The following is a 55,545-nucleotide window of genomic DNA, read 5'->3' as shown; positions in this document are numbered from 1 at the left end:
ACCTGCATCAGGTCCATCACGACCAGGTTCGGCCGGAACTGCCCCGCCAGCGTCACCGCGTCGGCGTCACTCGCCGCCCGCGCGACCTGCATCCCGCGCCGCTCCAGTGTCGCCGTCAGCGCGAGCGCGATCTCCGCGTGCTCCTCGATCAGCAGCACGCGCGGCGGGTGCTGCTCACTGTCGCGCGGCGCCAGCGCCTTCAGCAGGACGGCGGGATCGGCACCGTACGCCGCGTCCCGCGAGGCCTGCCCGAGTCCGGCCGTGACCAGGACGGGCACCTCGGCGGCGACCGCGGCCTGCCGCAGCGACTGCAACGCCGTACGCGTGATCGGCCCGGTCAGCGGGTCGACGAACAGCGCCGCCGGGAAAGCGGCGATCTGCGCGTCGACCTCCTCGCGCGAGTTCACGATCACGGGCCGGTAGCCGCGGTCGCTCAGCGCCTGCGAGGTGCTGACGTCCGGCGCCGGCCACACCAGCAGCCGCCGCGGGTTGTCCAGCGGCTCCGGCGGCAGCTCGTCGTCCATCGGCTGCGGCCGGGGAGGATCGGCCACCTCGACGGCACCGCCGGGCCCGTCCAGCGGCTCCGGCCCCTCGGCGGCGTTCTCGTCCGGCGCGCCTATGGCGTACGACCGTCCGCCGCCCTCGGTCATCTGCGCGAGCCGCGACTGACCGGCGAGGGACGGCTGCGCCGGGACGGGCGCGGGGGCCGGGGCGGGCGCGGGGGCCGGGGCGGTGCCCTGTGCGGTGCCTTGCGCGGTGCCTTGTGCGGGAGTCGGCTCGGCCGTCGGATGCGGGCGCGCGGCGTGCTCCGGGCGGGGCGCGGGTTCCTGGCGGGAGGCCTGTTCGGGCCGCCCGCTCCCTTCCGTCCGCGTGGCCGGGTCGGGCGGTGTGCCGAGCTTGCGGCGCCGGCCCGATCCGCCCGACTGGTGCGGGGGCGGCGTCGCCGACGACTGGGGCGCGGGCACGCCCGGCATCTGCGGGGCGGAACCGGCCGGACGGGCGGCGGGCATGCCCGACGGCTGCTGCACCTGAGCCGCCTGCCGGTTGAACGGCACACCCTGGCCCAGCGTCCGCACGCTGATCGCCCGCCCCTGCGTGGAATTCGGGTCGACGGGCGCGGCCGCCTCCGCGGGCAACGGCTGAGCCGCGCGATGCGCCTGCGCCGCGCCCTCCGGGGGCAACGGGGTGCCGGGGGCCGGGGTGTGGGTCTGGGGGGCCGGAGCCGCGGCCTGGGCCTGCGCCTGGCCCGCGGGGGTGCCGCTCGGGCGTACGGGATGGGCGGTGCCGTTGGGGGCCACGGACTGTGCCGGCTGTGCCCCGCCGTTCGGCGGCACGGACTGCGCCGCACCGTTCGGCGGCACGGCGACACCGGCTCCCGAGCTGTCGTCGGCGGCGGGCCAGGGCTGTGGCTGGGGGGCGGGGGCGCCTTGGGCAGGGGCAGGGGCCGGGGCTCCGGGTGCGGCGGTGCCCGGGGCAGGGGTTCCCTGAGCCGGGGTGCCCTGTCCGGGCGCGGCCTCGGCGGGCAGCGGCTGACCGGCGGAGGGCTGCTGCTCCGGCGCGGCGACACCCTGCTGCGGCAGGGGCTGTGCACCGAGGGGCTGGTTCGGGGACACGGGCTGAAGCGCCTGCCCCGGGAGGGCCGCGGCCTGCACGCTGTGCCCGAGACCGCCCGGGGCGGGGACGGACACGCCCTGCGGGGGTACGGCGACGCCCTGCGGTTGGGGGACGGTCCCCTGCGGGACGTTCCCCTGGGGATGCACGGCGTTGGCTTGTGGGTGAGCGGCGTTGCCCTGCGCCGGAACCGCCACGCCCTGCGGCGGCACGGCCGTACCGGGAGCGACCTGCCCGGCGGCCACCCCGGCCTGGCCCACCGGAACCTGACCGGTGACGTCCTGCTGCGCGGGAACTCCCTGGGCGTCAACCCCCTGCACGGACGCCGGGGGCACGGAACCGGCCGGCACAGGAGCCTGCTGTCCGGCGCCCTGCACCGGCGCACCGGCCACCGCACCCGCCGCCGTACCCGGCGCCTGCGCTCCGGCCCCGTCGGCCGGCTGAGCCGCCACGGCCCGCCGCCGACGCCCGGTCGGCGCACTCGTGGGATGCGGCTGGGGCGGAGTGTGATCGGCGGACTGGTCGTGCGGGACGGCGTCGTGCCGCCCCTCCTCGGCCACCCCGGCACCGGCGGCAGCCGAACCGTGAACCGCCACACCCCCGTGCGCACCCTGGTCCGGCACCTGCCCGTGACCGGGCACCTGTCCCTGACCGGGGACACCACCTGGGGCGACCTGCTGCCCCTGCTCGGAGGGACCGGACGGGCCGGACGGGCCCGACGGGCCAACCGGGTCGACGACCGGGGCCTGATCCGCCTCGGCCGGCGGCAGGGCGAACACGGGACGCGGCCCCGCCGCGGCCTCCTGCGCGGCCGCCCGCTCGGCGGCGGCAGCCAGCGCCCGCCGCCGACGCCCGGTCGGCTGCGAAGTCTGACCTTGGGCCGGATCGGAGGCCCCGGCCCCGGCCGCGGCCTCGCCGGACGGCGCGGGCAGCGCAGGCGGCAGCGCGTGCTGCTCACCGGGCTCACGCCGGGCCCGCCGCCCGGAGGGCGCGGGCACGCCCTGCGGCGGAACGGTCCCGCCCAGCCCCGTACCCGAGGCGGCGGTCCCCGCCGCATGCTCGGCGGCCGTGACGACGGCCCCTTCGGCGACACCCTGGACGGCACCCCCGACGGGCAGGGCCGGCACCGCACCGGCGTCCTCGGCCGCACGTCGCCGCCGCCCGGTACCGCCCGACGCGGGCGCACCCTCACCGGAAGCCTGCGCGGGAAGGGCGGCCGGTTCCCCGGCGGCCCGCCTCCGCCGCCGCCCGGTGGGCTCACCCTCAGCCGGGACATCACCGTCCAGGAAGGCATCGGTGGTGGCCCGCCGCGCCCGGCGCCGCCCCCCGGCAGAAGTCTGCCCACCGAACGTCTGCCCATCGGCCGTCTGCCCGTCATCGGCAGCGGCGTCGACCGCCTGGGCGCCGTCCGCATCCGCATCCGCATGCGCGGCAACGGCCCCGGCCCCGCCCCCGATCGGCACTTCGAGGACGTACGCGTTACCGCTCATCCCCGGCACTTCATGCGTCTGGAGCACGCCGCCGTGGGCCCGGACGATCCCGCGGACGATGGGCTCGTGCACGGTGTCGCCGCCGGCGTACGGCCCGCGCACCTCGATGCGTACGACCTCGCCGCGCTGCGCCGCCGCCACCACGACGGTGTTGTCCAGGTAACCGCCCGCCGACACGGGCGTGTTGCCGGTCGCGTCGACCCCCGCCACGTCCGCGACCAGATGCGCGAGGGCGGTGGCGAGCAGCCGGGGATCGACCTCGGCCTCGATGGGCGGCGCGTGCACGGCGAACTGGACCCGCCCGGGACCGATGAGCTCGACGGCCCCGTCGACACCGGCGGCGACGACGGCGTCCAGCATCACCTTCGTACGGGAGATGCCCTCGCTGCCCGTGTCGAGCCGCTGGTAGCCGAGGACGTTGTCGATGAGGGTGGTGATGCGCGAATAGCCGGCGGACAGGTGGTGCAGCACCTGGTTGGCCTCGGGCCACAGCTGCCCGGCGTCATCCGCCGCCAGCGCGGCCAGCTCGCGCCGCAGCTCCTCCAGCGGCCCGCGCAGGGACCGCCCGAGCAGGGTCAGCAACTGCTCGTGCCGCGCGGCGAGCGCCTCGTACCGGTCCTTCTCCCGCTCCCCGAGGGCGGCGTACCGGTCCTCGTTCGCGCCGAGCTCCTCGGCGTGCCGCTCGTGCAGCTCCTCCAGCTCGGTGACGTGCTGCTGGCGCAGCGCGGTCAGCTCGGAGGCGTGCTCCTCGGCGATCCGCTCCAGCTCTTCCTCGTGGCGCTTCTGAGCCGCCTCCTTCTCCTCGACGACGGCGTCGTACGGCCGCCGGTCGGTGAAGGTCATCACGGCGCCGACGAGCTGGTCGCCGTCGCGCACGGGCGCGGTCGTCAGGTCGACCGGCACCTTGCCGCCGTCCTTGGCGTACAGCACCTGCCCGCGCACCCGGTGCTTGCGCCCGGAGCGCAGGGTGTCGGCGAGCGGCGACTCCTCGTACGGGAACGGCGATCCGTCGGCGCGCGAGTGCAGCACGAGATCGTGCAGTGCGCGCCCGCCGAGATCGCTGGCCCGGAAACCCAGTATCTGAGCGGCGGCCGGATTGACGAGCACGATCCGCCCGTCGGTGTCGGTCCCGACGACGCCCTCGGACGCGGCCCGCAGGATCATCTCGGTCTGCCGCTGCGACCGCGCCAGCTCGGCCTCGGTGTCGACGGTCCCGGTCAGGTCCCTCACGACGAGCATGAGCAGCTCGTCCCCGCTGTACCCGTATCCGTCGTAGGCCTGCTGCCCGTTCTCCAGATTCGCACTGGTGACCTCGACGGGGAACTCGGTCCCGTCCGTCCTGCGCGCGATCATCCGGGTCGGCTTGGTCCGGGCCTGCGGATCGAGGTGCTCCGGCCGCCGCATGGACCCAGGGATGAGCTTGGAGTCGAACTGCGGCAGCAGGTCGAGCAGCCCGCGCCCCACCAGAGCGGTCCCCGGCGTCTCGAAGGCTTCCAGGGCGATGGTGTTCGCGTTGACGACCGTCCCGTTGGCATTGACCAGCACCAACGCGTCGGGGAGAGCGTCCAGTATGGCTGCGAGGCGAGCAGCGCCTCGGGATGGCCTGCTGCTCACGAGACGCTTCCTCCCTGTTACCGCACCTTGCCGACCGCTCGGGCCATCTTGCCAACCGTCCCGCGGCGTGTCACGCGAGGGAGTCTAAGGGCTGTGGTTGCGCTCGCGACGCCGGATGAGAGCGAGGTCGCACGAGGAAGTGACCCCGAACTGACGACCGAGTAAGCGGAAACGCCCGTCCTCCTGCAAGGACGTCGCGGGACCTTCGCGGGACCTTTACGAGGGCAGTGTTTCTGTACCTTTTCGCCCGGGTGGCCGAATGGGGCCGTGAGGTGGCCGGATAGGGGCGAGTGCGGCGACACGGGGCGGAACCGTCACGGGCTTCCCTCAGGGGTGTTTCTCGGACGTCATGTCCGGCAGCAGCGGCACGAGCCGGTCCCAGCGGGCGATCCCGCAGCCGTCACGGCGGTCGTACGTGGCGTCCACGGGCCGTCCGGCCCAGGTGCCGGTGACGTGCGCGGTGGCCGGCCCGCCGTACTGCATGGTGCAGAAGCCGCCTTCCGGGGAGGGTGCGAAGACGTCCTTCCCCCACCGCGTGTCCCGCTCCAGGGCGGCACAGGCTCCGCGCGGGTCGGGATGACTGCCGCCGTCGGGCCCGCAGTACAGCTCGTACGTCCCGTCGACCTCACCGCCCGCGTTCCGCACGGCGACGGTGAGATGGTCCCGCTCCGGTCCCTGGCCCGCCGTGAGCCGGACCGGGGACGGCCCGGCCTGGCCGTACGCGGCCGGGGACACCGCGGCCAGCGACCCGAAGGCGGCGACGGAGGCGGCGGCACCGACGACGAGCCGCCGCAGACGGGGACGGGCGGTGACTGAGTTCTGCGAGGCGACGGAGACCGGCGAGGTCCGGGACGCGTTTCCGGGGACACCCCGGCGCATGGCATGCGACATCGACATGACCTGACTAACGCGGCGCGGCCCACTACGTTGCGCGCCGGTCGGCGGCGCCGCACGACTCCACCGCACACCCACCCGCCCCCGCACCCCCGATACAGGCTGGCTGCAGGGGCCGCACAAGGCCTTTGCCCTGCGACCTTCCCGCCTAGTACCGTAGGGGTCGATTGGTGACAGCACGCTCGACTGTGTCATCATCGGCACGCACCGACTCGCGCTCGCGCGGGCGGATGTGCACTGGAGGCGTCGCCTAGTCCGGTCTATGGCGCCGCACTGCTAATGCGGTTTGGGCCTTAAAGCCCATCGAGGGTTCAAATCCCTCCGCCTCCGCACTCTGACCAGGGAGTTCGGCCCCACGCGGCTGAACTCCCTGAGTCGCTTTCAAGGCGTCTTCACCGGCCGGCCCCGAACAGCCCCTCCACGATCCGCCGCAGCACCGCCTCCTCCTGGCCGGCGGCTTCCGCCCGCTCGTACTCGGTGAGCGCGAGACCGGCCAGAGCGAACTCCTCAGTCAGTGCCCGCACCGCCCCGACCAGCTCCTCCACGCCGAGCCCGCCCGGCTCGGGCGTACCGACGGCCGGGAACACCGCCGGGTCCAGGACGTCGAGGTCGATGTGGACGTACACCGCCTCGGCGCCGGTGGCGCGCACGGCAGCGAGGAGAGGCCCTGGTCCCGCCAGCTGCTCGACGCCGAGGTGCCGTATGCCGCGGCTCTCGACAAGGGCCTGCTCACCCGGGTCCAGCGATCGCGCGCCCGCCAGCACGACGCGGTCGGCCGCCAGGCTCCGCGCGGGCCGCAGACCCTCCGGCCCGTCGCCGATGAGGGCGCGCAGCACCATGCCGTGGAAGGCTCCGGAAGGCGACGACTCGGGGGTGTTGAGGTCCCCGTGCGCGTCGAACCACACCACCGTCAGCCGGTCCCCGAACGCGGAGAGCGCGGCCTCGACCGGCGCGAGGTCGACCCCGCAGTCGCCACCGACGGTCACGGTCGGCTCGCCGGCCGGAACCTCGGCCAAGGCCGCGCGCACCGCCAGCAGATGGCGCTCCAGCACATCCGCGCTCCGCACGCCGCCCCGCGCCTCGCCGACGCCGTCATCGATCGCGACCGTCCGCCGTCGACCCGCGGGTACCAACCCGGCGAGCCAGGCGGCCCCACCGGGCAACCGACGGGCCGTAGGAGCCCCCGACCCCTGCCACTGCGCCACCTCAAGCACCACCGGACCGCCCACGAAGGCTCCCCTCCACCACACCGGTCACGAAGCCCCGTCTGAGGTCATTTACGCAGGTCACAAGGGGTATGGCAAACGGATTTCACATGGCGGCGGCAGTCATGTAATGTTCTTCCTGTCGCCGCGAGCGAGCCGCAAGGCCCGGGAGCGGCGAAAAAACAAAACAAGCACTCGTAGCTTAACGGATAGAGCATCTGACTACGGATCAGAAGGTTGCAGGTTCGAATCCTGCCGAGTGCACACTGATCAGGAGCCCCGGAGAGATCCGGGGCTCCTGGCGTTTGGGCCGATTCGCCGGCTAGTTCAGATTCTTCAGCCGCATCCCCGGCTCTCGGCGATACGGAGTGCGTCCGCCAGCGCTTCGGTCAGGCGCTCGGCGAGAAAGCGGAGTTCTCCGGGCGGGGTGTCCGGCAGCATGTTGTGGGAGTGAGCGAGAAGTTCGTTGCCCATGCCGAGCTGGATCGACTCCGTGACGTCGGCCAGCCGGGACACCGGTCCGCCAAGGTCATCGGTGATCAGGTAGCAGCGCTTGCCCTCACCGCCCGCCCAAGGGAGCAGACGAAGATCGTTCGGCATCACGCCGCCTCCAGCTTGTGGATCCAGTGCGGGCCAACGGTCGCCTCCTGGCCCAGGGCGGTGGCTGCCAGTTCGCGTCGGCGCTGCTCGTGGGCGGTCACGTACGGACGTACCGACCTCACTGCGGTGGCGTCGAGAGGACTGTCGTCCAGCGCATACGGACTGCGTGGCAGCGGTGGCCTGGACGCCCGGGGGACGTCGGTCGGCAAGGCCGATGCGGGAGGCTTCGAGGGCATGTCCGCACCGCGCCCTCCCTTCAGTAAGAGGGAAATCCAGGCGGTAAGGAGGCGGATAAGGTCGGTCACGTCGTCAGCTCCGATCGGTTTGGCTGGTGGCCGCGCCCCCGGACGGCGGCATCCGTCGCGGGGGTCCTTCGTACGTACCTGCATCGCGGTATACCGCAGTCTACTGCGGTCGCGCGGTCTACCGCAGAGTTTTAGCGTCCACCGCATGAGCCCTGAGCTTGACCGCACCCGTCCCGTCTGGCGCCAGGTCGCCGCAACCATCGCCACCCGCATCGCTGACGGCGAGTACCCGGTCGGTGCTCGTGTCCCCTCCGTCGTCGAGTTGTCTGCCGAGTTCGGCATCGCCAGTTCGACGGCACAGAAGGCGCTCGCCCATCTCAAGACGGAGGGACTCATCCGAGCCGAGGTCGGCCTGGGCTCGTTCGTCGCCGAGAGGCCCGTGGAAGCCGACGTCGAGAAAGACGCGTAGGCACGGAGACCGAGCCCATCCCTGCGGTGCACGACGAATCGGCGCTTGCGGGTCAGCCAAGGGCTTTGGCCACTTCATAAATGGTGGGCCTGTCCTCGGGCGCATGGCTGAGCATGGCGTCGATCAGTTCGCCAAGCTGACCAGGTGCCTTGACGGGGCGGCGTCTGCCGTTGGCAACGGCCTCTCTCTGGACGGGGCGTGGAGCGTCGTCCGGGTACTCGACGGCCCGCCAACCGGTCGCCGAGATGAGCAGGCAGGCGCCGAGGGCGTAGATGTCGGCTTCCGGCGTGGGCTCGGCTTCACCAGCGGTGAGCACGCTGCGCGCAATCTCCGGTGCTTCGTAGTGGACGAGGCAGCCGCGGAACGGGAAGTCGTACCCCTCGGGAACGTGCCCACCTCGGGCCAGAGCCAGATCGATGAGATGCGTCCGCTCCGGCCCGACGATGAAGTGCGCGGGCTGTACGTCGCCGTGGGCCCAGCCCTTGGCGTGCAGTTCGGCCAGCGCCTCGACACAGCCCAGCGCCACGCTGGAGTGCGGTGCGACGGACGAGCCTTTGCTACGGCAGGGCTCCCACAGGCGGTACAGCTCCGGCCCTTCATGCCACGGCTGGAAGTTCCACGTCCCGTGCTCCCATTCTCCGTACGCGAAGTCGTCGAATCCGAGGCGATGCATCACGGCACCCTCGCGTGCGGGCGCGAGGGCGGTCCAGGGCTGGGCGGACCAGTCGGCCGTAGCCGCGATCGGATAGCCGACCTTGACGGCGTAGTGACCTCGATGGCTCTGCACCTCCCAGACCATGGAGCCCCGGCGGTTCAGGACGAGGCGCTGAGACGTGGGCATGAGGGCGTCGAGCACCACGATCGGCAGTTCAGAGGGTGAGCCGGACAACGTCTGTTCTCCTTCCGAGCGAACGCGGCCGACCACGAGTCGAGGCCGGCCGCGCCGCTTCTGTCGTGTTGCTACGCCTGGCCGTACGGGCGGCCGCAGTCGGAGTCGCACTGGGCGAGGTTCGTGCCGTTCACGGTCCACAGGTCGTCGAAGACCATGAAGCCCGCCGTCTTCATGGCGCGTGCCGCAGCGGCGACCTGCTTCGGGTCGCGGGCCCCGCCGCCGGGCTTCGGGTTGTGGTGCAGGAAGCGGCCCGCGTACCGCTCGCACAGCTCGGCGTACTCCTTCGTGTGCAGGATGAGCGCGTGGAGGCCGAGGGCCACGTCGTCGGACAGGACCATGGGGACGATCGCGGTGGCCGCGGTGACCACGAAGGCGACGGGGCTTGTGCCAGGGCCGGCCCCGCTTGCCCCGCACCGACGGCAGGCCGCCGACCAGTGGCAGCAGCTGGGTGACAGCGTTACGGTGTCCGCCGGTCAGCGACACCGGCAGCGGGACGCCGTGCGCGTCGGTCAGCACGTGGTGCTTGGAGCCCGGCCGCGCACGGCCAACCGGACTCGGCCGACTTTTGGCCAGAAGTCGAGGCGGTCCGCCGCCCACAACCAGTCATCGCGGCTCGCGGGATCCCCTGGGCCGAGTCACCTCACGAGATCACTTCGTTGAGAAAACCTCAATGACCTGATTACCTGCCTGACTGACCCACCAGGCCGCGTGCACCGTGGTGCCGACGCTCATCCGAGCTGATCACCTTGAGTCATGGTCAGCAGTTCGGGGGCATCGGAGGGGACGGTCCAGCGCTGGTTTCCGGATTCCGCGTCAAGTGCGGTCACGCCGTCGGAGCTCCCTACGTACACCTTGCCGTCGGCGATGATCGGGGGGCTTGCGCTGTCGCCGAGGCTGCGGTCCCAGCGCTTGGCGCCGTTTTTGGCATCCAGGGCTACGACGTCTCGGCCGCTGACGTAGACGGAACCGTCGATGACCACGGCATGAGCGGCATCTCGTGTGGGGTGGCTCCACCGCTTCTTGCCGGTGCCCGCGTCCAGCGCGACTACTTCACTGTTGCTGAGCGCGTATACCGTGCCGTCGGCGACCACGGGAGAGGTCGTGAGCTTCTTGGGATAGGCCCAGAGCTTGTTGCCGGTCTTACCGTCCAGCGCGGTCAGTGATGCGTCGTTGAGGTACACGGTTCCGTCGGCGACGACGGGATCACCGGCTTCGTAAGTTCTGGGGTAGCTCCACCGCTTGGTGCCGCTTTGTGCATCCAACGCGACCCACTCAAGCCCGTTTGACCACCAATTGTTATAGGAGGCGTAGACCATGCCGTTGTCCGCCGCCAAGCTGTGCACCCAGCCCTCGTAACTCCAGCGCTTCTCTCCGGTGTCCACATCCAGTGCAAACAGGGCGAACACTCCACCGGAGTAGACGTTCTTCCCGTCGGTCACCGGAGGGGCGTCGGATTCCCCTGTGGGGTAACTCCAGCGTTCCTTGCCTGTGGTCGCATCCACTGCAGTGAGACCGGCGGGGATGCTTGCCCCCTCCTCAGCGCCGAGGGGCAGGGGATCAGGGACCTCGTCCGTCCGGCCTGGCACTTCGTCGTCGACGACGTACAGCATGTCGTTGGCGACCATGGCAATCGGCTCCTGCGGCCCGGTGGAGCGGTCCCAGCGCTTCCTGCCGGTGGCAGCATCCAGCGCCTCCACGCGCCACCCATAAGCGGGCCCGGTACTCACGTAGAGGGTGCCGTCGGCCGACCCCAGATCAGGGTTGCCGTCATCGTGCCTGACGGTGGCATGGGTCCAGTGCTCCTTGCCGGTGACTGCATCCAGCGCATGCAACGTGCCGTCACCCCAGGCGTACAACGTCGTCCGGGAGCGTGCCTGAGCAGGGCGGTCATCCTCTGTAACAGGGCCGTTCGGCGTTGACCGGGAACGGTCTGGAAGCCAACTCGATTCCTTCAGCCAGGGGACGCCGAACAGCAGAGCCGATCCGGCACTCAGCGAGACCAAGGTGGCCATGGCGATTCTGCGAGCGGAACGTTGTACGCGCTTGCTGTGTGGCCGCGTCCGCGAAGAACCCGGGACGGATCCGCCCGCCCGGTCCCGGTGGGCTGTCGGCCTCGCCGGCGCTGCCTTGGGCGCGGGCCCTGGTGACCTGTGGCTGTGGTGGTCGCCCGTCGCATCAGCCAGGAGGCGTGGCGAGTCACGTGCCGGCCGATAGCCGGCCTCCGGCCTGCCGCCATCGCTTTCCTGCCGGTCGGTGGAGATGTCTGAGCGTTCCAGGGCGCCAGGGGCGTAAGGGCCGTCCGCCTTCATGGCGATGACCGGAGGGTTGTTCAGGCTTGCGCGGGGCGATGCCCTTCCGGGCGCGGGGTAGGCCCGGGCGTCCTTGCTGGTGTCGAAGACGGCGTCGGTCTGGCGGAGGTGAAGGCTCAGCTCATCGGGATTGTCCGCGGTGTCTGCGGACACGGCTCCCTTACCGCAGCCTGCGGCGTTGCTGCTGCTTGTTGGCCTGTCCGCGCTGTCCGCAATTTCGCCGCGGACAATCTTGGGGCCGTGATCAGGGCCAGCGTCGTCGGTGTGGTCAAGGCCGATCTGCTCGCGCAGCTGCGACAGCTCCTGGGCATGGGCAGCGAGCTCATCGTCGGCCTGGTCCAGGATCACGTCGTACTCATACAGCGGCACCACAGGGCTGGACTCGGGCTCCGCGGCAGGTGCCTCGGGCTCGTCACCGTATGCGCGCTGCTGAGATGCTTCCAGAGCGCGGCGGTACTGCTCGGCGAGCTGCTGGGCGGCGACGCGGATCTGCTCCGCCTCCTCCCGCTTACGCCGTGCCCTGGCCACGCGCTCGTCGGCCTGCTTGTTGCGCTGCTCAAGCTCGACCAGATGCTGGCCGATCTCCGCCAGGACCTCGGTGCGGGCCTCCTCCTGGGCACGGTCGCGCTGTTCTTCCAGGCTGCGGCACTGCTCCTTCAACTCACTCATCATGCCCAGCAACCGGAAGATCAGCTGGGACATGAGCATGACGGTCTGTTGCGCCTGTAGCTGTCCCTTGCGGGCATCATCGAGGCGGATGTGCAGCTCCATCGCCGACCCTCGGTCCTGCGGGGGCGGTAGCTGCGTTTTGCCCATCGCCGCCTGCTCAGCCGCGGCCAGCCGCCGCCGCCCCTCGGTGCGCGTGGCCTCGCGCAGCCCCGGCTCCCGGACGAGTGCGTTCACCAGCTCCTCGAGGAGGTAGCTGGGGATGAGCTTGCGCCCTCTGCGGAATTCGCTCCACTGGCTACGCCCGAACGTGAAGCGCTCCTCCAACTGCCGCACGGTCAGGGGATGGGTGAGCTTCCGCAACCATGCCGCGAGCTCATTCGCCTGAGGGGTGTCGCCGTCCAGCGGCTTCGGGGGCTGTCCCGATCGCGACACGCTCTTGGTCCTTCTGTCCGCGGACGACCCAGGGGTTGTCCGTCCTGTTCCTGCAGGGACATGTCTTGGGGAGGCGGACAATCTCACCATTTCCCACGCTGTTCTCCAAGTTGCCTGATCAGAACGGAAATTGGAGATCTGCTATGCGTCGTACCACGTGGGCCTACGCTGTAGCCGCTGTACTCGTCGTCGCCCTGCAGTCGGGCTGGGACCCGGCTGAGATCCGCAACCTCGCGGTGGCGATGCTGGTCCTGATCGCCTTGATCTACGCGGCGCGCAGCGGACGCGAGTAGCCACCGCGCGGAATCCTCGCCCCTCGATGACGGCCCCAGGGTTCTCGCGGTACCCCCCGGCCGCGGGTCGCGGCGGGGCTCTTACGCGGCACCGGTGATGGGTCACACCCCGGCTCGGACGGTGGCCGTCGCCTGGGCGAGCACGCCGACGCCCACCGCGCGGGCCTCGCAGTTGTTGTGGCGACCCGCGCGCCGCCCCGGCCGGAACTCGTCCAGCAGCCGAACGCCGTCGACTGCTGGACGGCCAGGGGGTCAGTGGCCTCTGTCAGTGTGGCCACCGATCGGGTGTCTGCGACGGTGTCCGCAACAGGGTGACCACCGCTGCAAGCCCCGCCGCACCAACGTGCCCTGGTCGCCCTGGTGTACCTGCGCAAACATGCCGCCTCGCGCAGATCGCCGCCGGCTTCGGTGTCTCCCTCGGCGTCGACGGCCTGCCGTCGGTGCGGGGCAAGCGGGGCCGGCTCGCCAACCTGGGCGATCGGGATCAGAGGCCGTCGGTAGCGGGCACGACGCCCCGCCCGATCCTGTGGATTAGAAGTTGCAGGTTCGAATCCTGCCGAGTGCACACAGGTGAGAGGCCCCGGAGAGATCCGGGGCCTCTTGCGTTTCAGTGGGGCGTACAGCAGCGAAGCATGGCAACGGCTGCTGGTCAGCGTGGATCACTCGCCGCGAGGAGTACGCGTGGCAAGTAGATGGACTCTTCGCCGGCGGCGCGCCAGCCGCTCATGCCGGCCACCCTTCGGTGTCCGCTGCGCATCGCTCCACGTCGTGCCAGAACCGTGCCAGGTCGTGCGGGGAACCACGGGGCATGACGGGAGCGAAGCCGTCGGCCAGTCAGGCCGCATTGCCGGTTCCTGGCAGGCCGGCCCGGCAATCGCCGGTGGAGAAGCCGAGCTTCCCAACCTGAGAGCGCACCTCGTCTGCGGCATTGGTCGCCCCGAGTTGGGGGTTCTCCCGATTGGAGGGCAGCGGAACCGCTCGGGTGGTTTGGGCGTTCGGGCTATATGAGCGGGCTTGGATTCCTACGCTGGGTCCTCCGGGGCCGTGAGTATCGGGGGAGCAAGTGAGTGCTGAGGTCGTGCAGTTGGTGGGGCAAACGGGGCCGTACTTGACGACCGCGGTGGACGCGTACGGGGTGGCGGAGGACGAGGACGCCGAAGCGGCTGTGGGCCAGCAGGTCAAGCGGGCTCTGCGCGAGGACGCCGAGTTGCTCGCGGAACCGGCCCGGCTGCTGCCCGCGACCGGGGCGACGGAGAACGTGACGGCCTCGGGTGAGCGGTCGATTGCCGCCAAGACCATCGGCGCGGCCGTCACCGGGGACCACGCGACGATCCGGCCATGACGGACAGTGCGGCGGCCGGGAGAGGTCCGCAGGCGACGGGTGCCCGGTCCATGGCGGTGGACGGCGATGTCGGGGTGGCGATCACCGGGGACGGCGCCCGGGTGGTGATGCTGCCGGCCGAGGCGGTGCGCTGGGCCAAGGAGGTGGAGGCCCCGCCGGGAGCCGGGAACCTGCCCGGGTCCGCGTCCGGGGTGTTCGTCGGGCGCGGCGAGGAGCTTGCCGAGCTGCGCCGGCTGCTCTCCGCTGAGGGGGAGGCCGCGGTCACCCAGGTGTCCGGGGTGCGGGCGGTCCACGGTCTGGGTGGGATCGGCAAGAGCACGCTGGCTCTGCACTACGCCCACACCTACCGGCGCACGTACACGCTGGTGTGGTGGATCAATGCCGCGGGCATCGAGCAGATCGTCACCAGCCTGGCCGCCCTCGCTACGCGGCTGTGTCCACAGTGGGCGGCAGCTGTGGGTGTGCAGGAGCGGGCGGCGTGGGCCCTGCTGTGGCTGCAGTGGCATCCCGGCTGGCTGCTCGTCTTCGACAATGTCGAAGACCCGGCCGATCTGCGCCACTACCTCGGTACGCTCCCGGACGGGCATCACCTGGCCACCAGCCGCACTGCGACCGGCTGGCACACCATCGCCCCCACGATGCCCCTGGGCCTGCTGGATGCCGATGTAGCCGTGGACCTGCTGTGCACCCTCGTCTTCGGGCCGGAGCATGTGCCCACGCCGGAGCAGCGAACGGACGCCGCGGCCTTGGCCGCCGACCTCGGCTATCTGCCGCTGGCGTTGGAGCAGGCGGGCGCCTACCTGTTCGAGACCGGCACCTCGCTGACCGACTACCGGCAGATGCTGGGACAGGTCATGGACGCGGCTGCGGGCGGGATCGACCCCGAACGCACCATCGCCCGCATCTGGCACCACACCCTGACCGCCGTCGAACGCCGCAACCCCCAGGCCGTCACCCTGCTGAACGCGATGGCCTGGCTGGCACCCGACGCCATCCCCCGCACCCTGCTCGCCCCGCTCAGCCCGGACCAACGGAGCCTCGGCGAGGCCCTCGGCGCTCTGTACGCGTACAACATGATCGCCTACAGCGCCGACCGCCAGAGCATCAACGTCCACCGCCTCGTACAGACCGTCCTGCGCCACCAGCCCGCCGGCTCCGACGGATACCCCCCGGGCCGGCAGGACGCCGAACACCTCATCCAGCACGCCACACCCGACACGGACACCGCGCAGTGGGAACAGCTCCTGCCCCACGTCATCGCCGTCGCCGACTCCACACCGCCCCACAGCCCGGGATCGACCAACACCGCCGACGCCTACCACGCCGCCGCGCAGTACCTGTTCCGCCAGGGACGCGACGCCCACACCATTCCCCTGCGCACAGCCGCCCTCAGTCAGTACGAGCAGGACCTGGGCGACGCCCACCCCCAGACCCTGGCGAGTCGCAACAACCTCGCCGACGCATACCGGGCGGCGGGGGACCTGGGACGGGCCATTCCCTTGCTCGAGGCCACGCTGGCGCAGTGCGAGCAGGTCTTGGGCGACGCCCACCCCGACACCCTGTCCAGCCGCAATAGCCTCGCGGGCGCATACCGGGCGGTGGGGGACCTTGGGCGCGCCATTCCCTTGTACGAGGCCACGCTGGCGCAGTGCGAGCAGGTCTTGGGCGACGCCCACCCCGACACCCTGACCAGCCGCAACAACCTCGCCAGCGCCTACGAGTCGGCGGGGGACCTGGGCCTGGCCATCCACCTGTTCGAGGCCACCCTGGCCCAGCGCGAACAGGTCCTCGGCGACGCCCACCCCCACACCCTGACCAGCCGCAACAACCTCGCTGGCGCCTACGAGTCGGCGGGGGACCTGGGCCGGGCCATCCACCTGTACGAGGCCACCCTGGCCCAGCGCGAGCAGGTCCTCGGCGACGCCCACCCTCACACCCTGACGAGTCGCAACAACCTCGCCTACGCCTACGAGTCGGCGGGGGACCTTGGTCGGGCTATCCCCTTGTACGAGGCCACGCTGGCGCAGTGCGAGCAGGTCTTGGGCGACGCCCACCCGGACACCCTGTCCAGCCGCAGCAACCTCGCCGGCGCCTACCAGGCGGCGGGGGACCTTGGGCGGGCCGTCCCCTTGTACGAGGCCACCCTCGCTCAGTGCGAGCAGGTCCTGGGCGACGCCCACCCTCACACCCTGACGAGTCGCAACAACCTCGCCGGCGCCTACGAGTCGGCGGGGGACCTGGGCCGGGCCATCCACCTGTACGAGGCCACCCTGGCTCAGCGCGAACAGGCTCTGGGCGACGCCCACCCTCAGACTCTGACCAGCCGCAACAACCTCGCCTACGCCTACGAATCGGCGGGGGACCTTGGTCGGGCCATCCCCCTGTTCGAGGCCACGCTCGCCCAGCGCGAGCTGGCTCTGGGCGACGCCCACCCGGACACCCTGACCAGCCGCCACAACCTCGCCGGCGCTTACCAGGCGGCGGGGGACCTCGGGCGGGCCATCCCCCTGTTCGAGGCCACGCTCGCCCAGCGTGAGCGGGTCCTGGGCGACACCCACCCCCAGACCCTGACGAGCCGCAACAACCTCGCTCATGCGCGTCGGGCCGCCCAAGCTGTACAGCAGGGAACTACAGCAACCTCAGCAACCGACGATGGCCCGCCCTATGCGTCGAGCTCGTCGCCGGACTGAGACCAGCGCTTGATGATCTTTGCTGGGGATTCCAAGGCCGGCCACACCTGGATACGGATCTTCTCGGTCGTTTCGGGGCTCTCGTCGGAGTCGATGTCGGCCTCGGCTGCCCGAGCCAAGTTGCTCCGAGACACGCGGACGCGGTTCCAGCCTGAGGGGATCTCGAACGTTGCCGCATCGGGGGCGTAGTCCGTGCAGCCAAGAACCATCAGGCGGCCAAGCGACACCTCGAGGCCGGCCTCAACCACGTGATCGAATTCCGAACTGTCGTCAATCGGTTCCCCAGGCAGGACGACGACAGTGACGGATACGTTGACATTGACCGATGTGCCGATGCCCAGCGCATCCGGTGCAACCGCGAGTTGATCGGCAACGGCCTGATCCGTCCACGCGTCGCTGAGATCACCGTCCGAGTCGGCATCGGCGACGTGTATCTGGAAGTAGTCGGCGAAGAGCGTGAGCTCTGTCGTTGTCGTCATGGCGGCACAGTGCCATGCAGTACTGACAGCTGGGGGCGCGCCCCGACTCGATGGCGCTCATCGTCCACCCCGGCCGTTCGAGGGATGCGTGGGTCGACGCCGGCGCATTTCCCGCCCGCGGGGGCATCCCTTGAGGCAACGAAAGGGAGACAAGATGCCGCTCTACCTGTCGAGGTTCAGCTACACCCCGGAGACCTGGGCGAGGCTGATCGGTCACCCGGAGGACCGGGCCCGGGCCGCGCAGTCGTACATCGAGTCCGTCGGCGGAAAGCTCCATGGCTTCTGGTACGCCTTCGGCACGCACGACGGCTACAACCTGTGGGAGGCCCCGGACAACGTCTCCATGGCCGCGGTCGCGCTGGCGATCAGCGGAGGCGGCGCGCTGAGCTCGTTCGAGACGACGGTTCTCCTCACCGTCGACGAGACGATCGAGGCCCTGCGTACAGCCGAGCAGATCCAGTACCGGGCTCCTGGCGCGTAGCGGTCCGGTCGATCCGTTCTCCTGCTCAGCTCAGTAGCCCCCGCCCGGCGTCGCCGTCCGCGACGTCGGCCGCGTGGGCGGCCTTCGCCGAGTTCCTCCAGGTCGAGGTCGAGGTCGATGTCGAAGGGATCGAAGGACCTCAGCAGGAGGGCGACGGCTTCATCGTCGGTGTTCAGTCAGTGCCGCAGTGATCCTCCAAGTAGTCCGCCGCCAGCGCGCTCGCGCGGGTGAACCAGTCGTTCAGGACCGCGATTTCGTTGGGGGAGTAGTCCGCGAAGAGTTGCGTGAGGCGGGCGTAGTACGGCTCGTAGACCTCTCGGACGCGGGCGACCGCGTCGGGCTGGGCGGCTACGCGGATGCGGCGGCGGTCGGTCGGGTCGGGGCGGCGGGTGATGTAGCCGGCGCGTTCCAGGCGGTTGAGGATGCCGGTGACCGCGCCTGTCGTGACGTGGACGCGGGCTGCCAGGTCACCGGCCGTGGGCAGGTTCTCCCCTGCCTCGATGACGTAGGCGAAGCAGGTGAGGTCGGTCACATTCAGGCCTACCTGTTGGGCGATCTCGTGCTGCCCGACCAGGTGGGTAGCGATGAGGTGGTCCATCGCCGACAGCGCCTGCTCCGGCGTGGCGGCCGGACGCGGCTTGGCTTGCATTCCCAGATCCCTTAGTTCGTGAGATGTTTGTGCTGTTAAAAGCTTAGTTGGTGAGGGGTTCGGGGGCGGGTTCCCAGGGCCTTCGTGTGTAAGGGGGCTGCGCATGAGCGCACATCAGTATGACCACGGGCACACCGTCGCGGGATGGGTCGGAACCGGTATCGGGAGTGTCGGGGCCGTCGCAGCGGGGGCGGGGGTGTGTTTCGTCTCCGGTGTGCTGATCGCCGGTGGGCTCGCGATCGGCGTGGTCGGACTGTTGGTCACCTGGGCGCTGCATCTGGCCGGCTGGGGTAAGGGGCCTGGGATCCGGCCCCGGGAGGAGTGGGGCTGGCGAGTCCGGGACTCGGGGGCGCGGGCCGGGCATGACGAGTGCCTCGGGTGCCGACTGGCCGGGCGGCGGCGGAAGGCGGGTTCGGGCCGTACCGCGGAGGTGGCCGGGCGCCTTGTCGTACGTGGTGATGTGAGTGTGGGCGGGGAGAGCGAACCCGCTGCCGCGGGGGCCGACTCCGGGCGCTGAGTCGGACACCGCTGCTCGTCCGACGCCGTTGTCAGTGGTGCCCTCTAGTCTCGACAGAGATGGCACAGGCATGGAAGTGCTCGTGGCTGCGGTGGTCCGCCGGTGGTCCCGAGCTGGTGTGGGACGGTGGGCGGCGCAGCGCGCTGACCTGGGGGAAGCGGGTGGCCTTCGGGGTCGCGGAGGGGGGTGTGCGGACATGCGTGGGGGCTCGGGGGCATGCCTGTCCGACGGGGGCGGCCGTGTCGGCGCGGAGTACGGGGGCGCGGTGCGAGGAGTGTGCGCGGCTGGACCGGGCGCACTCCGTGGCCGCCGACACGATCGCGGACGACCCGCGGCCGTATCACGTGTATCTGGCGTGGTTCGGGCCCGGCATGGTCAAGGTCGGGATCACGGCGGAGGAGCGGGGCGCCGCGCGGCTGCTGGAGCAGGGAGCCGTGTGCTTCAGCTGGCTCGGTGTCGGGCCGCTCATGGCCGCGCGGCGTACCGAAGAGCTGTTGCGGGCCGCGCTGGGAGTGCCCGACCGGATTCCCTACGTCGAGAAGCGGGCCGTACGGGCCGTGCTGCCTCAGGCGGCGGCTGACCGGGCCGTCGAGGTCGCCGAGTTGCATGCGCGGGCCGTGGCGCTTCCCGCGTGGCCGGAGTCGCTCGTGCGGGAGCCGCTGCGCGTTGTCGATCACGTGGAGGTGTTCGGGCTCGCAGGGCTGCCCGTCGCCGTCGGGGAGGTGGGCGAGCTCGTCGCCGGCGGGGTGGTGAGCGGGGAGCTCGTGGCTGCCGCCGGGCCCGATCTGCATCTGGCGACCGGGGGCGGGGTCGTCGTGCTGGACACGCGGTTGATGAGCGGGTGGGGGCTGGTGCCTGCCGGGGGTGGGGAAGTGACCGTGCCGGTCCGGGAGTTCAAGGAGGAGGTGGGGGTGCAGGACGGGTTGTTCTGACGCGCCCACACCACCTCACCGCACCCCACCTCACCCACCCCACCCATAGCCCCCCGCATTCCCAGCCGTTCCCTGAGAAGCGCCTGTGTGTTTCTCAGGGAAATCACAGGTTGTGGAAAGGCTGCTCTCAGAGCACGCCGACATCGTGTTCACCATGACCACGACCTCGCCCCAAGGGCGCACCGAACTGCTGAGGCCGGACGGGAGCCCCGTCCGAGTGCTCGTGGTGGACGACGAGATGTCGATCACCGAGCTGCTGTCCATGGCCCTGCGCTACGAGGGATGGCAGATCCGGAGCGCCGGTGACGGCACCGGCGCCCTCCAGACCGCGCGGGACTTCCGGCCCGACGCCGTCGTGCTCGACATGATGCTGCCCGACATGGACGGGCTGGCGGTGCTCGGGCGGCTGCGCCGTGAGCTGCCCGACGTGCCGGTGCTCTTCCTCACCGCCAAGGACGCCGTCGAGGACCGGATCGCCGGGCTGACGGCCGGCGGGGACGACTACGTCACCAAGCCGTTCAGCCTCGAAGAGGTCGTCGCGCGGCTGCGCGGGCTGATACGGCGGTCCGGTGCCGCCGACCGGCGCTCCGACTCCACGCTGGTCGTGGGCGACCTCACCCTCGACGAGGACAGTCACGAGGTGACCCGGGCCGGTGAGAACATCCACCTGACCGCGACCGAGTTCGAGCTGCTGCGGTTCCTGATGCGCAATCCGCGGCGCGTGCTCAGCAAGGCGCAGATCCTCGACCGCGTGTGGTCGTACGACTTCGGCGGGCAGGCCAACGTCGTCGAGCTGTACATCTCGTATCTGCGGCGGAAGATCGACGCGGGGCGGGAGCCGATGATCCACACCCGGCGGGGTGCCGGTTACCTGATCAAGCCCGCGGTCTCGTGAGCGGACGGCGACGGCCGAGTACGCAGCAGAGGGTGGGCAAGCCGCGCACGCTGCGCACGCGGCTCGTCGTCGCGTCCGTGGTGCTGATCGCCGTGGTGTGTGCGGTGATCGGGACGGTGACGACGCTTGCCCTCAGGTCGCATCTGTACGAGCAGTTGGACGGGCAGCTCGGCGGAGCCGCGGCCAGGGCCGCCCAGAGCCCGCCCAGGAATTCCGGCGAGGATCTGAACGGCGGTCCCGACGTGCCCGCGCAGAAGAAGGAGAGTCTCACCGAGTTCGTCACCCGGGGACCGCAGCCGGGCGGCACGGTCGCCGCCAAGATCGAGGACGGCCGGATCACGGAGGCCAAGTACGGCGTGTCCGTGGACAACTACCCGATGAGCGCGAGGTCGCTGAACTCCGCCCAGACCACCGCGCTCGCCTCCGTGCCGCAGACCGACGGACCGCCGAGGACCATCGACATCCCGGGCCTCGGCGAGTACCGGGTCGAGTACAAGAGCGGCGACAAGGGCAGCTATTACGTCGCCCTCCCGACCACGGACGTCACCAACACCATCAACACCCTCATCCTGGTCGAGATCAGCGTCACCGCAGCCGGACTGGCCGCCGCGGGGCTGGCCGGTTCCGTACTGGTCGGCCTGGCCACCCGCCCCCTCCGCCGCGTGGCCGCCACCGCCACCCGCGTCTCCGAACTGCCCCTGCACACCGGCGAGGTGAACCTCAGCGAGCGGGTCCCCGACTCCGAGACCGATCCGCACACCGAGGTCGGCCAGGTCGGTGCCGCGCTCAACCGGATGCTCGACCACGTCCACGGCGCCCTGCACGCCCGGCAGCAGAGCGAGACGCGGGTCAGACAGTTCGTCGCCGACGCCAGCCACGAGCTGCGGACCCCCCTCGCCTCCATCCGCGGGTACGCCGAACTGACCCGGCGCGGCAGAGAGGACGTCGGGCCCGACACCCGGCACGCCCTCGGGCGGATCGAGTCCGAGGCCGGGCGCATGACCCTGCTCGTCGAGGACCTGCTGCTGCTCGCCCGGCTGGACGCCGGGCGGCCGTTGCAGTTCGAGCAGACCGACCTCGTACCGCTCGTCGTGGACACCATCAGCGACGCCCGTGCGGCCGGCCAGGACCACAACTGGCGTCTCGACCTGCCCGACGAGCCCGCGCTCGTGTCGGCGGACGCGGCCCGGCTCCAGCAGGTCCTCGTCAACCTGCTCGGCAACGCCCGCACCCACACCCCGCCCGGCACGACCGTCACCGCCCGCGTCCAGCGGCGCGGCCCCTGGCTGTGCGTGGACGTCGAGGACAACGGGCAGGGCATTCCCGCCCAGTTGCTGCCGCACGTCTTCGAACGGTTCGCGCGGGGCGACTCCGCGCGGACCCGCGCCACCGGCTCGACCGGTCTCGGCCTCGCCATCGTGGAGGCCGTGGCGAGCGCGCACGGCGGTGCCGTGACCGTCGACAGCGTGCCCGGGCGGACCGTGTTCACGGTTCACCTGCCCGCGCTGCCCCCGCAATCACGGCCGGACACGAGCCGGCCGCAGCCGGAAATGAACCGGCCGCAGCACTCACAGGCACGCCACAGCGTCACCACACGGGCGCGACAGGGCGCCTGACGAAAGTCGGTTTCATGCGAACCGACTCTTCTCCCGGCACCCTGCCGGCGCGGGAGCACCTCCCGGCCGCACCAGCCGGTACGCCTGTCCTGGACGTAGTGATCCCCGTCTACAACGAGGAGAAGGACCTCCAGCCGTGCGTGCGCAGACTGCACGATCACCTCGCCCGCACGTTCCCGTACGCGTTCCGCATCACGATCGCGGACAACGCCTCGACGGACACCACCCCGCAGGTCGCGGCCCGGCTGGCGGCGGAGATCCCCGAGGTCAGCACCTTCCGCCTGGAGCAGAAGGGCCGCGGCCGGGCCCTGCGGGCGGTCTGGTCGGCCTCGGAGGCCCCGGTCCTCGCCTACATGGACGTGGACCTGTCCACCGACCTCAACGCCCTCCTCCCGCTGGTGGCTCCGCTGATCTCCGGCCACTCCGACCTCGCGATCGGCTCCCGGCTGACGCCCGGCTCGCGCGTGGTGCGCGGCCCCAAGCGGGAGTTCATCAGCCGGGTCTACAACCTCATCCTGCGCGGCTCGCTCCAGGCCCGCTTCTCGGACGCCCAGTGCGGCTTCAAGGCGATCCGCCGTGACGTGGCGCAGGTGCTGCTGCCCCTGATCGAGGACACCGGCTGGTTCTTCGACACGGAGATGCTGGTGCTCGCCGAGCGCGCGGGGCTGCGGATCCACGAGGTGCCGGTCGACTGGGTCGACGACCCCGACTCGACCGTGCACATCGTCAGGACCGCGACCGACGACCTCAAGGGCGTGTGGCGGGTCGGCAGGGCCCTGGCCACCGGTTCGCTGCCGCTGGACCGGCTCGCCCGGCCGTTCGGCGACGACCCGCGCGACCGTGAGATCACGGACGTACCGCGGGGCCTGGCCCGTCAGTTGGTCGGGTTCTGCGTGGTCGGCGTCCTCTCCACCCTCTTCTACCTGCTCCTCTACAGCGGCTTCCGGGTCTTCACCGGCTCCCAGGTCGCCAACGCCCTCGCCCTGCTGGTCTCGGCGGTCGCCAACACGGCTGCGAACCGGCGGCTCACCTTCGGGGTGCGCGGGCGCGGCGGGGCCGTACGGCACCAGGCTCAGGGCCTGGTCGTCTTCGGTATCGGGCTCGCCCTGACCAGTGGCTCGCTCGCCGCGCTGGGCGCGGCCACGTCCGAGCCCGCGCACTCCACCGAACTGGCGGTCCTCATCGCCGCCAACCTCGCGGCGACCGTGCTGCGCTTCCTGCTCTTCCGGGCGTGGGTGTTCCCGGACCGGCAGGACAGCGAGACGACGGTGGTCGCCGCGTACTCCACCACCCGGTTCCGCGCCGGTGAAGCCGCGGACAGCACCTGGAGGGACGCCACCGTGCAACTGCTGCCGGCGCACCCCCACGACACCGATGCGAGGGACTTGCGATGACCGTCCACCACGACCAGCAGATCGTCGACAGAGACCCGAGTCCCGAGCCCCGTACCCCTCGTCCCCCCGCCCCCGACGCCGGTGAACCCAAGCGGCCCCTGCCGCACCGGCTGTGGCGCGGCCGGCCCGAGGACCCCCGCTGGGCCCGCCCGGCCTTCCTCGCCCTGCTCCTGGCGACCGCGGTGCTCTACCTCTACAACCTGAGCGCCTCCGGCTACGCCAACTCCTTCTACTCGGCGGCCGTCCAGGCCGGCAGCCAGTCCTGGAAGGCCTTCTTCTTCGGCTCGTTGGACGCGGCGAACGCCATCACCGTCGACAAGCCCCCGGCCGCGCTGTGGCCGATGGCCCTGTCCGTGCGGCTGTTCGGCCTCAGCTCCTGGGCGATCCTGGTCCCCGAGGTCCTCATGGCCGTCGGCACGGTGGCCGTCGTGTACGCCTCCGTACGCCGCCGGTTCAGCCCCGCGGCCGGTCTGATCGCGGGCGCGGCGCTCGCGCTCACCCCCGTCGCGGCCCTGATGTTCCGCTTCAACAACCCGGACGCGATGCTGGCCCTGCTGATGGCCGTGGCCTGCTACTTCGTCATCCGGGCCCTGGAGGACGGCCGTACGAAGTGGCTGGTGTGGGCCGGGGTCGCCATCGGCTTCGCGTTCCTCGCCAAGACCCTCCAGGCCTTCCTCATCCTGCCGCCGCTGGCCCTGGTCCACGGGGTGTGCGCACCGGTCTCGGTGAAGAAGCGCCTCGGGCAACTGGCCGCCGCCACGGTCGCGTTGGTCGTCTCCGGTGGCTGGTGGGTCGCGATCGTCGAGCTGTGGCCCGCGTCCTCCCGCCCGTACATCGGCGGCTCGCAGAACAACAGCTTCCTGGAGCTGACCTTCGGCTACAACGGCCTGGGCCGCATCAACGGGGACGAGACCGGCAGCGTCGGAGGCGGAGGCGGTGGGGGCAACGGCGGCGGCAACTGGGGCGAGACCGGCTGGGACCGCCTGTTCGGCTCCAGCATCGGGGGGCAGATCTCCTGGCTGATCCCGGCCGCGCTGATCCTGCTCGCCGCGGGACTCGTGGCCACCCGCGGGGCGCGTCGTACGTCGGTGACGCGCGGTGCGTTCCTCGTCTGGGGCGGCGCGCTGCTCACAACGATGCTTGTCTTCAGCTACATGCAGGGCATCTTCCACGAGTACTACACGGTGGCGCTCGCCCCCTACATCGCGCCGCTGATCGGCATGGGCTCGGTGCTGCTCTGGGAGAAGCGTGACAAGGCGTGGGCGTCGCTGACCCTGGCGGCGGCGATGACGGCCACCGCGGCCTGGGGTTACGTCCTGCTCAACCGTTCCTCCGACTACCTGCCCTGGCTGAAGTGGCTCGTCCTGGTCGGCGGCCTGACGGCGGCGCTCGGCCTGATCTTCGCGGGCCGGCTGGGACGTGGACTGGCCCTGGGTGCGGCCGGACTGGGCCTGGTCGCGGCGCTGGCCGGGCCGGCGGCGTACACACTCACCACGGTGAACGAGGGGCACACCGGCTCGATCGTCACGGCGGGTCCGGCGGTCGCGGGCGGCCGGGGCGGTCCCGGCGGCGGTGCCGGTCCCGGCGGGGGCGGCTTCCCGGGCGGCGGTTTCCCGGGCGCCGGCCAGAACCAGCAGAACCAGCAAAACCAGAACCAGAACCAGCAGAACCAGCAGAACCAGAATCAGCAGGGCCAGAACACCACCCCTGGAGGCCGGACCGGCGACGGCGGCCGGATGGGCGGCATGGGCGGTGGCATGGGCGGGCTGCTCAACGGCGCCAGCGTCGGCTCCGAGGCCAAGAAGCTGCTGACGACCGACGCCGACCAGTACACCTGGGCCGCGGCGGCCATCGGTGCCCAGAACGCCGCGAGTTACCAGCTGTCCACCGGCGAGCCGGTGATGGCGATCGGCGGCTTCAACGGCACGGATCCGTCCCCGACCCTGGCCCAGTTCAAGGAGTACGTGGCGGAAGGAAAGATCCACTACTTCATCGCGTCCGGCGCGGGCGGCGGCATGCGCGGCGGCAGCGACGGCACGTCCTCCGCGATCACCTCCTGGGTCGAGGCCAACTTCAAGAAGGTCACGGCCGGTTCGGCCACCTTCTACAACCTCACGCAGAAGGCGAGCAGCTGACCGTTCCCTGACCGGGACAAGGGCGGTGGCCGAAAGCCGCCGCCCTTCGCCCGTTGCCCGAGTACTCGGTTGTACGCCGTATGGGAATTATTCTACGGTGTACAGCATGACCACGTCCCCCCAGGAAGAGGCCCCGCCGCAGACGGCATCCGGTGGCCACCCCCAGCGCTGGCTGATCCTCGGTGTCATCTGCCTCGCGCAGCTCACCGTGCTGCTCGACAACACGATCCTGAACGTGGCGATCCCCTCGCTCACCCGCGAGCTGGACGCGACGACCGCCGACGTCCAGTGGATGATGAACGCCTACTCACTGGTGCAGTCCGGCCTGCTGCTCACGGCGGGCAACGCCGCCGACCGCTACGGCCGCAAGCTGCTGCTGATGGCGGGCCTGGTGATCTTCGGTCTGGGCTCGCTGGCGGCCGGGCTGTCCCAGAGCCCGGTCCAGCTGATCGCGGCCCGCGCCGGCATGGGCGTCGGCGGCGCGCTGCTGATGACCACGATCCTCGCCGTCATCGTGCAGATCTTCGACGACAAGGAGCGGGTCAAGGCCATCGCGCTGTGGTCCACGGTCAGTTCGCTCGGTTTCGCGGCCGGGCCGCTGATCGGCGGAGTCATGCTGAACCACTTCTGGTGGGGCGCGATCTTCCTGATCAACATCCCGGTCGCCCTGCTCGGCCTGATCGCGGTCGCGGCCCTCGTGCCGGAGTCCAAGCACAAGACGGGTGACCGGCCCGACCTGGTCGGCGCGGTGCTGTCGACCATCGGCATGACATCCGTCGTGTACGCGATCATCACCGGCCCCGAGCACGGCTGGACGTCCGGTCAGGTGCTGGTCTCCGCGCTGATCGGCGTGGCCGTACTCGGGCTCTTCGTGCTGTGGGAGCTGCGGACCGAGAACCCGATGCTCGACATGCACTTCTTCCGCAACCAGAAGTTCGTGGGCGCGGTCGCGGGCGCGATCCTCGTGGCGTTCGGCATGACTGGCTCGCTGTTCCTGCTCACCCAGCACCTCCAGTTCGTGCTCGGCTACGAGCCGCTGGACGCCGGTCTGCGGACGGCGCCGCTGGCGTTGACCGTGGTGGCGCTCAACTTCACGGGGATCGGCGCGAAGCTGGTGCTCAAGGCCGGTACGCCGGCGGCCATCGCACTCGGCATGACCCTGGTGTCGGCCGGGCTGGCGGCGATCGCGCTGCTCGGCGGGCACGGGTACGGCGGGATGCTGCTCGGCCTGGTCGTGATGGGCGCGGGTGTGGCGTTGTCCATGCCGGCCATGGCCAACGCGATCATGAGTGCGATACCGCCGGAGAAGGCGGGGGTGGGAGCGGGGATCAACGGGACGCTCGCGGAGTTCGGCAACGGGCTCGGGGTCGCGGTCCTCGGTGCGGTGCTCAATTCGCGGTTCGCGTCGTTGGTCGCCGTGTCGGCGGCGTCGTTGCCGGCGGCGTTGGCGGCGGCGGACAGTGCGGAGGAGAAGGCGCGTATTTCTGACGCCTTCGCGTCCGGGCTGGAGACCAGTCAGTTGGTGGGGGCGGTGGCTGTGCTGGCCGGGGGGTTGGTCGCGGCGGCATTGTTGCGGCGGGCGGAGCGGGCAGAATCCGCCTAGGAACTCGGTCCTTGTCGTTGTCTGGCGGGTGCGGGTTTGTTGTGGCTGGTCGCGCAGTTCCCCGCGCCCCTATAGGGACGCCTAGCATGATCGGCGTCAGTAAGTCGAGGAAGGTGCGCCATGGCGAAGGCGTCCGACAAGGCCGCGCGGACCAGCGTCTGGCTGGAAAGCAAAGCGCACCGGCGGCGTGGCGGCGGGGGGCAGCCCTCGGGGCTGGACCGGGCGCGCATCGTCGAGGTCACCGTGCGGCTGCTCGACGCCGAGGGGCTGGCCAAGTTCTCGATGCGGCGGCTGGCCGGTGAGCTGAACGTCACCGCGATGTCCGTCTACTGGTACGTCGACACCAAGGACGACCTCCTCGAACTCGCCCTGGACGAGGTCATGGGCGAGATGCGGCTGCCCGATCCGGACGCCGACGAGGACTGGCGGGACCAGGTGCGGGCGCTGGCCCGGGAGTACCGGACGCTGCTGGTGCGTCATCCCTGGGTGTCCGCGCTGGTCGGCGCCTTCCTCAACATCGGCCCGAACAACCTGGCCTTCTCGCGGACCGTACAGCGCGTCGTCCGCAGGACCGGACTGCCCGCGAAACGCCTGACGAGCACGATCTCGGCCGTCTTCCAGTTCGTCTACGGCTACGGCACCCTGGAGGGCCATCTCTCCGCCCGGGCCGCCGCCGGCGGCATGACCGTGGACGAGTACTTCCAGCAGGCCCTGAGCACGGTGACCGCGGCCCCGCAGGCAGCCGACGTCATCCAGGAGTCCCAGGAGATCATGGCGGCGCGCGGCGGTGACACCGTCGCCGAGATGATGGAGCGCGACTTCGAGTTCGCCCTGGAACTGCTGATCGCGGGCATCGAGGCGATGGCCGATCGCGAATGAGGCGTTACTCCCCCTCGACCAGCCGCGCCGGGAACCCGCCGGTCGCCACCGGCCCCCACCGCTCCGGTGTGATGCGGATGATCGACTTGCCCTGCTTGACCATCGCCGCGCGGTACTCGTCCCAGTCGGGGTGCTCCCCGGCGATGTTCCGGTAGTACTCCACGAGCGGTTCGACGGAGTCGGGGGTGTCGAGGACCTCGGCCGTGCCGTCGATCTGGACCCAGGGGCCGTCCCAGTCGTCGCTGAGGACGAGCAGGCTCACGCGCGGATCCCGCCTGGCGTTGCGGGTCTTGGCCCGCTCCGGGTACGTCGAGACGACGATCCGGCCGGAGTCGTCGACCCCGCAGGTCAGCGGCGAGCCCTGGGGGCCGCCGTCGGACCGCCGGGTCAGCAGGATCGCGTGGTGCCGGGGCCGTACGAAGTCGAGCAACTCGTCGAGGGAGACGCGGGTGTTCGTCGCGATGTTCGGTGCCATGCCAGGCAGCCTACGACGCCATGGCCTCGGCGAGGTTGTCGTACACGGGCACGTCCCGGCGCAGGCCGGTCAGCTCCAGTACGCGGCTCGCGACACCGTCCGGCCGGGCCACCACACGCATCCGGGCCCCGGGGCGCAGCCGGTGGCGTACGTCGTTGATGAGGCGGATGCCCTGCGAGTCCATGAAGCGGGTCGCGGTGAGGTCGAGGACGAGCACCTCCAGCCGGTCACCACGGGCCCGGGTCTCGGACACGATGAGCGGCAGCAGCTGCTCCGCGTTGCCGAAGTCGATCTCGGCGGGCAGGGTGAGACGAACGCGGCCGGGCAGGTCCGGCGGTTCGGTGGGATTCGGGAAGAAAGTCACAGCACTCACCTGGCAGACGTTCGTCCGTGTTCCGGTAAGGCCGCTTCCTGACCCTCGGGCCCATTCCACCACGCCGGGTCGCGGCTGCGGAAGCGCCCCGTGGCGGCCGTCGGCCGGACGTCACCTGGACGCAACCGAGCAGCTAGAGTGCTGTCCGTCCTGTGCTCGCAGTCGGGAATGTGCTGCGGAGCTCTCCTGCGCACGGCCATGGTCGTGCATGCCGAAGAGGTTCGTGGTGGCTGCGTCCGAGTTTCCTGATTTGCCCCGTTTTCCGGTCGGCGTGGAGCTGGCCGAGGCCCTGACGGTGGCGGCTCAGCAACTGCACGAGAAAACCTCGCCGCACCACACGCTGCGCACGGCGGTCCGGCTGGCCGTGCACATCATGCCCGGGGCCGAGCACGCCGGCATCTCCGAGATCGAGCGCGGCAACAAGTTCCGCACGCTCGCCTGGAGCGACGACGTCGTACGCTCCGCCGAGGCCCGGCACGGCGGCCGTGAACCGCAGGGGCACTGGGACCAGTTGTGGCACACACCGGTGGCGCGCCTGGCGGACAGCGAGGCCGACGACGGCTGGGACGTGCTGTCCGCCCTGGGACTGCGCTCGGCGCTGTCGCTGCGGCTGCGCGCCGACCGCCGCCGGCTGACCGTGCTCACGGCCTACGCGCGCAAACCGGGCGCCTTCGACGAGGACGCGGCGCGCATCGGCCGGCTGTTCACCGCGCACGTCAGCATCGCCCTGGACTCCGCCACCGTGCGCGAGCAGCTCACCGAGGCCATGCACACCCGGGACCTGATCGGCCAGGCCACCGGCATCCTCATGGAGCGCCAGGGCATCGACGCGGCCGCCGCCTTCGAGAGCCTGGTGCGGGCCTCCCAGCGGGAGAACGTGAAACTGCGCGACCTGGCCCGCGGGATCGTCGGTTCTCACAACTCCGCATGAGCCACCGTGAGTTAGGGCGGGGGCGTTAAGGGACGCCGACGGGATACCCGTACGTTCATGAGCTCCGAGACGTCCGACACGCTGGACCAGGCGATGGTGCGCAGCAGCGGTCTCGACACCCTGCTGCGCGATCTGACCGACCGTGCGGTGCAGGAGGTGCCGGGTGCCGCAGCGTGCAGCATCACGGTGCGCCGCGGTGGCCGTCTGCTCACCCTGGCCGGCAGCGACGGCCTGCCCAGCGGCCTGGACCAGCGGCAGTACGAGAACGGCTCGGGCCCCTGCGTCGAGGCCGCCGAGACCGGCGTCGAGCAGTACGCACCCGACCTGGCCGAGGAGTCCCGCTGGCCGGCGTACACGCCGTACGCGCTGGCCAAGGGCGTGAGGTGCGCGCTGGCGGTACCGCTCGCCGTCGAGGGCGAGACGGGGGCGGCGATCAACTACTACGGCCTGCGGCCCGGGGCGCTCGGCACGCACCGGGACACGGCCCGGACCTTCGCGGCCCGGGCGGGGGGCGCGATCGACGTCGCGCTGCGCATCGAGCACCGGCGCCAGTCGGCGGCCGACGTGCGCACGGCGCTGCTCTCCCGCAGCGTCATCGACCAGGCGATCGGCATCCTCATGGCCCGGGAGCGGATCGACGCCCGGGACGCGCTGGAGCGGCTGCGCCGTGCCTCGCAGCACCGGAACGTCAAACTCAGGGACCTGTGCGACCAGTTGGTGGCCAAGGTCTCGGGACCGGCCTCAGACGGCCGGAAGTGACTCGCCCTGCACGGCCTGGATGTCCAGCTCCACCTTGAGCGTCGTGCCGATGGCGGCGATGCCCGCCTGGAGGACCTGGTTGTAGTTCATCGCGAAGTCCTCGCGGTGCAGCTCGGTCGTGGCGCGGAACGCCGCCCGGGTGCCGCCCCACGGGTCCGGGCCCGTGCCGAGGTAGGCCAGGTCCAGGTCCACGGCCCGTACGACCCCGTGCATGCCCAGCTCGCCGTGCACGGTCCACCGGTCGGACCCCGTCGCCGTCAGCCCCGTCGAACGGTAGGTGATCTCGGGGAAACGCTCGACGTCCAGGAAGTCCGGCGACTTCAGGTGCCCGTCGCGCATGCCGTTGCCGGTGTCGACGGACGCGGCCCGGATCACCGCCTCCACACGCGACTTGGTGACGTCGTCCGGGGCGATCTCGATCGAGCCGGAGAACTCCGTGAACCGGCCGTGCACGCTGGAGATGCCCAGGTGCTGTGCCACGGCGGCCACACTCGAGTGCACCGGGTCGACCGTCCACGGCCCCGGCGGCGGCAGCTCGGTGCCGCCCTGCCGCGCCAGCGTCACCGTGCCGACCTCGGCCCGGCCGCTCGCCGTGACGATCACGCTGGAGGCCGCGGGCGCGTATCCCACGGCGGTGACGATGACGGTGTACGCCCCCGGCTCCAGCGGCGTCGCGTCCCGGACGGCGCCCTCCGCGCCGGCCTCGGCCCGCAGCGCCTGCGCGCCGGTCATGTCGGCCACGGTGACGACCGCGTGCGACACGGCCCAACCGTCCCGGGTACGGATCCTCGCGGTCAGTCCCATCTCAGCTAACTCCCGAAAAACAGAAAACTCGAAAGGAAACCGGCCCGTGGCAGGGGCGCGCCTCCGCTCGGAGCGCGCCCACCGCCACGGGCCGGGGCTTGTCCTACTCGCCGGGGTGGGCGAGTTCGATGTCGTGGGCGTCGGTGCCGCGGCCCGTGACCGTCAGGGCGGTGGCCACCGGCGGGTAGCCCGTGGCGATGACGGTGTACTCGCCGCCGTCCAGGTCGGTGAAGGCGTACGCCCCGTCCGAGCCGGTCGTGGCCGAGCCGACGACGTTGCCCGCCTGGTCGACCAGCGTCACCCGGGCGTCGGCCAGCGGGCCGTGCGGGGCGCGGACGACACCCTGGACGCGGGCGCCCGAGTCCAGGTCGATCTCGACCCGGGTGACCCCGGTGCCGCCCACCTCGACGGGCAGGGCGCGCGGCCGGTACCCGGCGGCGTTCACCGCGACGGTCACCGCCCCGGGCACCAGCTCGGCGAAGGAGAACTCGCCCTGCTCACCGGTGGTCCCGGTGGCCAGCAGGTCCCCGCGCACGTCGGTCACGATGACCATCGCGTCCTTGACCGGCTGTCCGCCCTCGGCGGCCCGCACCAGGCCGGTCAGCCCGCTGGTGCCGCTGAGCAGGATGTCGTAGGCGACCGCCTCGCCGTTCACCACGACGGTGGACGCCTGCGGCTGGAAGCCGTCGGCGGACGCGATGAGCACGTACGACCCGGCGCCCGGCGCGTCGAGGGCGTAGGAGCCGTCGGCCTGCGCCACGGACCGGCCCAGCTGACGTCCGGCCAGCGAGATCAGCGTGACCGCGGCCCGCGGCACGGGTGCGCTCTCGTTGCCGCGGACGAAGCCGCGGACCGGCACACCGCCCCCACCGGACGCGGGCTCCTCGGCCCGGGTCGCCGTGGCGACGGCGGCGAGCCGCTGCGTGCCCTCGGGACCGGTGCCGTCGGCGGCCTCGGTGTCCGCCACGGCCCAGCTCGGCGCGGCCTTCTCCGCGGCGGGAGCCTCGGCGGCCTGCTCGGCGGGAGCCTCCGCACGGGCGTCGTCGTCCGCCGCCTGCGCCAGTCCGCCCTTCGTCTTCAACGGGACCTCCTTGATGAACAGCGACACCAGCAGCGCGAGCAGCGCCAGCGGGGCGGAGTAGAGGAACACGTCCGCGACACCGTGGCCGTAGGCGCTCTCCACGACGGTGCGGATCGGCGCGGGCATGGCGTTGAGGTCGGGGATGCCGCCCCCGCCCGTGCCGGCGTGGCCGAGGGCCTGGCCCTTGGCGCCCAGGCCGGCGAGGCCGTCCTTGACGTAGTCGGTGATCTTGTTGCCCAGGACCGCGCCCAGCGCCGAGACGCCCACGGCACCGCCCAGGGACCGGAAGAAGGTCACCGTGGAGCTCGCGGCACCCAGGTCGCCCGGCTCCACCTGGTTCTGCGTGCACAGCACCAGGTTCTGCATCATCATGCCGATGCCGAGGCCCATCAGTGCCATGAAGATCGCTATGTGCCAGTACTCGGTGTCGTACCGGATCGTGCCCAGCAGCCCGAGCCCGGCCGTCACCAGCACACCGCCGCCGAGCAGCCAGCCCTTCCAGCGGCCGGTCCGGGTGATGACCTGGCCGGAGACGGTGGAGGAGACGAACAGGCCCGCGATCATCGGGATGGTCATGACGCCGGACATCGTCGGCGACTTGTCCCGCGCCAGCTGGAAGTACTGGCTGAAGAACACGGTCCCCGAGAACATCGCGACACCGACGAACAGCGAGGCCAGGGAGGCCAGCGTGATGGTGCGGTTGCGGAACAGCCGCAGCGGGATGATCGGCTCGCTCGCCTTGGCCTCGACCAGGACGAACAGCGCCAGCAGCACGACCGAGCCGCCGACCATCGCGTACGTCTGCCACGACAGCCAGTCGTACTTGTCGCCGGCGAAGGTCACCCAGACCAGCAGCAGGCAGACGGCCGCGGTGATGAAGAAGGCGCCCGCCCAGTCGACCTTGACCTTCCGCTTCACCACGGGCAGGTGCAGGGTCTTCTGCAGCACGATCAGGGCGATCACGGCGAAGGGCACGCCGACGTAGAAGCACCAGCGCCAGCCGAGCCAGTCGGTGTCGGTGATGACACCGCCGACCAGCGGACCGCCGACCATGGCCGTGGCGAAGACGGCGCCCAGGTAGCCGTTGTACCGCCCGCGCTCACGCGGCGAGATCATCGCCGCCATGATGATCTGGGCCAGCGCGGACAGACCGCCCATGCCGATGCCCTGCACCGCGCGGAACGTGATGAGCATGGCGGGGTTCTGCGACATGCCGGCCGCCGCCGACCCGAGGACGAAGACCACCAGCGCGAGCTGGATCAGCAGCTTCTTGGAGAACAGGTCGGCGAGCTTGCCCCACAGCGGCGTCGACGCGGTCATCGTCAGCAGGGACGCGGTCACGACCCAGGTGTAGGCGCTCTGGCCGCCGCCGAGGTCGCCGATGATCCGGGGCAGGGCGTTGGAGACGATCGTCGACGACAGGATCGCGACGAACATGCCGAGCAGGAGGCCGGTGAGGGCCTCCATGATCTGCCGGTGCGTCATCGGAGCGCCGCCGCCGGGGGAGCCGTGGGAGCCTCCCCCGTGCTTGGCATGAGCCCGCACACCGGCTGGTGTGGTCGTTGCCATGGGCTTCCTTTTCTTACGTGCTTGCGGGTGTACGGGTGGTCTGTGCGACAGCGGGTGGTGCCGCCCGGGGCGCGGGGCGGCAGTCGAAGCTCTCCCTCAGCCGCGCCATCAGGTCCGTGAGCCGGCCGACGTCCTCGTCGGTCCAGTCGCCCAGGCGCTCGGCGAGGACCTCGGTGGTCCGCCGGGACAGCTCGTCGAGCTGTGCGTGGCCCGCCGGGGTGAGGCGCAGGATCCGGGAACGCTTGTCCGCGGGGTCGGGGGAGCGTTCGATCCAGCCCCGGTCCACGACGTGCGCGACATGGCGGCTGGTGACCGACATGTCCACCGCGAGCAGCTCCGCGAGCTTGCTCATGCGCATGTCGCCGTGGCGACCGAGGATGGTCAGTACGGTCGCCGAACCGCCGGGGCAGTCGGCCGGCATGATCCGGCCGAGCTCCCGCTTCACGGCGCCGAAGGCACTGAACTGGCGGACCAGCTCTTCGTACTGCGCCCTCTCGGCCATGACACCTCCCGCTTTCGTTGCTTAGGGCAACCATAGGAGCGGTTGGTTGCTACAGGCAAATAAAAAGGGGGTGGTGCGGCATAAAAAGTTGGCAAAGGCAAGTATTGCGGTAGTAAATGTGCAGGTCGTGAGGCTGGGGGGAGGGGTCGGGTGGGACTGAACGGAATGCCAACCCCCACTTGGGGAGCCCCGGCGTTTTCGCTAGGGTCTCGGGCCATGGCTAACAACCAGGCCCCGCAGGGCAATCACGACCCCGCCGGCAGCACCCAGATGTTCCGCGCGTTCGTCGACGAGGCGCCGCAGGGGCGGCAGGCCGCGGCGACGAGCGGTGGCGGGCCGCGTATCGGTCTCATCCTCGGCGTCGTCGCCGCCGTCGCGGTGATCGCGGCGGTGGCGTGGCTGGCGCTGGGCTGACGCCGGCCGCCGTGCGGCGCGTGCGGCGGTTTTACTGAAACTCGGAGCTGTCCGGCGTCGGGTGGGCCCGCAACACGGCGGCGCAGGGTGCCCGGCGTTGGCGCTCAGGCCGGGTGGGTTCGCAGCCCGGCGTCGCGGGGTGCCGCTGCGCCCACCCGTGCCGCCCCAAGCGGCACGACTGCCCGCAGCGGCTGCCAGCGGCAGCTGAGCGGGACCGGCGGCCCGCAGCTAAGGCGGCCACGGCGGCCTGCGGCAGCTGAGCCACCACGCGCCCGCAGCCGCCGACGCACGGAAGGGGACGTGTCGGGGGGTGTCCGCCCGCAGCGGTTGGCGCGTCAACGGACAGTCAGTCGGCGTCCGACCCCATCGCGCCGTTCCGAGGACGGACACCCCCCGGCGCGGCCCCGGCCCACCACCACCGGGTGGGCGACGGGGCGCGCTCAGTCCGACGCAGTCAGTCCGACGCGGTCAGTCCGAGATGAGGCCTTCCCGCAGCTGGGCCAGGGTCCTCGTCAGCAGGCGGGACACGTGCATCTGCGAGATGCCGACCTCCTCGCCGATCTGCGACTGGGTCATGTTCGCGAAGAACCGCAGCATGATGATCCGCCGCTCACGGGGCGGCAGCTTCGCCAGCAGCGGCTTCAGCGACTCCCGGTACTCGACGCCCTCCAGGGCGCTGTCCTCGTACCCCAGCCGGTCCGCCAGCGAGCCCTCGCCGCCGTCGTCCTCCGGCGCCGGGGAGTCCAGCGAGGACGCCGTGTACGCGTTCCCCACCGCCAGCCCGTCGACGACGTCCTCCTCGGACACCCCGAGCACGGACGCGAGTTCGGTGACCGTCGGCGAGCGGTCCAGCTTCTGCGAGAGCTCGTCGCTGGCCTTCGTCAGGGCCAGCCGCAGCTCCTGAAGCCGGCGCGGCACCCGCACCGACCACGACGTGTCGCGGAAGAACCGCTTGATCTCACCCACGACGGTCGGCATCGCGAACGTCGGGAACTCGACGCCCCGTTCGCAGTCGAACCGGTCGATCGCCTTGATCAGCCCGATCGTGCCGACCTGGACGATGTCCTCCATCGGCTCGTTGCGGGAGCGGAACCGCGCCGCCGCGTACCGCACCAGCGGCAGGTTGAGCTCGATCAGCGTGTCGCGGACGTACGCACGCTCGGGGCTGTCCTCGTCGAGCGCGGCCAGCCGCAGGAACAGGGAGCGGGACAGGGTGCGGGTGTCGATGGCCCCCGTGGCCACAAGCGCCGGGGCGGGCTCGGTCGCGAGCTCGGCCGGAACGTCGTCGATGGGGCCAAGTGAGTCGAGAGCATGGGGAGCTGTGTCGCTCTCCGCGAGCGTGAGCACCTTCGAGCTGCCCTGTTCTGCGGACATGCCACCCCCTTTGGGTCGCGGGACGGTCGCGGCGAACGCTCCCGTCTGAGGAACGCAGCCTTCACCTGAATACCGGAGCCGAAGCCCCGGCAAACGCGCTTCCCGCAGAATGTCACATGTCGGCAACACGCTGTAGTGACATGTCGACATCTGAGACGCCAATCCGCCCTGCAAGCAAGGGGTCTGACGCATTTTCGGCCCGCAACTGTCGGGAACGGCCCTGATGAGCGATTCCCTCTCCACGGTTACCACTCGCAACTGTTTGCGGTTACACGTCGAGGGGGCACGCAGCCGCCCACCACCCCGGTTCCCGGCTAGGCGTCGATCCGGTTCGCAGACCGCAACCGCTGGAAGCTACGCGCGAGTAGCCGAGAGACGTGCATCTGCGAGACGCCGAGTTCCGCGCTGATCTGAGACTGCGTGAGGTTGCTGTAGTACCGCAGCAGCAGGATCCGCTGCTCCCTCTCGGGCAGTTGGACGAGCAGATGCCGTACGAGATCCCGGTGCTCCACCCCGTCCAGCGCGGGGTCCTCGTAGCCGAGCCGGTCCAGCAGTCCCGGCAGCCCGTCGCCCTCCTGCGCGGCCTCCAGGGAGGTCGCGTGATACGACCGCCCGGCCTCGATGCAGGACAGCACCTCGTCCTCGGTGATGCGCAGCCGCTCGGCGATCTCCGCGGTCGTCGGGGTGCGCCCGAAGGCGGTCGTCAGGTCCTCGGTCGCGCTGTTGACCTGCACCCACAGCTCGTGCAGCCGGCGCGGCACATGGACCGTACGGACGTTGTCGCGGAAGTAGCGCTTGATCTCGCCGATCACCGTCGGCATCGCGAACGTCGGGAACTGCACGCCCCGGTCCGGGTCGAAGCGGTCGATGGCGTTGATGAGCCCGATGGTGCCCACCTGGACGACGTCCTCCATCGGCTCGTTGCGGGAGCGGAACCGGGCGGCCGCGTAGCGCACGAGGGGGAGGTTGGCCTCGATGAGCGCCCCGCGCACCCGGTCGTGCTCCGGCGTGCCCGGCTGGAGCTCCTTGAGCTGCGCGAAGAGGACCTGTGTGAGGGCACGGGTGTCCGCGCCGCGGCTCCGCTGCGGAGCCGGTTCCGAGGATGGTGCCTGAGGTGCGGTACTGGCCAGCACGGTCAACTCCACCTCGTCATCCGTCAACCCATCCGTCAACTCTCTCTTCCATCAAAAGCGGTCATAGCATCACAAGACATGTGCACTGTGTGCAAGCACCCCATAACTACGTGTTGAGGGATGAAATACGGCATAGATGTGCACCCACAGCAGAAGAGCCCCCCGTCGGAGCGACGGGGGGCTCGAAGCGGCGGGCTCAGAACTCGTAGTCGGCGATCACCCACGTGGCGAACTCGCGCCACAGCGCGACACCCGCCTGGTGGTCGGGATGGTCCACGTACCGGCGCAGCGCGTCCGCGTCGTCGAAGGCCGAGTTGATGGCGAAGTCATGGGCGATGGGGCGGTCGCTGACGTTCCAGCCGAGCTCCCAGAAGCGGATCTCGGGGATCGTGCCCTCGAGGGCACGGAAGGCCTCGACGCCCTTCACGACCCGCGGGTCGTCACGCTCGACACCTTCGTGGAGCTTGAAGAGGACCAGGTGGCGGATCATCACTTTCCTCCGTCGGCGACCCATGTGGCGAAGTCGCCGAGGGCGCGGGCGGCGTCCGATATGCCCTGGAAACCTATCAGCATGTAGTCGGCGGCCTTCTGCGGGTCCGTAATGATCACGTACATCACGAAGACCACGGCGACGTAGACGGCGACCTTCTTCGCGTTCACCGCCATCGCGGCCTCCCCTGTCACTGGTGTCCCATGCAGCGCACATGATCGCACGAAGGGCCCCGTCTGACGACGGGGCCCTTCTCCAGCGGTAGCGGAGGGATTTGAACCCTCGGTGACTTGCGCCACACTCGCTTTCGAGGCGAGCTCCTTCGGCCGCTCGGACACGCTACCGAGGGAGACCTTACAGCAAGGGGCGGCGTGCTTTGAAATCGATAAGCGGCGACGGTCATCGGCCGCGGAAGAACTCGGTGAGCAGCCCGGCGCACTCCTCGGCGAGCACGCCCTCGATCACCTCGGGCCGGTGGTTGAGCCGCCGGTCGCGGACCAGGTCCCAGAGGGAACCGGCCGCGCCGGCCTTCTCGTCGCGGGCGCCGTAGACGAGCCGGTCGAGGCGGGACTGCTGGATCGCGCCCGCGCACATCGTGCACGGCTCCAGCGTCACCACGAGGGTGCACCCGGCGAGCCGCCACCGGCCGAGTGCGGCCGCGGCCCGCCGGAGCGCGAGTACCTCCGCGTGGGCCGTCGGATCGCCGTCGGCCTCGCGTTCGTTGTGCCCGGCCGCGAGCACGGTCGTGCCGTCCGGCGCCAGGACGACGGCGCCGACGGGGACGTCCCCGCCCCGGACGGCCTCGGCGGCCTGGTCCAGGGCGAGTCGCATCGCGGGTCGCCAGGGGTCCCGTACGGGATCCGGTGGTCCCGGGGTGGTGCGTGCGGTCAGCGGACCGTCTCCAGGGTTTCCGAGGCGCCGAGGGCCTCGGCGATCTCCGTGACGGCGTCCGTCGCCAGCGAGCGCAGCTCCTTCTCGCTCACGCCGAGGTCGTCCAGGATCTGGGCGTCGCCGACCGGGCCGTGCGGCACGGCCTCGCCGGTTCCGGCGACCGGGTCACCGTCGTCCGCCTCGTCGTCGGAGTCACCGTCCTCCGTGCCGTCGAGATCGAGGGCGTCCAGGTCGTCCCCGTCGTCCGGATCGCGTCCGAGCAGCTCGTCGGTGAGGAGGATCTCGCCGTAGCTGCTGCGGGCAGCGGCGGCGGCGTCCGAGACGTAGATGCGAGGGTCCTCCTCGCCGTCCACGCGGACGACTCCGAACCAGGCGTCCTCCTGCTCGATGAGCACGAGCACCGTGTCCTCGTCGGGGGAGGCTTCACGGGCCAGGTCGGCCAGATCCGACAGGGTTTCCACATCGTCGAGCTCTGTGTCGCTCGCTTCCCACCCGTCTTCGGTGCGCGCGAGCAGTGCGGCGAAGTACACCGTGACTCTCCCACTGGTCATAGGCGTGCCGGTTGGGGGTCCCCCCGGCGGAGGTTGCGGGCGGGGAGTGCTCGTCCGAGCCCCACCCACTCGGAATCGTGGCAGAAACAAGGCGTTCAGGGGACGTCTTCGGCACCCTGTGTCCGGCAGTTCTGCTCGCACGCTCGTTGCCGCCACCTGCGGATCGTACGCGGCTTTCCCCCGCTCCACGCACGGGCCACCTCGACAACGTCCGCGCGGTTCGTGATCTTCCCCGGAGGTTTCCCCGGAGGATTCATCGGGGGTTTCCCCGGGCGTTTCCTACCAGCGGAACGTGCGCATGCGCATCGCGTGCCGCAGCCGGGCCACCTTGACGCGGCGCGGCTGGACGCGGTCGCGCAGCTCCCGGGCCTCGGCCAGATCGCGCAGGAACCGGGCGCGCCGCCGCCGGCGCTCGGCGTCGGTCTCGTCCGTCCCGTCCACCGGCTCGGCCTGGACGATCCGGGCAGGCGCACCGGACCTACGGGTCCTACCGGTCTCGTAGGCCCCGGTCTCGTATGTCTCCGCGGCCGGCGCGGGCCGTGCGCGCGGCGACGGATCGTCTCGGGAATCCCGGTCGGGCATCAGGCTCACCACCCCCAGTCCGTCTCTACCGCTTTCCCCCGGACGGGCGGTTTGACGCCGGCGTACGGGTGACGGGCGGACGGCGGGCTTGCCGTGCGGCCGGGGTCAACGGGCCCGGTTACTGTTGTCGGCATGCGTCTCCACGTCGTCGACCACCCTCTGGTCGCCCACAAGCTCACCACGCTGCGCGACCAGCGCACCGACTCCGCGACCTTCCGCCGTCTCGCCGACGAGCTGGTCACCCTGCTCGCCTACGAGGCCACGCGCGACGTGCGCACCGAACAGGTCGACATCAAGACGCCGGTGGCCACGACCACGGGCGTCAAGCTGTCCCACCCGCGTCCGCTGGTGGTGCCGATCCTGCGGGCCGGCCTCGGGATGCTGGACGGCATGGTGCGGCTGCTGCCGACCGCCGAGGTGGGCTTCCTCGGCATGATCCGCAACGAGGAGACGCTCCAGGCCTCCACGTACGCCACGCGGATGCCGGAGGACCTGTCGGGCCGTCAGGTGTATGTGCTGGACCCGATGCTCGCCACCGGCGGCACGCTGGTCGCGGCGATCCAGGAGCTGATCCGGCGCGGCGCCGACGACGTGACCGCCGTGGTGCTGCTGGCCGCGCCGGAGGGCGTCGAGGTCATGGAGCGCGAGCTGGCGGGCACCCCGGTGACGGTCGTGACCGCGTCGGTCGACGAGCGCCTGAACGAGCACGGCTACATCGTGCCGGGCCTCGGCGACGCGGGGGACCGGATGTACGGCGCGGCCGAGTAGGCCCCGTGCCCCGGGCCGCTCAGCAGCCCTTCTTCGACGTCGGCGCCGGCTCGGGCGTGGCCAGCTTGGTCAGGGCCCGGTCGGCGTCCGGCTTCGTCGCCAGCTCCTTGAAGCCGTCGCCGATGACGAGGTCGAGGGCGGTGCCCTTGCGGGCCGCCTCGGTACGCCGTTCGGCGCCCGGGAGCTGGGTGCCGAGCACCGGCAGCGAGGTGTCGAGGGCGGAGGCGGGGCCGAGCAGCACGCCGGTGCCCTTGACCTTCTTGTCGTACTGCTTGGTCGCGTTGCCCACGTCGCCGATCTTGAAGCCGCGCTTCTTCAGCTCGTCGGCGGTCTTCTTCGCCAGGCCGCTGCGGGTGGTGGCGTTGAGGACGTTGACCGTGATCGCACGCGGTTCGGGCAGGGCCTTGGCGCGGGGCGAGGGGCTCGCCTTGGTCCTGGGGGCGCAGTCCGTCCCGCTGCCGGCCGCCGAGGCACTTTCGCCGCCGCCGGTGAAGACGTCGATGAGCTGCCACGTGCCCCAGCCGCCCACGCCGAGCACGGCGGCCGAGACGACGACCAGCCCGACGAGCCTGCCGCGCCGCCGGGGCCGGCGCATCCGCGGGTACTTGTTTCCCTTGATGCGGTATTTGCCGCCCATGCCGGGGGGAGTCAGCATGCTCATGAGCGCAGCGTAGTGGGCCTGGGCGACGATGCCTACTAGATGATCATTCGACGTCGCCCAGCAGACCCGAAAGGGTCAACCCGTGACCGGCGGGGTCAGTCGAGTTCGAGCACGCGCGCGTGCAGCACCTGACGCTGCTGGAGCGCCGCCCGCACCGCGCGGTGCAGGCCGTCCTCCAGGTACAGGTCGCCCTGCCACTTCACGACGTGCGCGAAGAGGTCGCCGTAGAACGTGGAGTCCTCGGCGAGGAGCGTCTCGAGATCGAGCTGCTGCTTGGTCGTCACGAGCTGATCGAGGCGGACCGGGCGCGGCGCGACGTCCGCCCACTGCCGGGTGCTGTCCCGGCCGTGGTCGGGGTACGGCCGGCCGTTTCCGATGCGCTTGAAGATCACACGGAAAGCCTACCGGGCGGGACCTTCCGGGCGCAGCCGTGGCGGCGGAGTGCGGCGCTGAAAAAAACCCCACAAGGCGGTATGAACCGGGAACCGGGGTGTGAATATGCCGGAGCGCGAGACCGTGCCGGCGGCCCTGTGCGCCCGAGGCGGGCCGGCCGGCTCCAGGCCCGCGCCGCCGCGGCGTTCCCGGAGTGGATCCCGCAATGCGTGCGCCTGATTCGCCCGAAAGGGGGCGGCGCGGACTGGACGGCGGATCACGCGCTCGCTCTTCGGGACGGCCCGGCGACCGGGGCGGCGGAGGCGCCGGCCTGGCCTCGGCCTGGCCGTCACCGCCTCCGCCTCTGCGGCTCGGTCAGCCGCGTTACCTCTCCTTCGGGGGCTGCTGCCGCTCCCGCGTCTGCTGCCCGGACGGGCGCTGAGGCTGCGGCTGGGACGGCTTGGGGGTGTTGCGGACGGCCTCGGCGCGCAGGAGGGCGCGCAGGACCGCGTACGGGTCTTCGAGCATGGCTGTGTTCCTCGTTCCGTTTGCTGCGCATGGCTGCGTACGGGCTGACGGACAGGTGTCCGGTCCCGTCAGCAGCGCAGGACCTCGGAACGCAGGGGCCGGGGGTCGTGCCGCGGCCCCTGCGGCACGGGCACGGGGTGCGGCGCGGTGTACGCGGACCCGGGGCTCGGGAGCGGGGCGGGGCGCAGGGGGACGGCGGTGCGCCGGCCGCTCCGGGCCGGTGGGCGCAGGGCGGTGTCCAGGACGTCGCACTCGACGGCCGTGCTCTCCGTGGAGACAGCGGCCGTCGGCCCTGCGTGCGCCGCGGCGTGCGCGCCGGGCACGAGCAGGGCGAGCAGCAGGACGAGCACCCGCGGCCACGTCCTCCGACGGGTGGCGCGGGGGGCCGGCTGCGGTGCGGGGTTCACGGGAGGTGGTTCCCCGCCGCGGGTACGCGGTTCATCCCGCCGGCTGCGAGTTCCGCTCGCTCGGCGTACGGCGACCCCGGTGGCGCAGGGCGATGACGTCGGGCCCCGAGCCCCGGGGCGGGCGGGGCGCGTGCCGGTGGAGAGGGCCGCGCTCCGGTCCCCGGGGGGAGCCGCTCGATGGCTCGCTCATGATCCATGCTTGGCCCGCCCGGAACGCTCCCGCCACCTGGGACGGGCCGCACGGCTGATGGCTACGAGGGCCGGGGCCGGGGACCCCGCGGTCCGCTACTTGCCCGTCGCCTTCGCCGCCTTGGCCGCTGCCTTCATTTCCTGTTTGTGGGCCCGGACCTTCGCCAGCGACTCGGGGCCGGTGATGTCGGCCACCGAGCGGAAGGACTTCGGCTCGCCGTAGGAGCCCGCGGCCTCCTGCCAGCCCGGCGGCCGCACGCCGAGCTGCTTGCCGAGCAGGGCCAGGAAGATCTGGGCCTTCTGCTTGCCGAAGCCGGGCAGCTCGGCCAGCCGCTTCAGGAGTTCCTTGCCGGTCGTGGCGTCCTTCCAGACGGCCTCGGCGTCACCGTCGTAGTGCTCGACGAGGTACTGGCACAGCTGCTGGATCCGCTTGGCCATGGAACCCGGGTAGCGGTGCACCGCCGGCTTCTGGGAGAGCAGCGCGGCGAAGGCCTCGGGGTCGTGCGCGGCGATCTCGTGCGCGTCCAGGTCGTCCGTGCCGAGCCGCTGGGCGATGGTCGCCGGGCCCTTGAACGCCCACTCCATCGGGATCTGCTGGTCGAGCAGCATCCCGACCAGCGCGGCGAGCGGACTGCGCCCGAGCAGCGCGTCGGCCTCGGGGTCCTGGGCGAGGTGAAGAGTGACGTCCATGCCCCGATCATCCCCCGGTGCGGGCCCGGCCGCGTCCCGAGGCCCGCCCGGTCCTACGACGTCGGCCGCCAGTAGCCCAGCGCGTGCACCCGCTGCTTGGGCAGGCCCAGTTCCTTGCGGACGTATGCCGCGAGTGACCGGGTCGTCGTCGTGTCGCAGGCGATCCAGACGTACGGGTCGGACGTGCCCTGGAGCAGGCCCGGCAGGTCCGCCCTCACCTGCTCGACCAGGTGCGCGCCGGAGTCCTGGCGCGGCACCTTGCGCAGCTCGTGCCGGGCCGGGTCGGTGCGGAACGGCAGATCGTCGTCGCCGCCCTCGAACCAGACGGTGGCCGGGGCGGAGCCGAGCGCGTCCAGCAGGGAGTTGACGGCCGGCAGAGAGGCAGGGTCGCCGACGGCGAAGACGTGGGAGGGAGCGGGGTCGGGGTGCTCGAAGCCGGTGCCCTGGACCGTCGCCTCGATGGTGTCGCCGGGCTTGGCCGCCCTGGCCCAGTCGCTGGCGCAGCCCTCGTGCAGGGCGAACTCCAGGCTGAACGTCCCGGCCGCCGGGTCCGGGTCGACCAGGGTGTAGGCCCGCTGGTGGGGCTTGCCCGCGTTGTCGAACCACAGCCGTACCCACATGGTCGGGTGCACGCCGGCCGCCGCGAGCAGACCGCCGTCGGTGAAGCGCAGCCGCCGGTAGTCCGGGGTGACGTCCTCCGCCTCGGTCACGGTGAACACGAAATCCTTGGCGCGCAGCAGTTTGAGGACCGCGCCCTCCCAACCCCGCCCCTGCCCCATCCCGTATTCACCCTTCAAGTACGATTCCCGCCACAGTTATGACTTAGGCAAGGCTAACCTAAAGGAAGGTGGGGGCGCAGCGTGGCAAACGAGATCTACCGCGACGCCTGGGGCATTCCGCATCTGCGCGCGGGCGGCGCGGCCGAACTCGCCCACGCCCAGGGCCTCGTCACCGCCCGCGACCGGGCCTGGCAGCTGGAGGTCGAGCGGCACCGGGCCCAGGGCACCTCGGCGTCCTTCCTCGGCGAGAGCGCCCTGCCCTGGGACCGGTTCGCCAGACGCGCCAGACTCGACGACACCGCCAGACGCTGCTTCACGGACCTGGAGAGACGGGACCCCGAGACGGCCGACTGGCTGCGGGCGTACGTGGAGGGGGTCAACGGCGGGCTGGCGGCGGGCGCCGACGCGGCCCCCGAGTTCGCCCGCGCCCACCTCACCCCCGGCACCTGGCACCCCTGGACCCCGCTCGGCGTCTGGCTCGCCACCCACATCCTCTTCGCCGGGTTCCCGGCCAAGCTCTGGCGTGAGCAGGTCGCGGCCCGCCTGGGCGCGGACGCCATCGGCCTGTTCGCCACCGACGGCCCCGGCACGTCCGGCAGCAACGGCTGGCTGGTGAGCGGGGAGCGGACCGTCACCGGGCGGGCGGTCATCGCCGGTGATCCCCACCGCTGGATCGAGGACCCGGGCGTCTACCAGCAGATCCGCCTGTCCTGCCCGGAGTTCGACGTCGTCGGCCTGGCCGTCCCCGGTGTCCCCGGCATCGCCCACTTCGGGCACACCGGCACGGTCGCCTGGGCCATCACCAACGCCATGGCCGACTACCAGGACCTGTACCGGGAGCGGCTGCGGCGCACCGGCGCCGGGGTGGAAGCCCTCGGCCCGGACGGGGTCTGGCACCGCGCCGCCCGGCACACGGAGGTCGTCGAGGTGGCGGGCCAGGAGCCGGTCGAGGTCGAGGTCATCGAGACCGAGCGGGGCCCGGTGGTCATCGGCGGTCCCGAGGGACTCGACGGCGACCCGACGGACCCGGCCGGACCGCCCGTCGCGATCAGCCTGCGCCACCCGCCCCGCGCCACCGGCGACCTCGGCTTCGGCGCCCTGCTGCCGCTGCTGCGGGCCCGCCGGGTCGCCGACGTGGACCGCGCGTTCGACCGCTGGGCCGAGCCGGTCAACGTCGTCCAGGCCGCCGACACCGAGGGCGGTGTCCTGCACCGCGTCGCCGGGCGGGTGCCGCTGCGCGCCGAGGCCAACCGCCTGCGCCTGGTGCCCGCCTGGGATCCCGGGCACGCGTGGCAGGGCTGGCAGGAGACGCCCCGCGCCGGGCTCACCGACGGCGTCGCCGTCATGGCCAACCAGCGCGGCCCGGCCGCACCCCTCGGCGTCGAGTTCGCCCCGCCCCACCGCCACGACCGCATCACCGAGCTGCTCGCCGGCAAGGACCGCTGGTCCGCCGCCGACATGCCCGCGATCCACACGGACACCCACCTCGCCTCCGCGTCCGCCCTCCTGGACCACCTCCGGGGCCTCGACTCCCTCACCCCCGAGGCCTCCGCCCTCCGGGACCGCCTCCTCGCCTGGAACCGCCGCATGGACGCCGGCAGCGCCGACGCGGCCCTCTACTCGGCGGTGCGCAGTGCCGTCGTACGGCAACTGGCGGCGCATCCCGCCTTCGCCGCACTCGCCACACCGCCGCCGTATCCGGAGGTGTTCCAGCCCTGGCTGGCCCTCCTCCCCCGCGTGGGCTTCGCCCTCGAACACCTGCTGCGGGCCGAGGAACTGTACGGAATCGACCGCCCGTCGGCCGTGCGCGCGGCGGTCGAGGAGGTGGCCGCCCGGCCGCCCGCCGGTGTCTGGGGCGACACCCACCGGCTCGCCCCCTGGCGGGCCCTGGAGCCGGAGACGCCGTACGACGAACCGGGGCTGTCCGGCGACCACGACTGCGTGCTGTGCACCTCGGGCGTGCCGGGTCTCACCGACCGCGCCGCACGCGGCCCGGCGGCCCGGTACGTCTGGGACCTGGCCCGGCGCGAGGACAGCCGCTGGGTCGTCCCGCTCGGCGCCTCGGGCGTCCCCGGCTCACCCCACCACCGCGACCAGCTCCCCCTGTGGCTCGCCGGCGACCTCGTCCCGGTCGTCACCGACTGGACCCTGCTGAAGAAGGAGACCGATGTCTGACCCGTACGCCTCCCGCACGGCCGTCCACGAGCAGGTGACCGACGGCTTCGGCACCGTCCGCGTCCTGCCGCTGGACCCGGAGGCCGACGCCGGGACGGTCCACCGCTGGGTGAGCGAGGAGCGGGCCTCCTTCTGGGGCATGACCGGCCTCACCGAGCGTCAGGTCGCCGAGATCTACGCCCACATGGACACCCTCACCACCCACCACGCCTACCTCGTCGTCCGCGACGGCGAGCCGGTCGCCCTCCTCCAGACCTACGAGCCCGAGGCGGACCGGGTCAGCGAGTGCTACGACGTCCGCCCCGGCGACATCGGCGTCCACCTGCTGGTCGCCCCCGCCGGCCCGGGCGGCGCGCGCTCCGGCTGGACCGCACGGCTGGTGACCGCCGTCGCCCGGTACGTCCTGCTCGGCCTGGACCGCCGGAGGATCGTGGTCGACCCGGACGTCCGCAACGAGAAGGCGGTCGCCCGCTTCCTCACCATGGGCTTCACGGCGGGGCCGGTGGTCGTCCTGCCGGAGATCGACCTGCCGGACGTGTATCTGCCCGAGAAGAAGGCCCAGCTCGCCTTCCTCGACCGGGAGATACTCTTCCCCGCGTGACGCCCGACGACCTCATCGCTCACTACGGCCTGGAGCCGATCCCCCAAGAGGGCGGCCTGTTCCGCCAGACCTGGGCCGGTCCCGAGCGCCCCGACGGCAGACCGGAGGGCACGGCGATCGTCGCGCTCCTCACAGCGGACGACTTCTCCGCCCTCCACCGCCTGCCGACCGACGAGATCTGGCACTTCTACCTCGGCGATCCCCTGGAGCTCCTCCTGCTCGCCCCGGACGGCAGCACGCGGACGGCGGTGCTCGGTCCTGACGTCCTCGGCGGCCAGCACGTCCAGTTCACGATCCCGGCGGGCACATGGATGGGCGGCAGGGTGCGCGAGGGCGGGCAGTGGACCCTGTTCGGCTGCACGATGGCACCCGGCTTCACGTTCGAGGGCTATGAGCACGGGGATGCGGCGGAGCTGACGGCGCGCTATCCGGCAGTGGCGGACCGCATCCCAGGACTGTGCCGACCTGCTTTTTAGGGGCGCGGGGAACTGCGCGAACAACCCCCACACACCCGCAGCCGCCAATCCACAGCCACCGACCTCCCCCGCTGAGCGCTCCGCAACTCCCATCCGTACATAACCGGGAGCCGTACAGCCCGACCCCGGAGACCCACGTGGAGCGCAATGTCGGACACCCCCGGCGATTCCAAGCCCTGGTGCTGCTCGGCACCGTGCTGGTACTGCTCCTCGCAGGAGCAACCCCCGCCTCGGCCCACGCCGCCCTCCGCAGCACCGACCCCGACGACGGATCGGTCGTCCGGCAGGCCCCCCGCCACCTCACCCTGACGTTCACCGAATCCGTAGGCCTGCTCGACGACTCCTTCCGCGTCTTCGGCCCGGACCAGCGCCGCGTGCACACCGGCGAGGCCGAGCACGCGGACGGCCGTTCCGACACGGCCCGCGTCGGACTGCCCGGGAAACTCGCCCAGGGCACCTACACGGTGGCCTGGCGGGTGGTGTCCGCCGACAGCCACCCGGTCTCCGGCGCCTTCACCTTCTCCGTCGGCAAACGGTCCGCGACGACCGCGCCCGTCGACACCGGCCCGGACGAGGACCCGCTGACCGGCGGTCTCTACGACGCCGCCCGCTATCTCGCCTACCTCGCCGCCGCCCTGCTCGTCGGCACAGTGGCGTTCGCACTGCTGTGCCGACCCGCGGACACGTCCCCGCTGCGCAGACCACTGGTGGCCGCCTGGTGGACCCTGTTCGGCTCGACGGTCGTCCTGCTGTTGCTGCGCGCCCCGTACGAGACGGGCGCGAGTCCCGCCGCGGCCTTCGACCTCTCCGCCCTCGAACGCACGGTGACCGGCCGCCCGGGTCTGGCCCTGCTCGCCAGGCTGGCCGTCCTCCTGCTGACCGCCGCCCTCCTGCTGCGGCTGTCCCGGCACCGCGACCGCCGGGAGCCCGTGCTGCGGGCGGTGGGCGCGACCCTGGCCGTCGCCCTGGCCCTGACCTGGGCGGCGGCCGAGCACGCCTCCGCCGGGATCCAGGTGCCGCTGGCGATGACGTCGTCCGTGCTGCACCTGATCGCGACGGGTGTCTGGCTCGGCGGCCTCGTGGCGCTGCTGCTGACCCTGCGCCGGGCCTCCGTCGACGCGCTGACGGAGGTCGTGCCCCGCTTCTCCCGGATCGCCTTCGCCTCGGTGACCGTCCTGGCCGTCACCGGGCTCTACCAGTCCTGGCGCGGCCTCGGCTCACTCGCCGCGCTGACCGGCACGTCGTACGGCCGGCTGCTGCTGGCCAAACTGGTCGCGGTGACCGCGCTGCTGCTGGCGGCCGGATACTCGCGCCGGTGGACGGCCCGCCTCGCGGCACCGGCGGCCGCCGCCACGCGGACGGCCGTACCGGAACGGGTGGCACAGCCGGTCGGAGCCGGGGCGCCGGCCCAGCCGGAGGGGCCGGACGAGCCCGGCGAATCCAGCGCGGCAGAGGAGCCGGAGAAGCCGGAGGGGGCGTCGGAGGAACCGGAGAAGGCGTCCGAGCCGGCCCCCGAGTCCGGCGACGCGGACATCCGCCGTCGCGGTCTGCGCCGCTCCGTCCTCGTCGAGGTCGCCGTCGCCGCCGTGGTGCTGCTGATCACGACACTGCTCACCACCACGCTGCCGGGCCGGGCGCAGGCCGAGGCCGCACAGCGGTCCCCGGTGGGTGCGCTGCCGCCCACGACCCTCGCCTCGGTGCCCTTCGACACCGGTGGCAGCTCCGGCACCCTGTCCGGCCGCGGCACCGTGGAGGTCACCCTGGATCCGGCCCGGGTCGGCGAGAACGGCGTCCAGGCCGTGGTCTACGGCGCCGACAAGGGGCTGATCGTCGTCCCCGAGGTCCGCATCACCTTCACCCTCCCCTCCCGGAAGGTCGGCCCGATCGACGCCGGACTCACCGACGTCGGCGGCTACTGGAGCGCCAACTCCGTCAATCTGCCCCTCGCCGGGACGTGGACGATGAAGACGACCGTGCGGGTGTCGGACGTGGACCAGGTGACGGTGGAGAAGCAGGTGCGGATCGTGCCCTAGGCACCCTCGGTGCTGCCCCAGGCACCCTCGGTGCCGTCGGCCGGTCGTCGTCCAGGAGCCGTGTCATGCACTCGGCGGCGCGGACGGCTGCGTCGCCGCAGCAGTTGTTGAACAGGACGTGGACCTGTCCGGTCCGCTCGGCCAGCCGGCGCACGCGGGGCAGCCACTCGGCGAGTTCGTGCTCGCCGTACGCGTACCGGAACCGGTCCTCCTTGCTGCCGGTACCCCAGGCGGTGCTGCGTCCGTGGAACCGTACGACGGACAGCCGGGGTGAGGTGACGGGCGTGACGGGCGGTATCGACGAGGGCAGCGTCTGCGTCATGTCGACGGCGACCGCGGCCATGCCGAGCCGGGTGAGCAGCGCGCCCGTCGCCTCCTCCCGCCCCGGCTCCCACCACGAGGGATGCCGGAACTCCACGGCGACGGGCCACCCGCGGGTCCGCTCGGCGCACCCCTGGAGGAAGGCCTCCGCCCGCTCCCCGGGCCGGAACCACGGCGGGAACTGGAACAGCACGCTCCCCAGCCGCCCGGCCCGCCGCAGCGGCTCGATCCCGGCCGTGAACCGGGCCCACACCTCGTCGAGCACGCCAGGGTCGCGGTGGTCGGCCGGCAGCCCGGCCGGCATCGCCGCCTCCCTGGTGGGGTGCCCGGTCAGCAGCGAGAACGCCTTCACGTCGAACACGAACCCGTCCGGTGTCCGCTCGGCCCACAGCCGGCTGTTCCGCTCGCTCGGCAGCGCGTAGTACGAGGCGTCGACCTCGACGACCGGGAAGCGCTCGGCGTAGTGCCGTAACCGCCCCTCCGCGTCCCGCCGCCCCGCCGGATACCAGCCGCTGCCGACCAGGGCCCGGTCGGTCCAGGAACACGTGCCCACCAGGATCTCGCCCATGGGGCACCGGTTACCCGGGCGGGGCGGCGGCAGGCTCCCGGCAGGGCCGTGGCAGCAGGGTAAGGGCCGTCACAATCGGGGTAATCAGGGGATAGGTCACATATCGGATGACTGTCCTCCGAGTATCCGGAGCACCGCAGATTCCCTGCCAGCGCAGACTCCCCGCCAGAGCGAGATGACCGATCATGGAGCAGCCCGTCACCGTCGGCCGGGCCGGCCACCGGGCCGACCGGTCGCTCGGAGCGGAACCCCGAGTCCCCCCAGTCCCCCAGGCTCCCGAAGCCCCCGACGGCCCCGAAACGCCGGAGGCCCTCGCGGAGCTCGTCGGCGAGTCCCTCACCGCCCGCGTCACCCTCGACGAGCAGGGCAGGGTGACCGGCTGGAACATGGGCGCCGAGCGGCTCCTCGGGTACTCGGCCCGGCAGATGACCGGCCGCCCCGCCGCCGACCTGCTGGCCGAGCCGGTCCCGGCCCGGGGCGGCGGCCTGCCCGCGCTCGCCGACCTGCCCCGGTGGAACGGCGAGGTCAGGCTCCGGCACCACGACGGCCGGAAACTGACCGTCCCCGTCCTCGCCCACCACAGGACGCCCGGCACCGGCGCCCCCGCCTGGCTCCTCCTGTCCGCCCTGACCCGCCGGCAGCCCCGGGCCGGCCTCGACGAATCCCTCGTGAGCTGGAGCTTCACCCAGTCCCCGTGCTGCGCCCTCGCGCTCTACGACACCCGGCTCCGGCTCAGGCGGGCCAACGAGGCCATGCAGCGGGCCATGGGGCTCACCGAGGACGAGATGCTGGGCCTGCGCGTCTCCGAGATCGTCGACGACGAGGCCGGTGCGCAGGCGGAACGCAGCATGGCCCGGGTGCTGCGGTCCGGTGAGCCGCAGTACGAGGAGAACTACCTGCGCGCCCCGGGCGAGACCCGCGAGCACGCCTGGTCGGTCTTCGAGTCCGCGCTGCGGGACGCCGAGGGCACGATCCAGGGTGTCTGCATCTCCGCGCACGACATGACGGAACAGTTCTGGGCGCGCAAGCGGCTCCAGCTGATCGCCGAGGCCGGCCGGCGCATCGGCGGCACGCTCGACGTGCGGCGCACGGCCGAGGAGCTGACGGACGTCACCGTCCCGGCCCTGGCCGACTTCGTCAGCGTCGATCTGCTCGCCGCGCTGGACGACGTACCCGAACCGCCCGCCCGGGTCCTTCCGGCGGACGGGCCGCTGCTGCTGCGGCGGGTGGCGCTGCGGTCCGTGACCCCGGGGGCCCCGGAGGCGGTCGTGGCGGCCGGCCAGGTGGACGCCTACCCCGAGGGTTCGGCGCCCTACGAGAGCCTGCGCGCGGGACGCCCCACCCTGCACGAGGTGACCGACCCGGCGTTCGCGGCGTGGCTCGCGCACGACCCGGAGCGGGCCGCGCGAATCCGGGCGTTCGGCATCCACTCGGTGATGACCGTGCCGCTCACCGCCCGCGGCACCACGCTGGGAGTCGCGTTCCTCGTCCGGTACCGCAACCCCGAGACCTTCCGGCACGACGACCTGCTCCTGGCCGGGGAACTGGCCGCCAGGGCCGCGGTCAGCATCGACAACGCCCGCCGCTACACCCGGGAGCGTGCCACGGCCGTCACGCTCCAGCGCAGCCTGCTGCCGCGGCGGCTGCCCCGGCAGGCGGCGGTCGAGGTCGCCTCCCGCTACCTGCCGGCGGGCGGGCACGCCGGCGTCGGCGGGGACTGGTTCGACGTCATCCCCCTGTCCGGAGCGCGGGTGGCCCTGGTCGTCGGCGACGTCGTCGGCCACGGCCTGCACGCCTCCGCGACCATGGGCCGGCTGCGGACGGCCGTACGCACCCTGGCCGACATCGACCTGCCGTGCGACGAGCTCCTCACGCACCTGGACGACCTGGTCGCCCGGCTGAGCGTGGAGGGGGAGCACGGGGAGGACGGCGAGACCTCCGGGGACGTGGGCGCGACCTGCCTGTACGCCGTGTACGACCCCGTGTCGCGGCGCTGCTGCTTCGCCGGGGCCGGGCATCCGATGCCGGCCGTGGTGAGGCCCGACGGGAGGGCCGAGCTGATCGAACTCCCGGCCGCGCCGCCGCTCGGCATGGGCAGCCTGCCCCACGAGGCCACCGAGGTGGTCCTGCCCGAGGGCAGCCTGCTCGTTCTCTACACCAACGGCCTGATCGAGAACCGGGACCGGGACCCCGACGCCGGCGTCCACCGGCTGCGGGAGGTCCTCGCCCGCCCGGCGCCCTCGCTGGACGCCCTGTGCGACAGCGTGCTGGCCGACCTGCTGCCGCAGCGCCCGGCCGACGACGTGGCCCTGCTCGTCGCCCGCACCCGGGCGCTCGACGCGAGCCAGGTCGCCACCTGGGCGGTGCCGGACGACCCGTCCGCGGTCGCCCAGACCCGCAAGGACGTGGTGGCGCAGCTGGAGAGGTGGGGGCTGTCGGACGCGGTCTTCGTCACCGAACTGGTCGTCAGCGAACTCGTCACCAACGCCATCCGGCACGCGCAGCCGCCGATCCAGCTCCGTCTGATCCACGACAACAGCCTGATCTGCGAGGTCTCCGACGGCGGCAACACCGCTCCCCACCTGCGGCGTGCCCGCACCTACGACGAGGGCGGGCGCGGCCTGCTCCTCGTGGCCCAGCTGACCGAGCGCTGGGGCACGCGCCAGGGCGCCGCGGGCAAGACCATCTGGGCGGAACAGACACTGCCTCTCCAGTGAGGATCCACCGGCCATGACCACACACCCTTCCCACCGGGCCGCCGCGGCGCCCGTGCAGCGGGCCGCCCAGCTGGTGGGCTTCGTCTTCCTCCTGGTCGGCGTGCTGGGGTTCATCCCCGGCGTCACCACCGACTACGGCTCGATGGAGATCGCCTCCCACGAGTCGGGCGCCGAACTGCTGGGCCTGTTCCAGGTCTCGGTCCTGCACAACCTCGTGCACCTGATCTACGGCCTGGTCGGCCTGGCCCTCGCCGGCACGGCCGCCGGAGCGTACTCGTACCTGCTGGTCGGCGGTGCGGTCTACCTGGTGCTGTGGGTCTACGGCCTGTCCGTCGGCCATGACAGCGACGCCAACTTCGTCCCGCTCAACGAGGCGGACGACTGGCTGCACTTCGCCCTGGGCATCGTGATGATCGCCCTGGCTCTGGCCCTGGGCCGCCGCCGCCCGGCCCGCACCTCCCGCACCGGCGCGGACCGGTAGGCGTCCCGGCATCCTGGACGGACGTCGTGCAGACCTTCCTCCCCCACCCGGGGTTCCGGGAGTCGGCCCTGGTCCTGGACCGCCGCCGGCTCGGCAAACAGCGCGTCGAGGCCTTGCAGGTGCTGCGCGGCCTGGTCGTACCGGGGTACGGCTGGCGCCACCACCCGGCGGTCCGGATGTGGGCCGGATACGAGGAGGCGCTCGTCCGCTACGGCCTGGAGATCTGCCGCGTCTGGCGCGAACAGGGCCACCAGGACAGCTGCGCGGCCACCCTGGTCGCCGACCTCGGGGAGATCCGCCCGCACGCCCCGGTCCGCGACCAGCACGTCCTGGCGGCCCAGGGCGAACTGCCCCCATGGCTGGGTGACACCCCCTTCCACCACAGCCACCGCTCGGCCCTCGTCCGCAAGGACCCCGCCACCTACGCCGACCTCTTCCCCGGCGTCCCGGACGACCTGCCGTACGTGTGGCCGGCGTCGGACCGGGCGGCGTAGAACCGGTCGGCGTAGGTCGGCGGCCGTGTAGGCATTACAGCCAACTTCCTTCCGTGCCGCCCCCGTTGTCCGATCAGACGTTGCGTGTTCCACTGGATCTTTTCTGGCACATCGGTCACCGGTCACCCGCTCCCGGGCGGGCAGGCACTCCGTGGGGGGTCCGTGTGTGAAGAACTGGGGTTCGAGAAACTCCTCGGCGAGGAGGGCTTCTTCGCGCGGCTGCTGGGGCGGGCGCCCTCGGGAGCCGGCCGGGACCTGCTGTACGGCCCCGACCTGCCCGTCGTCCTGCTCACCGGCGGCCCGGGCATGGGAAAGGGCCGGCTGCTGCGCGCCGTACGGGACCGTTTCGCCACCAAGGTGCCGGTGATCCACCTGGACTGCGCCTCCCCGGTGTACGCGGACCGCGCGGACCCGGAGCCCGGCGCCCGCTCGGCCGCGACCGAGGCCCTGGTCGAGGTGGCCCGGCGGTTGTGCACCTGGCAGGGGACCGGCGGCTCGTTCGCCTTCCCGCGTCTCTTCACGGGCCTGGCCATGATCGCGACCGGCGTCGCGGAGGGCACGCCCGAGGCGGTCGCGACGGAGGCCGAACGCTACGAGGCCCTGGCCCAGAAGCAACGCCTGCGGGGGCTGAGCGTCGGCGACTTCTGGCGCGGTGTCCTGCGTGGCACCATCCGCAACCTCCTGACCACCCTCGGGCAGGCGCTCGACCCGTACTCGGCGGCCGTGAGCAACGCCCTCCTGGACGCGCTGTTCGAGGGGCTCGCGCCCCGGGGCAGGGCGGAACTGGGGCGGATCTACGGCGCGTATCCCGGCGCCGCCGGGCAGCCCAGGATCGGGCTGCGCATCCTCGCCGCCGACTTCCGGGCCGGCGGCGAGGCACGTGAGGTCGCGGAAAGCTTTCTTTTCCGGGCCCTGCGCGAGGACCTGGAAGCGGCGTACGCCTCCCCCGCGGGCTGGCTGCGCCGGGTCGGCCGCCCGGGCCTGCTGCTGGACCACGCCGAGTCGGCCCTGGGAGAGCGGC

At 71.8% G+C, this 55,545-nt stretch carries 52 protein-coding genes, 3 tRNA genes and 2 pseudogenes (2 of these 57 cut by a window edge); 27 read left to right on the top strand and 30 right to left on the bottom strand.

Translation table 11 applies throughout. The features are described from left to right. On the bottom strand, positions 1-4,715 hold the 5' portion of the coding sequence (locus ACZ3I3_RS21110) for a PAS domain-containing protein (RefSeq protein ID WP_467367178.1). It extends 211 nt beyond the left edge of the window; 4,715 of the gene's 4,926 nt are visible here — the first part of the coding sequence; its start codon is at positions 4,713-4,715; its stop codon lies off the left edge, out of view. 327 nt (positions 4,716-5,042) lie between these two features. After that, complete coding sequence (locus ACZ3I3_RS21105) at positions 5,043-5,612, bottom strand: SSI family serine proteinase inhibitor (protein WP_467367176.1); 570 nt, start codon at positions 5,610-5,612, stop codon at positions 5,043-5,045. Between the two features lie 236 nt (positions 5,613-5,848). Between ACZ3I3_RS21105 and ACZ3I3_RS21100 the strand changes: the two genes are divergently transcribed. Continuing rightward, positions 5,849-5,939 (top strand) — tRNA-Ser (locus ACZ3I3_RS21100). Positions 5,940-6,001: 62 nt separating this feature from the next. Here ACZ3I3_RS21100 and ACZ3I3_RS21095 read toward each other — a convergent pair. Beyond that, positions 6,002-6,676 (bottom strand): arginase family protein, encoded by a 675-nt coding sequence (locus ACZ3I3_RS21095; protein WP_467367174.1) that lies wholly within the window; start codon positions 6,674-6,676, stop codon positions 6,002-6,004. Between the two features lie 329 nt (positions 6,677-7,005). On the opposite strand from ACZ3I3_RS21095, the gene ACZ3I3_RS21090 reads away from it, so the two are divergent. Beyond that, positions 7,006-7,078 (top strand) — tRNA-Arg (locus ACZ3I3_RS21090). Between the two features lie 72 nt (positions 7,079-7,150). Here the strand turns inward: ACZ3I3_RS21090 and ACZ3I3_RS21085 are convergent. Then, entirely contained in the window at positions 7,151-7,414 is a 264-nt protein-coding gene (locus ACZ3I3_RS21085) for a hypothetical protein (RefSeq protein ID WP_467367172.1), read from the bottom strand. A gap of 450 nt (positions 7,415-7,864) precedes the next feature. Between ACZ3I3_RS21085 and ACZ3I3_RS21080 the strand changes: the two genes are divergently transcribed. Beyond that, complete coding sequence (locus ACZ3I3_RS21080) at positions 7,865-8,128, top strand: GntR family transcriptional regulator (RefSeq protein WP_467367170.1); 264 nt, start codon at positions 7,865-7,867, stop codon at positions 8,126-8,128. Positions 8,129-8,180: 52 nt separating this feature from the next. On the opposite strand, the gene ACZ3I3_RS21075 is transcribed toward ACZ3I3_RS21080, so the two are convergent. The 4 genes and pseudogenes from ACZ3I3_RS21075 to ACZ3I3_RS21060 all read right to left on the bottom strand — a co-directional run bounded on the left by ACZ3I3_RS21075 (position 8,181) and on the right by ACZ3I3_RS21060 (position 12,430). Then, positions 8,181-9,017: a protein kinase domain-containing protein gene (locus ACZ3I3_RS21075; protein WP_467367168.1), complete on the bottom strand. Its 837-nt coding sequence runs from the start codon at positions 9,015-9,017 to the stop codon at positions 8,181-8,183. Positions 9,018-9,088: 71 nt separating this feature from the next. After that, a pseudogene (locus ACZ3I3_RS21070) lies at positions 9,089-9,397 on the bottom strand (glycine-rich domain-containing protein); the annotation flags it as partial. Further along, a pseudogene (locus tag ACZ3I3_RS21065) lies at positions 9,327-9,625 on the bottom strand (IS5/IS1182 family transposase); the annotation flags it as partial. The pseudogenes ACZ3I3_RS21070 and ACZ3I3_RS21065, both read right to left, overlap by 71 nt. Positions 9,626-9,748: 123 nt before the next feature. Next, positions 9,749-12,430 carry an outer membrane protein assembly factor BamB family protein gene (locus ACZ3I3_RS21060; RefSeq protein WP_467367166.1) on the bottom strand — a complete coding sequence of 894 codons (2,682 nt, stop codon included), beginning with the start codon at positions 12,428-12,430 and terminating at the stop codon, positions 9,749-9,751. A 143-nt stretch (positions 12,431-12,573) separates the two neighbouring features. Between ACZ3I3_RS21060 and ACZ3I3_RS21055 the strand changes: the two genes are divergently transcribed. From ACZ3I3_RS21055 to fxsT, 3 genes are all read left to right on the top strand, one after another. Further along, positions 12,574-12,723, top strand: a complete 150-nt coding sequence (locus tag ACZ3I3_RS21055) for a hypothetical protein (protein WP_467367164.1) — start codon at positions 12,574-12,576, stop codon at positions 12,721-12,723. Positions 12,724-13,831: 1,108 nt separating this feature from the next. Then, positions 13,832-14,065, top strand: coding sequence for a hypothetical protein (locus ACZ3I3_RS21050; RefSeq protein WP_467367163.1), 234 nt, complete (start codon positions 13,832-13,834; stop codon positions 14,063-14,065). Then, a complete protein-coding gene (gene fxsT, locus ACZ3I3_RS21045) occupies positions 14,062-16,755 on the top strand; it encodes an FxSxx-COOH system tetratricopeptide repeat protein (RefSeq protein ID WP_467367161.1) in 2,694 nt (897 codons plus the stop codon). Before ACZ3I3_RS21050 ends, fxsT begins: the two co-directional genes overlap by 4 nt. On the opposite strand, the gene ACZ3I3_RS21040 is transcribed toward fxsT, so the two are convergent. After that, positions 16,728-17,234 carry a hypothetical protein gene (locus tag ACZ3I3_RS21040; protein ID WP_467367159.1) on the bottom strand — a complete coding sequence of 169 codons (507 nt, stop codon included), beginning with the start codon at positions 17,232-17,234 and terminating at the stop codon, positions 16,728-16,730. The two genes, fxsT and ACZ3I3_RS21040, sit on opposite strands and share 28 nt — an antisense overlap. Positions 17,235-17,388: 154 nt before the next feature. Between ACZ3I3_RS21040 and ACZ3I3_RS21035 the strand changes: the two genes are divergently transcribed. Continuing rightward, positions 17,389-17,715, top strand: a complete 327-nt coding sequence (locus ACZ3I3_RS21035; protein WP_467367157.1) for a GYD domain-containing protein — start codon at positions 17,389-17,391, stop codon at positions 17,713-17,715. A 172-nt stretch (positions 17,716-17,887) separates the two neighbouring features. On the opposite strand, the gene ACZ3I3_RS21030 is transcribed toward ACZ3I3_RS21035, so the two are convergent. After that, positions 17,888-18,364 carry a MarR family winged helix-turn-helix transcriptional regulator gene (locus ACZ3I3_RS21030; RefSeq protein WP_467367155.1) on the bottom strand — a complete coding sequence of 159 codons (477 nt, stop codon included), beginning with the start codon at positions 18,362-18,364 and terminating at the stop codon, positions 17,888-17,890. A 103-nt stretch (positions 18,365-18,467) separates the two neighbouring features. Between ACZ3I3_RS21030 and ACZ3I3_RS21025 the strand changes: the two genes are divergently transcribed. From ACZ3I3_RS21025 to ACZ3I3_RS20990, 8 genes are all read left to right on the top strand, one after another. Beyond that, on the top strand, positions 18,468-18,881 hold the full coding sequence (locus ACZ3I3_RS21025) for an HGxxPAAW family protein (RefSeq protein WP_467367153.1): 414 nt from the start codon (positions 18,468-18,470) through the stop codon (positions 18,879-18,881). A 59-nt stretch (positions 18,882-18,940) separates the two neighbouring features. Next, entirely contained in the window at positions 18,941-19,813 is an 873-nt protein-coding gene (locus tag ACZ3I3_RS21020; protein WP_467367151.1) for a DUF2797 domain-containing protein, read from the top strand. A 154-nt stretch (positions 19,814-19,967) separates the two neighbouring features. Next, positions 19,968-20,708, top strand: a complete 741-nt coding sequence (locus ACZ3I3_RS21015; RefSeq protein WP_306965605.1) for a response regulator transcription factor — start codon at positions 19,968-19,970, stop codon at positions 20,706-20,708. Further along, complete coding sequence (locus ACZ3I3_RS21010; protein ID WP_467367149.1) at positions 20,705-22,324, top strand: sensor histidine kinase; 1,620 nt, start codon at positions 20,705-20,707, stop codon at positions 22,322-22,324. The genes ACZ3I3_RS21015 and ACZ3I3_RS21010 overlap by 4 nt, the downstream gene beginning before the upstream one ends. 14 nt (positions 22,325-22,338) lie before the next feature. Further along, the gene (locus ACZ3I3_RS21005; protein WP_467367147.1) at positions 22,339-23,718 is read left to right on the top strand and encodes a bifunctional glycosyltransferase family 2/GtrA family protein; all 1,380 of its coding nucleotides are present in this window, start codon (positions 22,339-22,341) and stop codon (positions 23,716-23,718) included. After that, complete coding sequence (locus ACZ3I3_RS21000; protein WP_467367145.1) at positions 23,715-25,853, top strand: ArnT family glycosyltransferase; 2,139 nt, start codon at positions 23,715-23,717, stop codon at positions 25,851-25,853. The genes ACZ3I3_RS21005 and ACZ3I3_RS21000 overlap by 4 nt, the downstream gene beginning before the upstream one ends. A gap of 106 nt (positions 25,854-25,959) precedes the next feature. Next, positions 25,960-27,456, top strand: coding sequence for an MFS transporter (locus tag ACZ3I3_RS20995; protein WP_467367143.1), 1,497 nt, complete (start codon positions 25,960-25,962; stop codon positions 27,454-27,456). A gap of 120 nt (positions 27,457-27,576) precedes the next feature. Further along, positions 27,577-28,335, top strand: coding sequence for a TetR/AcrR family transcriptional regulator (locus ACZ3I3_RS20990; RefSeq protein WP_467367141.1), 759 nt, complete (start codon positions 27,577-27,579; stop codon positions 28,333-28,335). Between the two features lie 4 nt (positions 28,336-28,339). On the opposite strand, the gene ACZ3I3_RS20985 is transcribed toward ACZ3I3_RS20990, so the two are convergent. Together ACZ3I3_RS20985 and ACZ3I3_RS20980 are read right to left on the bottom strand one after the other, a co-directional pair. Beyond that, on the bottom strand, positions 28,340-28,810 hold the full coding sequence (locus ACZ3I3_RS20985) for a PPOX class F420-dependent oxidoreductase (protein WP_467367139.1): 471 nt from the start codon (positions 28,808-28,810) through the stop codon (positions 28,340-28,342). Between the two features lie 10 nt (positions 28,811-28,820). Further along, positions 28,821-29,174, bottom strand: a complete 354-nt coding sequence (locus ACZ3I3_RS20980) for an STAS domain-containing protein (protein WP_467367321.1) — start codon at positions 29,172-29,174, stop codon at positions 28,821-28,823. Positions 29,175-29,391: 217 nt separating this feature from the next. Between ACZ3I3_RS20980 and ACZ3I3_RS20975 the strand changes: the two genes are divergently transcribed. Both ACZ3I3_RS20975 and ACZ3I3_RS20970 read left to right on the top strand, forming a co-directional pair. After that, positions 29,392-30,114, top strand: coding sequence for an ANTAR domain-containing protein (locus tag ACZ3I3_RS20975; protein ID WP_467367137.1), 723 nt, complete (start codon positions 29,392-29,394; stop codon positions 30,112-30,114). Positions 30,115-30,171: 57 nt separating this feature from the next. Continuing rightward, positions 30,172-30,873, top strand: coding sequence for a GAF and ANTAR domain-containing protein (locus ACZ3I3_RS20970; RefSeq protein WP_467367135.1), 702 nt, complete (start codon positions 30,172-30,174; stop codon positions 30,871-30,873). Here the strand turns inward: ACZ3I3_RS20970 and ACZ3I3_RS20965 are convergent. The 3 genes from ACZ3I3_RS20965 to ACZ3I3_RS20955 all read right to left on the bottom strand — a co-directional run bounded on the left by ACZ3I3_RS20965 (position 30,856) and on the right by ACZ3I3_RS20955 (position 34,829). Then, a complete protein-coding gene (locus tag ACZ3I3_RS20965; RefSeq protein ID WP_467367133.1) occupies positions 30,856-31,677 on the bottom strand; it encodes a YceI family protein in 822 nt (273 codons plus the stop codon). The genes ACZ3I3_RS20970 and ACZ3I3_RS20965 overlap by 18 nt on opposite strands. A 103-nt stretch (positions 31,678-31,780) precedes the next feature. Continuing rightward, positions 31,781-34,243 (bottom strand): MFS transporter, encoded by a 2,463-nt coding sequence (locus ACZ3I3_RS20960; protein WP_467367319.1) that lies wholly within the window; start codon positions 34,241-34,243, stop codon positions 31,781-31,783. Positions 34,244-34,340: 97 nt separating this feature from the next. Continuing rightward, positions 34,341-34,829, bottom strand: a complete 489-nt coding sequence (locus ACZ3I3_RS20955) for a MarR family winged helix-turn-helix transcriptional regulator (protein ID WP_467367132.1) — start codon at positions 34,827-34,829, stop codon at positions 34,341-34,343. A 216-nt stretch (positions 34,830-35,045) separates the two neighbouring features. Between ACZ3I3_RS20955 and ACZ3I3_RS20950 the strand changes: the two genes are divergently transcribed. Continuing rightward, the gene (locus ACZ3I3_RS20950; RefSeq protein ID WP_467367131.1) at positions 35,046-35,243 is read left to right on the top strand and encodes a hypothetical protein; all 198 of its coding nucleotides are present in this window, start codon (positions 35,046-35,048) and stop codon (positions 35,241-35,243) included. 468 nt (positions 35,244-35,711) lie between these two features. Here the strand turns inward: ACZ3I3_RS20950 and ACZ3I3_RS20945 are convergent, their stop codons facing one another. The 8 genes from ACZ3I3_RS20945 to ACZ3I3_RS20910 all read right to left on the bottom strand — a co-directional run bounded on the left by ACZ3I3_RS20945 (position 35,712) and on the right by ACZ3I3_RS20910 (position 40,264). Continuing rightward, a complete protein-coding gene (locus ACZ3I3_RS20945; protein ID WP_243380166.1) occupies positions 35,712-36,617 on the bottom strand; it encodes an RNA polymerase sigma factor SigF in 906 nt (301 codons plus the stop codon). A 314-nt stretch (positions 36,618-36,931) separates the two neighbouring features. Further along, the gene (locus ACZ3I3_RS20940; RefSeq protein ID WP_467367129.1) at positions 36,932-37,750 is read right to left on the bottom strand and encodes an RNA polymerase sigma factor SigF; all 819 of its coding nucleotides are present in this window, start codon (positions 37,748-37,750) and stop codon (positions 36,932-36,934) included. A 196-nt stretch (positions 37,751-37,946) separates the two neighbouring features. Further along, entirely contained in the window at positions 37,947-38,240 is a 294-nt protein-coding gene (locus ACZ3I3_RS20935; RefSeq protein ID WP_467367127.1) for a Dabb family protein, read from the bottom strand. Next, positions 38,240-38,416 (bottom strand): hypothetical protein, encoded by a 177-nt coding sequence (locus ACZ3I3_RS20930; RefSeq protein ID WP_467367125.1) that lies wholly within the window; start codon positions 38,414-38,416, stop codon positions 38,240-38,242. Before ACZ3I3_RS20930 ends, ACZ3I3_RS20935 begins: the two co-directional genes overlap by 1 nt. Positions 38,417-38,499: 83 nt before the next feature. Beyond that, positions 38,500-38,584 (bottom strand) — tRNA-Ser (locus ACZ3I3_RS20925). 55 nt (positions 38,585-38,639) lie between these two features. Further along, on the bottom strand, positions 38,640-39,071 hold the full coding sequence (gene tadA / locus ACZ3I3_RS20920) for a tRNA adenosine(34) deaminase TadA (RefSeq protein WP_467367123.1): 432 nt from the start codon (positions 39,069-39,071) through the stop codon (positions 38,640-38,642). 56 nt (positions 39,072-39,127) lie between these two features. Next, positions 39,128-39,661: a tRNA adenosine deaminase-associated protein gene (locus ACZ3I3_RS20915; protein ID WP_059419514.1), complete on the bottom strand. Its 534-nt coding sequence runs from the start codon at positions 39,659-39,661 to the stop codon at positions 39,128-39,130. Positions 39,662-39,961: 300 nt separating this feature from the next. Continuing rightward, on the bottom strand, positions 39,962-40,264 hold the full coding sequence (locus tag ACZ3I3_RS20910) for a hypothetical protein (RefSeq protein WP_467367121.1): 303 nt from the start codon (positions 40,262-40,264) through the stop codon (positions 39,962-39,964). 132 nt (positions 40,265-40,396) lie between these two features. Between ACZ3I3_RS20910 and upp the strand changes: the two genes are divergently transcribed. Then, complete coding sequence (gene upp / locus ACZ3I3_RS20905; protein WP_037671908.1) at positions 40,397-41,032, top strand: uracil phosphoribosyltransferase; 636 nt, start codon at positions 40,397-40,399, stop codon at positions 41,030-41,032. Positions 41,033-41,051: 19 nt separating this feature from the next. Here the strand turns inward: upp and ACZ3I3_RS20900 are convergent, their stop codons facing one another. The 6 genes from ACZ3I3_RS20900 to ACZ3I3_RS20875 all read right to left on the bottom strand — a co-directional run bounded on the left by ACZ3I3_RS20900 (position 41,052) and on the right by ACZ3I3_RS20875 (position 44,658). Further along, positions 41,052-41,669: a LytR C-terminal domain-containing protein gene (locus ACZ3I3_RS20900; protein WP_467367317.1), complete on the bottom strand. Its 618-nt coding sequence runs from the start codon at positions 41,667-41,669 to the stop codon at positions 41,052-41,054. Positions 41,670-41,788: 119 nt separating this feature from the next. Next, positions 41,789-42,085: a type II toxin-antitoxin system VapB family antitoxin gene (locus ACZ3I3_RS20895; protein ID WP_003991361.1), complete on the bottom strand. Its 297-nt coding sequence runs from the start codon at positions 42,083-42,085 to the stop codon at positions 41,789-41,791. A 364-nt stretch (positions 42,086-42,449) separates the two neighbouring features. Then, positions 42,450-42,593, bottom strand: a complete 144-nt coding sequence (locus ACZ3I3_RS20890) for a hypothetical protein (protein ID WP_467367118.1) — start codon at positions 42,591-42,593, stop codon at positions 42,450-42,452. Between the two features lie 68 nt (positions 42,594-42,661). Next, the gene (locus tag ACZ3I3_RS20885) at positions 42,662-42,943 is read right to left on the bottom strand and encodes a hypothetical protein (RefSeq protein WP_467367116.1); all 282 of its coding nucleotides are present in this window, start codon (positions 42,941-42,943) and stop codon (positions 42,662-42,664) included. Positions 42,944-43,285: 342 nt separating this feature from the next. Then, the gene (locus ACZ3I3_RS20880) at positions 43,286-43,879 is read right to left on the bottom strand and encodes an HhH-GPD-type base excision DNA repair protein (RefSeq protein ID WP_467367114.1); all 594 of its coding nucleotides are present in this window, start codon (positions 43,877-43,879) and stop codon (positions 43,286-43,288) included. 53 nt (positions 43,880-43,932) lie between these two features. Further along, positions 43,933-44,658, bottom strand: a complete 726-nt coding sequence (locus ACZ3I3_RS20875; protein WP_467367112.1) for a siderophore-interacting protein — start codon at positions 44,656-44,658, stop codon at positions 43,933-43,935. Between the two features lie 81 nt (positions 44,659-44,739). On the opposite strand from ACZ3I3_RS20875, the gene ACZ3I3_RS20870 reads away from it, so the two are divergent. From ACZ3I3_RS20870 to ACZ3I3_RS20855, 4 genes are all read left to right on the top strand, one after another. Next, positions 44,740-46,833 carry a penicillin acylase family protein gene (locus tag ACZ3I3_RS20870; protein WP_467367110.1) on the top strand — a complete coding sequence of 698 codons (2,094 nt, stop codon included), beginning with the start codon at positions 44,740-44,742 and terminating at the stop codon, positions 46,831-46,833. Next, positions 46,826-47,434 (top strand): GNAT family N-acetyltransferase, encoded by a 609-nt coding sequence (locus ACZ3I3_RS20865; RefSeq protein WP_467367108.1) that lies wholly within the window; start codon positions 46,826-46,828, stop codon positions 47,432-47,434. Before ACZ3I3_RS20870 ends, ACZ3I3_RS20865 begins: the two co-directional genes overlap by 8 nt. Continuing rightward, positions 47,431-47,910, top strand: a complete 480-nt coding sequence (locus tag ACZ3I3_RS20860; protein WP_467367106.1) for a cupin domain-containing protein — start codon at positions 47,431-47,433, stop codon at positions 47,908-47,910. The genes ACZ3I3_RS20865 and ACZ3I3_RS20860 overlap by 4 nt, the downstream gene beginning before the upstream one ends. A gap of 179 nt (positions 47,911-48,089) precedes the next feature. Continuing rightward, positions 48,090-49,943: a copper resistance CopC/CopD family protein gene (locus ACZ3I3_RS20855; RefSeq protein WP_467367315.1), complete on the top strand. Its 1,854-nt coding sequence runs from the start codon at positions 48,090-48,092 to the stop codon at positions 49,941-49,943. On the opposite strand, the gene ACZ3I3_RS20850 is transcribed toward ACZ3I3_RS20855, so the two are convergent. Then, a complete protein-coding gene (locus ACZ3I3_RS20850) occupies positions 49,843-50,832 on the bottom strand; it encodes a DUF72 domain-containing protein (protein WP_467367104.1) in 990 nt (329 codons plus the stop codon). The two genes, ACZ3I3_RS20855 and ACZ3I3_RS20850, sit on opposite strands and share 101 nt — an antisense overlap. Positions 50,833-51,017: 185 nt before the next feature. On the opposite strand from ACZ3I3_RS20850, the gene ACZ3I3_RS20845 reads away from it, so the two are divergent. From ACZ3I3_RS20845 to ACZ3I3_RS20830, 4 genes are all read left to right on the top strand, one after another. After that, positions 51,018-53,549: a SpoIIE family protein phosphatase gene (locus tag ACZ3I3_RS20845; protein ID WP_467367103.1), complete on the top strand. Its 2,532-nt coding sequence runs from the start codon at positions 51,018-51,020 to the stop codon at positions 53,547-53,549. Positions 53,550-53,562: 13 nt separating this feature from the next. Continuing rightward, a complete protein-coding gene (locus ACZ3I3_RS20840; protein WP_467367101.1) occupies positions 53,563-54,030 on the top strand; it encodes a DUF4383 domain-containing protein in 468 nt (155 codons plus the stop codon). Positions 54,031-54,056: 26 nt separating this feature from the next. Further along, complete coding sequence (locus ACZ3I3_RS20835; RefSeq protein ID WP_467367099.1) at positions 54,057-54,524, top strand: MSMEG_6728 family protein; 468 nt, start codon at positions 54,057-54,059, stop codon at positions 54,522-54,524. A gap of 162 nt (positions 54,525-54,686) precedes the next feature. After that, positions 54,687-55,545 carry the start of a hypothetical protein gene (locus ACZ3I3_RS20830; RefSeq protein ID WP_467367097.1) on the top strand. It continues 1,889 nt past the right edge of the window, so only the first 859 of its 2,748 coding nucleotides appear in the window; its start codon is at positions 54,687-54,689; its stop codon lies beyond the right edge, outside the window.

The organism is Streptomyces sp. NPDC016851, assembly GCF_055562795.1.
This window is presented reverse-complemented; position numbering and strand designations above follow the sequence as displayed.

Excerpts from the sequence above, each read along its gene's own strand:
- ACZ3I3_RS21105 (WP_467367176.1), bottom strand. The coding sequence starts at position 5,612 with ATGTCGATGTCGCATGCCATGCGCCGGGGTGTCCCCGGAAACGCGTCC.
- ACZ3I3_RS21085 (WP_467367172.1), bottom strand. The coding sequence starts at position 7,414 with ATGCCGAACGATCTTCGTCTGCTCCCTTGGGCGGGCGGTGAGGGCAAG.
- ACZ3I3_RS21080 (WP_467367170.1), top strand. The coding sequence starts at position 7,865 with ATGAGCCCTGAGCTTGACCGCACCCGTCCCGTCTGGCGCCAGGTCGCC.
- ACZ3I3_RS21055 (WP_467367164.1), top strand. The coding sequence starts at position 12,574 with ATGCGTCGTACCACGTGGGCCTACGCTGTAGCCGCTGTACTCGTCGTC.
- fxsT (WP_467367161.1), top strand. The coding sequence starts at position 14,062 with ATGACGGACAGTGCGGCGGCCGGGAGAGGTCCGCAGGCGACGGGTGCC.
- ACZ3I3_RS21040 (WP_467367159.1), bottom strand. The coding sequence starts at position 17,234 with ATGACGACAACGACAGAGCTCACGCTCTTCGCCGACTACTTCCAGATA.
- ACZ3I3_RS21035 (WP_467367157.1), top strand. The coding sequence starts at position 17,389 with ATGCCGCTCTACCTGTCGAGGTTCAGCTACACCCCGGAGACCTGGGCG.
- ACZ3I3_RS21030 (WP_467367155.1), bottom strand. The coding sequence starts at position 18,364 with ATGCAAGCCAAGCCGCGTCCGGCCGCCACGCCGGAGCAGGCGCTGTCG.
- ACZ3I3_RS21025 (WP_467367153.1), top strand. The coding sequence starts at position 18,468 with ATGAGCGCACATCAGTATGACCACGGGCACACCGTCGCGGGATGGGTC.
- ACZ3I3_RS21020 (WP_467367151.1), top strand. The coding sequence starts at position 18,941 with ATGGCACAGGCATGGAAGTGCTCGTGGCTGCGGTGGTCCGCCGGTGGT.
- ACZ3I3_RS21015 (WP_306965605.1), top strand. The coding sequence starts at position 19,968 with ATGACCACGACCTCGCCCCAAGGGCGCACCGAACTGCTGAGGCCGGAC.
- ACZ3I3_RS21005 (WP_467367147.1), top strand. The coding sequence starts at position 22,339 with ATGCGAACCGACTCTTCTCCCGGCACCCTGCCGGCGCGGGAGCACCTC.
- ACZ3I3_RS21000 (WP_467367145.1), top strand. The coding sequence starts at position 23,715 with ATGACCGTCCACCACGACCAGCAGATCGTCGACAGAGACCCGAGTCCC.
- ACZ3I3_RS20995 (WP_467367143.1), top strand. The coding sequence starts at position 25,960 with ATGACCACGTCCCCCCAGGAAGAGGCCCCGCCGCAGACGGCATCCGGT.
- ACZ3I3_RS20990 (WP_467367141.1), top strand. The coding sequence starts at position 27,577 with ATGGCGAAGGCGTCCGACAAGGCCGCGCGGACCAGCGTCTGGCTGGAA.
- ACZ3I3_RS20985 (WP_467367139.1), bottom strand. The coding sequence starts at position 28,810 with ATGGCACCGAACATCGCGACGAACACCCGCGTCTCCCTCGACGAGTTG.
- ACZ3I3_RS20975 (WP_467367137.1), top strand. The coding sequence starts at position 29,392 with ATGCCGAAGAGGTTCGTGGTGGCTGCGTCCGAGTTTCCTGATTTGCCC.
- ACZ3I3_RS20970 (WP_467367135.1), top strand. The coding sequence starts at position 30,172 with ATGAGCTCCGAGACGTCCGACACGCTGGACCAGGCGATGGTGCGCAGC.
- ACZ3I3_RS20965 (WP_467367133.1), bottom strand. The coding sequence starts at position 31,677 with ATGGGACTGACCGCGAGGATCCGTACCCGGGACGGTTGGGCCGTGTCG.
- ACZ3I3_RS20960 (WP_467367319.1), bottom strand. The coding sequence starts at position 34,243 with ATGACGCACCGGCAGATCATGGAGGCCCTCACCGGCCTCCTGCTCGGC.
- ACZ3I3_RS20955 (WP_467367132.1), bottom strand. The coding sequence starts at position 34,829 with ATGGCCGAGAGGGCGCAGTACGAAGAGCTGGTCCGCCAGTTCAGTGCC.
- ACZ3I3_RS20950 (WP_467367131.1), top strand. The coding sequence starts at position 35,046 with ATGGCTAACAACCAGGCCCCGCAGGGCAATCACGACCCCGCCGGCAGC.
- ACZ3I3_RS20945 (WP_243380166.1), bottom strand. The coding sequence starts at position 36,617 with ATGTCCGCAGAACAGGGCAGCTCGAAGGTGCTCACGCTCGCGGAGAGC.
- ACZ3I3_RS20935 (WP_467367127.1), bottom strand. The coding sequence starts at position 38,240 with ATGATCCGCCACCTGGTCCTCTTCAAGCTCCACGAAGGTGTCGAGCGT.
- ACZ3I3_RS20930 (WP_467367125.1), bottom strand. The coding sequence starts at position 38,416 with ATGGCGGTGAACGCGAAGAAGGTCGCCGTCTACGTCGCCGTGGTCTTC.
- tadA (WP_467367123.1), bottom strand. The coding sequence starts at position 39,071 with ATGCGACTCGCCCTGGACCAGGCCGCCGAGGCCGTCCGGGGCGGGGAC.
- ACZ3I3_RS20910 (WP_467367121.1), bottom strand. The coding sequence starts at position 40,264 with ATGCCCGACCGGGATTCCCGAGACGATCCGTCGCCGCGCGCACGGCCC.
- upp (WP_037671908.1), top strand. The coding sequence starts at position 40,397 with ATGCGTCTCCACGTCGTCGACCACCCTCTGGTCGCCCACAAGCTCACC.
- ACZ3I3_RS20900 (WP_467367317.1), bottom strand. The coding sequence starts at position 41,669 with ATGGGCGGCAAATACCGCATCAAGGGAAACAAGTACCCGCGGATGCGC.
- ACZ3I3_RS20890 (WP_467367118.1), bottom strand. The coding sequence starts at position 42,593 with ATGCTCGAAGACCCGTACGCGGTCCTGCGCGCCCTCCTGCGCGCCGAG.
- ACZ3I3_RS20880 (WP_467367114.1), bottom strand. The coding sequence starts at position 43,879 with ATGGACGTCACTCTTCACCTCGCCCAGGACCCCGAGGCCGACGCGCTG.
- ACZ3I3_RS20875 (WP_467367112.1), bottom strand. The coding sequence starts at position 44,658 with ATGGGGCAGGGGCGGGGTTGGGAGGGCGCGGTCCTCAAACTGCTGCGC.
- ACZ3I3_RS20865 (WP_467367108.1), top strand. The coding sequence starts at position 46,826 with ATGTCTGACCCGTACGCCTCCCGCACGGCCGTCCACGAGCAGGTGACC.
- ACZ3I3_RS20850 (WP_467367104.1), bottom strand. The coding sequence starts at position 50,832 with ATGGGCGAGATCCTGGTGGGCACGTGTTCCTGGACCGACCGGGCCCTG.
- ACZ3I3_RS20845 (WP_467367103.1), top strand. The coding sequence starts at position 51,018 with ATGGAGCAGCCCGTCACCGTCGGCCGGGCCGGCCACCGGGCCGACCGG.
- ACZ3I3_RS20840 (WP_467367101.1), top strand. The coding sequence starts at position 53,563 with ATGACCACACACCCTTCCCACCGGGCCGCCGCGGCGCCCGTGCAGCGG.